Source organism: Candidatus Uhrbacteria bacterium CG10_big_fil_rev_8_21_14_0_10_50_16 (assembly GCA_002774875.1).
GTDB lineage: Bacteria > Patescibacteriota > Patescibacteriia > UBA9934 > UBA11717 > UBA11717.
This window is the reverse complement of the sequence record PCYM01000001.1, coordinates 76,137-132,985: the sequence shown is the minus strand read 5'-3', so window position 1 is coordinate 132,985 and position 56,849 is coordinate 76,137. Positions and strand designations below refer to the sequence as shown.

At 47.7% G+C, this 56,849-nt stretch carries 63 protein-coding genes and 1 tRNA gene (1 of these 64 only partly in view); 22 read left to right on the top strand and 42 right to left on the bottom strand.

What is annotated here, in order from left to right:
- The 5 genes from COV06_00715 to COV06_00695 all read right to left on the bottom strand — a co-directional run.
- Nucleotides 1-325: the 5' portion of a hypothetical protein gene (locus COV06_00715; protein PIR47909.1), read on the bottom strand. 533 nt of this gene lie to the left of the window's left edge; only the first 325 of its 858 coding nucleotides appear in the window; the start codon lies at nt 323-325; its stop codon lies beyond the left edge, outside the window.
- Nucleotides 326-493: 168 nt separating this feature from the next.
- Nucleotides 494-1,018 (bottom strand): hypothetical protein, encoded by a 525-nt coding sequence (locus COV06_00710; protein ID PIR47908.1) that lies wholly within the window; start codon nt 1,016-1,018, stop codon nt 494-496.
- A 2-nt stretch (nt 1,019-1,020) separates the two neighbouring features.
- Nucleotides 1,021-2,544 (bottom strand): methionine--tRNA ligase, encoded by a 1,524-nt coding sequence (locus COV06_00705; protein PIR47907.1) that lies wholly within the window; start codon nt 2,542-2,544, stop codon nt 1,021-1,023.
- A gap of 7 nt (nt 2,545-2,551) precedes the next feature.
- Nucleotides 2,552-3,220: a 16S rRNA (cytidine(1402)-2'-O)-methyltransferase gene (rsmI, locus tag COV06_00700; GenBank protein ID PIR47906.1), complete on the bottom strand. Its 669-nt coding sequence runs from the start codon at nt 3,218-3,220 to the stop codon at nt 2,552-2,554.
- A complete protein-coding gene (locus tag COV06_00695; GenBank protein ID PIR47905.1) occupies nt 3,220-4,464 on the bottom strand; it encodes a hypothetical protein in 1,245 nt (414 codons plus the stop codon). Before COV06_00695 ends, rsmI begins: the two co-directional genes overlap by 1 nt.
- 65 nt (nt 4,465-4,529) lie before the next feature.
- Between COV06_00695 and COV06_00690 the strand changes: the two genes are divergently transcribed.
- Nucleotides 4,530-5,090: a thioredoxin peroxidase gene (locus COV06_00690; protein ID PIR47904.1), complete on the top strand. Its 561-nt coding sequence runs from the start codon at nt 4,530-4,532 to the stop codon at nt 5,088-5,090.
- Nucleotides 5,091-5,188: 98 nt separating this feature from the next.
- Complete coding sequence (locus COV06_00685) at nt 5,189-5,833, top strand: hypothetical protein (protein ID PIR47903.1); 645 nt, start codon at nt 5,189-5,191, stop codon at nt 5,831-5,833.
- A 27-nt stretch (nt 5,834-5,860) separates the two neighbouring features.
- Here the strand turns inward: COV06_00685 and COV06_00680 are convergent, their stop codons facing one another.
- Nucleotides 5,861-7,375 (bottom strand): leucyl aminopeptidase, encoded by a 1,515-nt coding sequence (locus tag COV06_00680; GenBank protein ID PIR47902.1) that lies wholly within the window; start codon nt 7,373-7,375, stop codon nt 5,861-5,863.
- A gap of 74 nt (nt 7,376-7,449) precedes the next feature.
- Nucleotides 7,450-8,418: a hypothetical protein gene (locus COV06_00675; protein PIR47901.1), complete on the bottom strand. Its 969-nt coding sequence runs from the start codon at nt 8,416-8,418 to the stop codon at nt 7,450-7,452.
- A gap of 36 nt (nt 8,419-8,454) precedes the next feature.
- Between COV06_00675 and COV06_00670 the strand changes: the two genes are divergently transcribed.
- Nucleotides 8,455-9,165, top strand: coding sequence for a 23S rRNA pseudouridine synthase F (locus COV06_00670; GenBank protein PIR47900.1), 711 nt, complete (start codon nt 8,455-8,457; stop codon nt 9,163-9,165).
- Between the two features lie 34 nt (nt 9,166-9,199).
- On the opposite strand, the gene COV06_00665 is transcribed toward COV06_00670, so the two are convergent.
- From COV06_00665 to COV06_00635, 7 genes are all read right to left on the bottom strand, one after another.
- Nucleotides 9,200-10,258 (bottom strand): hypothetical protein, encoded by a 1,059-nt coding sequence (locus COV06_00665; protein ID PIR47899.1) that lies wholly within the window; start codon nt 10,256-10,258, stop codon nt 9,200-9,202.
- A gap of 244 nt (nt 10,259-10,502) precedes the next feature.
- Nucleotides 10,503-10,940, bottom strand: coding sequence for a hypothetical protein (locus COV06_00660; protein ID PIR47898.1), 438 nt, complete (start codon nt 10,938-10,940; stop codon nt 10,503-10,505).
- A gap of 1 nt (nt 10,941) precedes the next feature.
- Nucleotides 10,942-11,688 (bottom strand): hypothetical protein, encoded by a 747-nt coding sequence (locus tag COV06_00655; protein ID PIR47897.1) that lies wholly within the window; start codon nt 11,686-11,688, stop codon nt 10,942-10,944.
- 32 nt (nt 11,689-11,720) lie between these two features.
- Nucleotides 11,721-13,001: a 23S rRNA (uracil(1939)-C(5))-methyltransferase RlmD gene (locus COV06_00650; protein ID PIR47896.1), complete on the bottom strand. Its 1,281-nt coding sequence runs from the start codon at nt 12,999-13,001 to the stop codon at nt 11,721-11,723.
- A gap of 563 nt (nt 13,002-13,564) precedes the next feature.
- Nucleotides 13,565-14,677 (bottom strand): cyclopropane-fatty-acyl-phospholipid synthase, encoded by a 1,113-nt coding sequence (locus tag COV06_00645; protein PIR47895.1) that lies wholly within the window; start codon nt 14,675-14,677, stop codon nt 13,565-13,567.
- A gap of 4 nt (nt 14,678-14,681) precedes the next feature.
- Complete coding sequence (locus COV06_00640; protein ID PIR47894.1) at nt 14,682-15,272, bottom strand: hypothetical protein; 591 nt, start codon at nt 15,270-15,272, stop codon at nt 14,682-14,684.
- Nucleotides 15,269-15,634 (bottom strand): hypothetical protein, encoded by a 366-nt coding sequence (locus COV06_00635; GenBank protein PIR47893.1) that lies wholly within the window; start codon nt 15,632-15,634, stop codon nt 15,269-15,271. The genes COV06_00640 and COV06_00635 overlap by 4 nt, the downstream gene beginning before the upstream one ends.
- Before the next feature lie 185 nt (nt 15,635-15,819).
- Here COV06_00635 and COV06_00630 point away from each other — a divergent pair, with 185 nt between their 5' ends.
- A complete protein-coding gene (locus COV06_00630) occupies nt 15,820-16,479 on the top strand; it encodes a hypothetical protein (GenBank protein PIR47892.1) in 660 nt (219 codons plus the stop codon).
- A gap of 225 nt (nt 16,480-16,704) precedes the next feature.
- Complete coding sequence (locus tag COV06_00625; protein PIR47891.1) at nt 16,705-17,682, top strand: hypothetical protein; 978 nt, start codon at nt 16,705-16,707, stop codon at nt 17,680-17,682.
- Between the two features lie 43 nt (nt 17,683-17,725).
- Here the strand turns inward: COV06_00625 and COV06_00620 are convergent, their stop codons facing one another.
- Nucleotides 17,726-17,935, bottom strand: coding sequence for a hypothetical protein (locus COV06_00620; GenBank protein ID PIR47890.1), 210 nt, complete (start codon nt 17,933-17,935; stop codon nt 17,726-17,728).
- Between the two features lie 53 nt (nt 17,936-17,988).
- Here COV06_00620 and COV06_00615 point away from each other — a divergent pair, with 53 nt between their 5' ends.
- The gene (locus COV06_00615; GenBank protein PIR47889.1) at nt 17,989-18,636 is read left to right on the top strand and encodes a hypothetical protein; all 648 of its coding nucleotides are present in this window, start codon (nt 17,989-17,991) and stop codon (nt 18,634-18,636) included.
- Here the strand turns inward: COV06_00615 and COV06_00610 are convergent.
- On the bottom strand, nt 18,620-19,000 hold the full coding sequence (locus tag COV06_00610; protein PIR47888.1) for a hypothetical protein: 381 nt from the start codon (nt 18,998-19,000) through the stop codon (nt 18,620-18,622). The two genes, COV06_00615 and COV06_00610, sit on opposite strands and share 17 nt — an antisense overlap.
- 160 nt (nt 19,001-19,160) lie before the next feature.
- On the opposite strand from COV06_00610, the gene COV06_00605 reads away from it, so the two are divergent.
- Nucleotides 19,161-19,592 (top strand): hypothetical protein, encoded by a 432-nt coding sequence (locus tag COV06_00605; GenBank protein ID PIR47887.1) that lies wholly within the window; start codon nt 19,161-19,163, stop codon nt 19,590-19,592.
- Between the two features lie 72 nt (nt 19,593-19,664).
- Here the strand turns inward: COV06_00605 and COV06_00600 are convergent, their stop codons facing one another.
- On the bottom strand, nt 19,665-20,612 hold the full coding sequence (locus tag COV06_00600; GenBank protein ID PIR47886.1) for a hypothetical protein: 948 nt from the start codon (nt 20,610-20,612) through the stop codon (nt 19,665-19,667).
- A 43-nt stretch (nt 20,613-20,655) separates the two neighbouring features.
- Entirely contained in the window at nt 20,656-21,762 is a 1,107-nt protein-coding gene (locus COV06_00595) for a hypothetical protein (protein ID PIR47885.1), read from the bottom strand.
- A gap of 165 nt (nt 21,763-21,927) precedes the next feature.
- Here COV06_00595 and COV06_00590 point away from each other — a divergent pair, with 165 nt between their 5' ends.
- Nucleotides 21,928-23,373, top strand: coding sequence for a DEAD/DEAH box helicase (locus tag COV06_00590; protein PIR47884.1), 1,446 nt, complete (start codon nt 21,928-21,930; stop codon nt 23,371-23,373).
- A gap of 651 nt (nt 23,374-24,024) precedes the next feature.
- Here the strand turns inward: COV06_00590 and COV06_00585 are convergent.
- From COV06_00585 to COV06_00555, 7 genes are all read right to left on the bottom strand, one after another.
- Nucleotides 24,025-25,407: a sodium:proton exchanger gene (locus COV06_00585; protein PIR48097.1), complete on the bottom strand. Its 1,383-nt coding sequence runs from the start codon at nt 25,405-25,407 to the stop codon at nt 24,025-24,027.
- Nucleotides 25,408-25,461: 54 nt separating this feature from the next.
- Nucleotides 25,462-26,229: a hypothetical protein gene (locus COV06_00580; GenBank protein PIR47883.1), complete on the bottom strand. Its 768-nt coding sequence runs from the start codon at nt 26,227-26,229 to the stop codon at nt 25,462-25,464.
- 3 nt (nt 26,230-26,232) lie between these two features.
- Complete coding sequence (locus tag COV06_00575; protein PIR47882.1) at nt 26,233-27,063, bottom strand: hypothetical protein; 831 nt, start codon at nt 27,061-27,063, stop codon at nt 26,233-26,235.
- A 109-nt stretch (nt 27,064-27,172) separates the two neighbouring features.
- A complete protein-coding gene (locus tag COV06_00570) occupies nt 27,173-27,559 on the bottom strand; it encodes a cupin (protein ID PIR47881.1) in 387 nt (128 codons plus the stop codon).
- Nucleotides 27,560-27,720: 161 nt separating this feature from the next.
- A complete protein-coding gene (locus COV06_00565) occupies nt 27,721-29,214 on the bottom strand; it encodes a hypothetical protein (GenBank protein ID PIR47880.1) in 1,494 nt (497 codons plus the stop codon).
- Nucleotides 29,215-29,303: 89 nt separating this feature from the next.
- Complete coding sequence (locus tag COV06_00560) at nt 29,304-29,726, bottom strand: hypothetical protein (GenBank protein ID PIR47879.1); 423 nt, start codon at nt 29,724-29,726, stop codon at nt 29,304-29,306.
- 138 nt (nt 29,727-29,864) lie between these two features.
- Nucleotides 29,865-30,080 (bottom strand): hypothetical protein, encoded by a 216-nt coding sequence (locus COV06_00555; GenBank protein PIR47878.1) that lies wholly within the window; start codon nt 30,078-30,080, stop codon nt 29,865-29,867.
- A 170-nt stretch (nt 30,081-30,250) separates the two neighbouring features.
- Here COV06_00555 and COV06_00550 point away from each other — a divergent pair, with 170 nt between their 5' ends.
- Together COV06_00550 and COV06_00545 are read left to right on the top strand one after the other, a co-directional pair.
- Nucleotides 30,251-31,714, top strand: a complete 1,464-nt coding sequence (locus COV06_00550) for a hypothetical protein (protein PIR47877.1) — start codon at nt 30,251-30,253, stop codon at nt 31,712-31,714.
- Between the two features lie 9 nt (nt 31,715-31,723).
- Complete coding sequence (locus tag COV06_00545) at nt 31,724-32,131, top strand: hypothetical protein (protein ID PIR47876.1); 408 nt, start codon at nt 31,724-31,726, stop codon at nt 32,129-32,131.
- Nucleotides 32,132-32,186: 55 nt separating this feature from the next.
- Here COV06_00545 and COV06_00540 read toward each other — a convergent pair whose 3' ends face one another.
- From COV06_00540 to COV06_00520, 5 genes are all read right to left on the bottom strand, one after another.
- A complete protein-coding gene (locus COV06_00540; protein ID PIR47875.1) occupies nt 32,187-32,786 on the bottom strand; it encodes a septum formation inhibitor Maf in 600 nt (199 codons plus the stop codon).
- A 1-nt stretch (nt 32,787) separates the two neighbouring features.
- Complete coding sequence (locus COV06_00535) at nt 32,788-34,581, bottom strand: hypothetical protein (protein PIR47874.1); 1,794 nt, start codon at nt 34,579-34,581, stop codon at nt 32,788-32,790.
- Nucleotides 34,582-34,689: 108 nt separating this feature from the next.
- Nucleotides 34,690-35,037 carry a sulfurtransferase gene (locus COV06_00530; protein PIR47873.1) on the bottom strand — a complete coding sequence of 116 codons (348 nt, stop codon included), beginning with the start codon at nt 35,035-35,037 and terminating at the stop codon, nt 34,690-34,692.
- 8 nt (nt 35,038-35,045) lie between these two features.
- Nucleotides 35,046-37,172, bottom strand: coding sequence for a hypothetical protein (locus COV06_00525; protein ID PIR47872.1), 2,127 nt, complete (start codon nt 37,170-37,172; stop codon nt 35,046-35,048).
- A gap of 5 nt (nt 37,173-37,177) precedes the next feature.
- Complete coding sequence (locus COV06_00520) at nt 37,178-38,317, bottom strand: hypothetical protein (protein PIR47871.1); 1,140 nt, start codon at nt 38,315-38,317, stop codon at nt 37,178-37,180.
- Nucleotides 38,318-38,400: 83 nt separating this feature from the next.
- Between COV06_00520 and COV06_00515 the strand changes: the two genes are divergently transcribed.
- On the top strand, nt 38,401-39,312 hold the full coding sequence (locus COV06_00515) for an Fmu (Sun) domain-containing protein (GenBank protein ID PIR47870.1): 912 nt from the start codon (nt 38,401-38,403) through the stop codon (nt 39,310-39,312).
- A gap of 177 nt (nt 39,313-39,489) precedes the next feature.
- Here the strand turns inward: COV06_00515 and COV06_00510 are convergent, their stop codons facing one another.
- The 8 genes from COV06_00510 to COV06_00475 all read right to left on the bottom strand — a co-directional run bounded on the left by COV06_00510 (nt 39,490) and on the right by COV06_00475 (nt 44,890).
- Nucleotides 39,490-39,816, bottom strand: a complete 327-nt coding sequence (locus COV06_00510; GenBank protein PIR47869.1) for a hypothetical protein — start codon at nt 39,814-39,816, stop codon at nt 39,490-39,492.
- 306 nt (nt 39,817-40,122) lie between these two features.
- Nucleotides 40,123-41,532, bottom strand: coding sequence for a peptidase M20 (locus COV06_00505; GenBank protein ID PIR47868.1), 1,410 nt, complete (start codon nt 41,530-41,532; stop codon nt 40,123-40,125).
- Between the two features lie 119 nt (nt 41,533-41,651).
- Nucleotides 41,652-42,002: a hypothetical protein gene (locus tag COV06_00500; protein PIR47867.1), complete on the bottom strand. Its 351-nt coding sequence runs from the start codon at nt 42,000-42,002 to the stop codon at nt 41,652-41,654.
- A 77-nt stretch (nt 42,003-42,079) separates the two neighbouring features.
- Entirely contained in the window at nt 42,080-42,295 is a 216-nt protein-coding gene (locus tag COV06_00495; protein PIR48096.1) for a hypothetical protein, read from the bottom strand.
- A gap of 483 nt (nt 42,296-42,778) precedes the next feature.
- Nucleotides 42,779-43,264, bottom strand: coding sequence for a hypothetical protein (locus COV06_00490; protein ID PIR47866.1), 486 nt, complete (start codon nt 43,262-43,264; stop codon nt 42,779-42,781).
- 35 nt (nt 43,265-43,299) lie between these two features.
- On the bottom strand, nt 43,300-43,845 hold the full coding sequence (locus tag COV06_00485) for a hypothetical protein (protein ID PIR47865.1): 546 nt from the start codon (nt 43,843-43,845) through the stop codon (nt 43,300-43,302).
- Nucleotides 43,846-44,121: 276 nt separating this feature from the next.
- Nucleotides 44,122-44,358, bottom strand: a complete 237-nt coding sequence (locus COV06_00480; protein PIR47864.1) for a hypothetical protein — start codon at nt 44,356-44,358, stop codon at nt 44,122-44,124.
- A gap of 151 nt (nt 44,359-44,509) precedes the next feature.
- Entirely contained in the window at nt 44,510-44,890 is a 381-nt protein-coding gene (locus COV06_00475; protein PIR47863.1) for a hypothetical protein, read from the bottom strand.
- 593 nt (nt 44,891-45,483) lie between these two features.
- Between COV06_00475 and COV06_00470 the strand changes: the two genes are divergently transcribed.
- Entirely contained in the window at nt 45,484-45,819 is a 336-nt protein-coding gene (locus COV06_00470; GenBank protein ID PIR47862.1) for a hypothetical protein, read from the top strand.
- A 172-nt stretch (nt 45,820-45,991) separates the two neighbouring features.
- Here COV06_00470 and COV06_00465 read toward each other — a convergent pair whose 3' ends face one another.
- Together COV06_00465 and COV06_00460 are read right to left on the bottom strand one after the other, a co-directional pair.
- Complete coding sequence (locus COV06_00465) at nt 45,992-46,252, bottom strand: hypothetical protein (protein PIR47861.1); 261 nt, start codon at nt 46,250-46,252, stop codon at nt 45,992-45,994.
- A gap of 133 nt (nt 46,253-46,385) precedes the next feature.
- Nucleotides 46,386-46,459: transfer RNA gene (locus COV06_00460), tRNA-Trp, on the bottom strand.
- A gap of 164 nt (nt 46,460-46,623) precedes the next feature.
- Here COV06_00460 and COV06_00455 point away from each other — a divergent pair.
- From COV06_00455 to COV06_00440, 4 genes are all read left to right on the top strand, one after another.
- The gene (locus COV06_00455) at nt 46,624-47,172 is read left to right on the top strand and encodes a hypothetical protein (GenBank protein PIR47860.1); all 549 of its coding nucleotides are present in this window, start codon (nt 46,624-46,626) and stop codon (nt 47,170-47,172) included.
- A gap of 120 nt (nt 47,173-47,292) precedes the next feature.
- Nucleotides 47,293-47,577, top strand: coding sequence for a hypothetical protein (locus COV06_00450; protein PIR47859.1), 285 nt, complete (start codon nt 47,293-47,295; stop codon nt 47,575-47,577).
- Nucleotides 47,578-47,585: 8 nt separating this feature from the next.
- A complete protein-coding gene (locus tag COV06_00445; GenBank protein ID PIR47858.1) occupies nt 47,586-48,584 on the top strand; it encodes a hypothetical protein in 999 nt (332 codons plus the stop codon).
- A gap of 175 nt (nt 48,585-48,759) precedes the next feature.
- Nucleotides 48,760-50,010: an aminoacetone oxidase family FAD-binding enzyme gene (locus tag COV06_00440; GenBank protein PIR47857.1), complete on the top strand. Its 1,251-nt coding sequence runs from the start codon at nt 48,760-48,762 to the stop codon at nt 50,008-50,010.
- On the opposite strand, the gene COV06_00435 is transcribed toward COV06_00440, so the two are convergent.
- A complete protein-coding gene (locus COV06_00435) occupies nt 50,007-51,368 on the bottom strand; it encodes a hypothetical protein (GenBank protein PIR47856.1) in 1,362 nt (453 codons plus the stop codon). The genes COV06_00440 and COV06_00435 overlap by 4 nt on opposite strands.
- A gap of 164 nt (nt 51,369-51,532) precedes the next feature.
- Here COV06_00435 and COV06_00430 point away from each other — a divergent pair, with 164 nt between their 5' ends.
- The 6 genes from COV06_00430 (at nt 51,533) to COV06_00405 (ending at nt 55,969) form a co-directional block, all read left to right on the top strand.
- Nucleotides 51,533-51,919, top strand: coding sequence for a hypothetical protein (locus COV06_00430; GenBank protein ID PIR47855.1), 387 nt, complete (start codon nt 51,533-51,535; stop codon nt 51,917-51,919).
- Nucleotides 51,903-52,583, top strand: a complete 681-nt coding sequence (locus COV06_00425; GenBank protein PIR47854.1) for a hypothetical protein — start codon at nt 51,903-51,905, stop codon at nt 52,581-52,583. The genes COV06_00430 and COV06_00425 overlap by 17 nt, the downstream gene beginning before the upstream one ends.
- Entirely contained in the window at nt 52,580-52,936 is a 357-nt protein-coding gene (locus tag COV06_00420; protein ID PIR47853.1) for a two-component system response regulator, read from the top strand. The genes COV06_00425 and COV06_00420 overlap by 4 nt, the downstream gene beginning before the upstream one ends.
- A gap of 7 nt (nt 52,937-52,943) precedes the next feature.
- Nucleotides 52,944-54,488, top strand: a complete 1,545-nt coding sequence (locus tag COV06_00415) for a hypothetical protein (GenBank protein ID PIR47852.1) — start codon at nt 52,944-52,946, stop codon at nt 54,486-54,488.
- Complete coding sequence (locus tag COV06_00410) at nt 54,457-54,660, top strand: hypothetical protein (GenBank protein ID PIR47851.1); 204 nt, start codon at nt 54,457-54,459, stop codon at nt 54,658-54,660. The genes COV06_00415 and COV06_00410 overlap by 32 nt, the downstream gene beginning before the upstream one ends.
- A gap of 169 nt (nt 54,661-54,829) precedes the next feature.
- Complete coding sequence (locus tag COV06_00405) at nt 54,830-55,969, top strand: hypothetical protein (protein ID PIR47850.1); 1,140 nt, start codon at nt 54,830-54,832, stop codon at nt 55,967-55,969.
- A gap of 5 nt (nt 55,970-55,974) precedes the next feature.
- On the opposite strand, the gene COV06_00400 is transcribed toward COV06_00405, so the two are convergent.
- Entirely contained in the window at nt 55,975-56,730 is a 756-nt protein-coding gene (locus tag COV06_00400; protein PIR47849.1) for a hypothetical protein, read from the bottom strand.
- Nucleotides 56,731-56,849 lie beyond the last annotated feature (119 nt).

The following is a 56,849-nucleotide window of genomic DNA, read 5'->3' as shown; positions in this document are numbered from 1 at the left end:
CTAGCCCAACCTCCCCAATCGCAACGACCTTGTTTGAGCGTTGAATCAGGTCGCGATAATATTCCTTGTTGAAATTTTCTACCTGTCCCTCAGTCGCCTCATTCTGATCGGTGTGAAGGGTGTGTTGGTGTGTGTGACTTGGATGTAACCCGACTGTGCACCAGATCCCCTCATGAGACTCTGCCGTTACGATCGCCTCTTTAGATGTTGTGGACTGTGTGCCAATGGTAATCATCTCAACTCCTTGTGCCTGAGAGCGTTTTATCACCTCGGCGCCATTCGTTTCGTACGCCTGAAAATGAACATGACAATGTGTATCAATCATAGGTAGCTTAGTATAACAAAAAAGAACGCCTGTGCGTTCTGGGCCCTGGTTAACTGCCAGGTGCTCTATAGCCGCCCTGTTGAACCCCGGTTAACTGCCGGGAGCTATAAGCTATTCAACAAATGAAGCTTACCACAACCTGACGGTAGGTCAACAAGTTATCCACACCTAAACTCCCACAGCCTCTCGTGCCTGATCGATCGCCTGAGGAAAAAACAGAACCAAGACCCCCGACAAGAGGAATGACCACCTCGCAATTATTGACGCATCTAATGCCTGTTGAAATGCTTCCGGTAATCCTGGTAACTGTGTTGCGGCAAACACGAGCGCAGTGACCGTCAAAATTCCAATTAACAAACCTAGAATCAGGCCCAACAATCGATTCAATGATTTTGTAAACGGAATAATAGCAACCACATGAAACACACGGTCCACCACGCGTACAAGCATATTTACGAGACTGGTAATAAAGATGAGGATAAGAAAAAACACAAATAGTTGCACACCAAACCGATCTGAGAGTGCCTCAGGCAAGATCCATGCTGTTATTCCCTGGTACGTTCGTGTGGCGACAAGAATAGAAAAACACATCCCCACAAGACTCGTCAACGCCTGTACAAAACCAACGGCGAATCCATAGAGAGCAAATCCTCCAATCGCGACCAAGACAACAATGTCAAAAAGATTTTCCACAACTAAGCGTTATTAACGACGACTTCTCGACGTGGAAACAATGGCTCACCCGGAACAACAGAAAGCCCCGGCTTGAGTCCTCCCCACTTTGCCGCCTCGGACATCGTAAACTGTGCCTGCTCCTCAAAGCTCGTCCCAACCGCCTCAAAGATCCGCATCGACGTCTCGGGCAAAATTGGCATCAGCATCCATCCCAGTTGTCGAAGTGACTCGAGCAATACATACAAAACCTCCGAAACGCTTGTTTTATCTTCCTGTTTACCAAGCTTCCACGGTTCCTTCGTATCAATATATTTATTCAGCTCTCGAACAAATTTCCATGCAGCCTCAAGCGCCTCATCAAATCGCAAATTCTCCATTCCCGATCGGTACGCCGTCCAATGAGACGCAACGTCATAATCTGCACGTGCCGGAACAACGCCCGCAAGGTAGCGATCCGTCATAGCAACTGCGCGATGCAACAGATTTCCAAGTTCGTTGGCGAGATCATTATTGTATCGATCTTCAAAACGTGCAAAGGAAAAATCGCCATCGCGATAAAATGGAATTTCACGCGTCATAAAATAACGAATCGCCTCCAACCCGCGCTCCTCTACGAGCATAAATGGGTCAAGAACGTTTCCAATAGTCTTACTCATCTTCTTTCCATCCACCGTAATCCATCCGTGTACGGCAATCTGTTTTGGTGGCTCCAAACCGGCAGCCAACAACATAGCAGGCCACAATAGAGAATGAAATCGATTAATCTCTTTACCGACAAAATGAATGTCGGCTGGCCATGCTTCCTTCATGCGATTTTCCTCACGTCCAAATCCAAGAGCAGAGATATAGTTTACTAACGCATCAAACCAAACATACAGCACCTGTGACTCGTCACCTGGAACCGGAATACCCCATTGTAATTTCTCTGTTGATCGAGAGATGGATATGTCTTCCAAACCAGAGGTAAGGATTTGACGCATCTCATTAAGTTTATCTACCGGCGTTACGAACGCATCACCTTCATCAAATAATTTCTCTAATGGTTTTTGGAATGCCGAAAGCTTAAAAAAGTAGTTCTCCTCCTCCAGTGGCTCCGGTATTGCATCGTGATCTGGGCATTTTCCCTCCACCAAATCTTTTTCCGTTTTAAACGCTTCGCACCCGACACAATAGAGACCACCGTAAGACTTTTTGTAGATATATCCGGCGTCCATAACGCGTTTCCAAAACACTGCAACCGTTTCTTTGTGACGATCCTCCGTGGTCCGTATAAAATCGTCATTCGTGATATTCCACACGTCAGTAAGCTCCCTAAATTTTGCCGCAATCTCGTCCACAAAAACCTTCGGTGACTTTCCTGCTTCCTGTGCCTTCTGCTGTACCTTCATTCCATGTTCATCGGTACCCGTCACAAATAAGACCGGATGACCTGCCATGCGATGATAGCGCGCGGTAATATCGGCCATAAGATTTGTATACGCATGCCCAATGTGTGGATCCCCTGATGCGTAATAGATCGGTGTTGTGATGTAAAACGTTTTCATAGCGTCTCTATGATACCACGACGATAAATTCTCCTTTTGTATTTTCTGAGGACAACCGTACAGCAAGTTCTTGCGCCGTGCCGCGTAAGAGCGTTTCAAACTTTTTTGTGAGCTCCCGTGCAATCAACATCGGTCGATCGGGCTGTCTTGTTGCGATTTCCTCGATCGTTTTTTGAATGCGATGTGTTGCCTCATACAAGACGACGGTCCCCTCTGTTTGGGCGAGCGTGTCAAAAAATGTTTGACGTCCTTTTTTCTTTGGAGCAAATCCCATGACCACAAATTTATCTGCAGGAAATCCGCTCACGGACAGCGCTGCCATGATCGCCGACGGGCCTGGAATCGGTGAGATAGCAACGTCTGGCAACGTACGCGTGACGGCCTCTACGAGTCGTCCGCCCGGGTCCTCCACTCCAGGTGTTCCTGCGTCGGACACGTAGGCAACATCTTTTCCACCTTGTAAATATGCGAGCACGGCAGGACTTTGACGATCGTGGCTGTGGTGATCGTACCGTTCAACCGGCGTGTTTATATCGAGTTTTTGCAACAACGACTGCGCCACACGCGTATCCTCCGCAAACACAACGTCGACGCTGGAGAGCGTCGACCGTGTACGATCAGAAATATCTTTCATGTTCCCGATCGGTGTTGCAACCATGTAAAGCGTTGCAGACATTAGTTAGAAACTCCCTCAATTACTGGAGCAAGTTTGGATGTGTCTCCCACCTCAATTTTTGTTGTCCCGTCATCCAAGTTAACCCCCTCTCCTTCGTGTAACTCATACGGCCCATTTACGAGCCCCTTGCCAATGACGTATGCGTATAAATCCGTGTCTGGATGTGTTGCACTCCAAGCAAACCAGAACGTACTGGTTGGTGCTAACGAGGCAAACGTTTGATCTCCGTTTACAAGGTCGCCGTTCTCGGTCAGTGACCATACACGGTCCTCTGAATCTACCAATTCCACTCCCTTAATCTTTACAAACACTGTCTCCTCTGTTCGCTCATGCACATGAATCACATTCTGTGCGTCGGCCCACGCAACAACTGCATGTTCTCCAATAAAGTCATTCAACACGCGATCGGCCGCCTGGACGATTGGCCCTTCCTGATACGCCTTAGAGAATCCATCTATCGTGACACCGTTTATCACCGCTTTTGGCTCAAGTGCTGGTTGGTAAGGGGAAGAAAGCGCAAAGTAAATTGATCGCGTTTGCAAATAGGATCCGTACGGACTCAAATTATAACGTCGCTCATACCCTGTGTTTGCGGACATCACCTTACCGTCTGGATGCGCCGTTTTCCACTGACTCCACGTCATCACCTCAAACGGAATACGGACAAGGGATTCCCCTGCACGTTTTCCGTAAATCGACTCACCCAACAATGCGCTCCAGAGGGATTTTGTTTCCGTATCCATAAACAACGCATCGTTATTCCAAACAAGACCACTGAACGCAAAATTTTCTCCCCCTGCTCGAGCAAAGACGCCACCCGTACCCGTCAACGGGCTAAACGTAATAAGAGCATCCTGGCCGTTAATCGTATCATGGACAATATTATGCCAAGCAAGTACCTGACTAGAATAGAATCGTGGCCCGTCGTTTGTCTCGACCGCGTACCCAAACAGCTCGTCAAAATAATCTGTCTCCGCCTCTGCTTCCTCCACGGTTACAAAGTCTGCGTGATCCAGAATAGGAAAGGTATCTGCCGTTTGTCCGCTCGTATGAATATCTGTCGGTCGCACCGTCGTGTGAACGCCTTTAACAGTCTGCACCTCCTCATAATACCCTCCCGCGGTGGTTGTGGCGTTTGGATCTTGATCAATAACGGATACAGCTCCCTTTGAAGACGTTCCGCAACCTGCCCCCAATAGTACGAGGCCAAGGATTCCTACCCCTAATAACTTGAAACGATTCATACAAATAGAGTAATATGATGTTGATAGTGCCTATGCTATCCTAAAAAACCCTAACAATGCAAGCTATGGAAGAAGAAACGAACGAGGACTTCTATTTCTACGAACCGGCCAAGGTTGGCGAGCCTGCTCCAGAATTCACTCTCAACGCTGTACTTGGCAATGGTGAGTTTACCAAAATCTCTCTTGGTGGAACGCGCGAAACATGGACTGTTCTGTTTTTCTATCCGCTCGACTTTACGTTTATCTGTCCTACGGAAATCACAGGATTTTCTAACCAGTGCGCGGAGTTCGAGGCGTTGAATACCAACGTTTACGGGTGTTCTACCGATTCGGTTCATTCGCACAAAGCGTGGCTCAAGGATCTTGGTGAACTTAAAACACCCCTGTTGAGCGACATGACGCATGAGCTCTCTGAGGCCTATGGTGTGCTGATCGAGGAAGAAGGAATTGCCCTTCGCGGAACCTTCATTATTGATCCAGAAGGCATCTTGCAATACGCGAATATTCACAGTAATAACGTGGGACGTAGTATCGACGAGACGCTCCGCGTACTCAAGGCGTTACAGACCGGTGAGCTCTGCCCCGTCAACTGGGAGCAAGGAAAAGAAACGCTCGGAAAGGCCTAAACACAGAAAAAGACGGATAACCGTCTTTTTTGTTTGTCGTATCATTGACAGGACGTTCAATTTGTACTTTAATTATGGCGTCATGTTTGGAGGAACCCATGAAAATTGCGACACCTGTCTGTTTGGATTGTCTGGGGACGCAGGAAGTACGCGAACGTGTCTTGAGCACGCGTGCCCTGTACGGCATGCTCGACGTATTACTGTCCGCGATCGGCGTCATGATCGTTCTGGGAATGCTATGGTGTTTTGACTGGATTAAGATCCAGCATCTCGCAGGAACATTCGTTATCTGTTCTCTCGTGTGTGTTGTTCTCGTTGTTCGACTCGTCGTGCACAGCCAGGCGCGACAGGAGCTCTTTGGACTTCTCGCCTATCGATTGCCAAGCAGCAATACACATGTTCACCAAGTCACAGAGCTTGTAGATGCGGAGTGGATGTTCAATTATCTGCGGCACAGTGCCATTCGCGCTCTCTGGGTTTGTGTCCATCTTCGTCACGACGATCGCGTCACGCAAGCGCCTATCTACCTGCTCTACGTAGGGGCGCACAGGCAGAAGCACTACCGACCGACGGGGTTCGTCTTGTTTCTAGAAGGCGGTCGTCCACGTCGAATTCTAAGGAACGAGGAAGCCTACGCGGTCGACACGTTTCAGGAGGCGTTTGATCTCGTCACCAACCACATGTGCACAGACCCCGGTTTACTGCAACTCGTTGGCGCGACTCCACCCTTCCGACTCAGCTAAAACCCGCGCAATTGCGCGGGTTAACCTTTACCACCGTTGTTTGAGCATCTGCAATACTGTTCGAACACCAGCACCCGTCCCTCCATAGGGAACATACGAGAGGTATTCACGCTCAGCAAATGCCGGACCGGCAATATCCAAGTGCATCCAAGGAATGGCAGGGTCCACAAATTTCTTGAGGAAGAGACCGGCCGTCAAAGCTCCACCCCATCGGTTTACCCCAATATTTTGAACATCGGCAACCTTACTTTCAATCAGTACTTCGTATCCTCGATACAGGGGAAGTTCCCAAAATTCCTCACCCGCTTGATACGAAGCTTCTAGCACTCGTTCTGCAAGCTTCTCATTGTCCGTCATGACGCCAACGATTTCCTCACCTAACGCCACCACACAGGCACCCGTGAGTGTTGCCAAATCAATGATCGCATTTGGGCGCAATTCCGTGGCATACGAGAGCGCATCGGCAAGGGTGACCCGTCCTTCTGCATCCGTATTTAAAACTTCAATCGTAGTCCCGTTCATGGCCGTCACGACATCTCCCGGGCGATACGCAGAGCCCGATGGCATATTTTCACACGCCGCAATCAACCCGTGAACCACCATCGTTGGCTGTAACTTTCCTAATGCGGAAAAAATTCCCAGTACGGTTGCCGCTCCCGCCATGTCACATTTCATGGTCATCATGCCATCGGCAGGCTTGAGAGACAAACCACCAGAATCAAACGTAATCCCCTTTCCGACAAGCGCGATAGATTTTTTGGTTGGTTTGTTTGGTGTATACGTGAGGTGCAAGAAATACGGTTCCGTCGTAGACCCTGCAGCCACGGCGAGGAAGGCATTCATGCCACGTTTCTTTGCTGCTGCGCGATCAAGTACCTTCAGGGACACCTCTGGACAGGATTTTGCGATCGCCTCCGCCGCTCGCTTAAGCTCCATTGGCACCATGTGTGAAGGCGCCTCGTTCACAAGGTCGCGCGCAACAATCGTCGCCTGTGCAAAAACCTCTCCGTCCGCGCATCCAAGCACTGCAAGCTTGCAATGAGCTGGCAGGATTTCAACGAGCGTCAAATTGGCAATGATCGTCTTTTTAGTGTCATCGTTCTTTTTCCACGTATCAAATTTGTAATTTGTCAGCAGTGCCGCCTCCGTAAGTGCCTGTGCGATTGCACGCGGCTCTTGCTCCCCCTTCCCTGCGCCCATCAACACAGCCGCCACAGAACTGACATTCAATTGCATGACCCTAGACCAAGCCGATCCCATGGCTTGGCGCACACGCTCCACAGTCAGTTCTTTTTTTGTTCCCAGTCCAACCACGATCACGTGCGACGGTTGAATCCGACCATGCGTGCGAACAAGCAAAATCTGTGCAAGTTTTCCGGTTATCTCCTTTGCCGTAATCGCTGCAGAAATTTCTCCGCCGAGCGCGGTGTCTATCGATTCCAATGCACCCCCCAATCGCTTTCCACCATCCTCCAAATGTCCCACGATCAACACATTTGCCTCGGACGTTGTAATATCTCCTTGTAAGACCGTAGTTTTCATACGCGTTTTCTGATGTTAGTAAGGTGACTTTATCCAATTTCTCTAATAAACGCAAAACCGAGACATCGCTCGGCTTAGAAATGGAGGAGTTGAAGCGCACCCGACACAGGGTCATCGAGCAAGGGAATCGGATTTGCCCATGATTCTTTTTTCATGGCGCGCAAAAACAGTCGCCGCAATTCTACGTTCTTATTAATACAACCACCAACCATCACAACATCAACTTTGTCTTCCCCAAAATGTAATTGCTTGTGAAGCGTTTTCGCCATCAGAGCCAACTCGTTTGCTGCTACATCTATTATCGCTTCTGCAACCTTATCTCCTTTCAACGACGCTTCCATTACGAGAATCGCGAGCTCGGCAACATGCTGCCGATCAAATGCTGATTGATGCATCAATGGAACGAGCTGAGCCGTAGATGACACCTGAAATTTTTTTAAAACCATTGCCTGCAGGTGCGTTGCAGGACCTCGCCCGTCTTCTGCTTTTCTGACCGCGCGCAAACAGGCAACCCCAATCTCGTACGCGCTTCCTTCATCGGCCATAAGTGGCCCACGGCCCGACACCCATGCTTCGTCTCCTCGCGGATCAATTCCATATCCATTGGACCCCGTTCCCGACACGATTGCGATCGCGGCAGCACGGTCTGTGCCCGCACGCAGGCCGATAATCACATCATTCACTAATAGACGTTTGTTTGGATCTACATCTTTCCACCAACGTTTCTGCATCAACGCACGAGATACGACTCGTGTCATCTCCGATGAATCAAGCCCCGCCAATCCAATCGCGACCCCCGTGGGCACTTCACGCGTTTTCAGTGTTCTCATGAGTCGTTTTACGCCCGCATCCATTTCCGCTACAAGTTTTTTTGATTCCAAGGATGTTAAAAGACCTTTTGCAGGGACGACCACATCAACCAAACGACCACGATCTGTTTGTGCCCGAAAATGGTATTTACTACCACCAATATCCATTCCAATTTGATACGACATAGCCTCAGTATAACACGCGCCCCGCATATAGGAGAACCATGCTATCATTGACAAATCATTCACGATCAGGTAGGGTCTTCCCTTATGCGAATCAATAAGTATTTAGCAAATCACGGCGTCTGTTCCAGGCGCGAGGCCGACCGACTCATAGAGGCTGGTTCTATTCGTATTAACGACCGCATCGCTGTTTTGGGGGATGACGTTGGAGAGGACGATATTGTCTTTGCGAATAACGCACCCGTCAACCCAGAAACAGATGAAATCTATCTCGCCTATCACAAACCACGTGGAGTAGAGGTTACACATTCTGATGATGTCGCACAGAATCTTCCTCGTGCACTTGGTCTTCATGAGCACGTGTTTGCCGTGGGACGACTTGATAAAGATTCATCCGGCCTGCTCCTCGTTACAAACGATGGGGATATTGTGAACAAGATTCTTAAACCAATCGGAGGTCACGAAAAAGAATATCTCGTTCACGTACGACGACCACTAACAAAAGATTTTCTTGAAAAGATTGCCGCAGGTGTACCTATCGATGGACGACCAACACGAGCAGCAACGGTAGAGCGACAGAATAAGAACGCGTTTAAAATCGTTATTACTGAGGGTCGTAATCGTCAAATTCGCAAAATGGTTGAGACACTCGGCAATGAGGTTACCTCTCTCAAACGCACGCGCGTCATGAACATCAAACTTGGTCACCTTAAACAAGGTCAAGCACGACCGCTTTCCAATAAAGAAAAGTCTACCTTGTTTAAACTCCTCGGCGACGATACACAGCTCTTTAAATAAAAAACAGCCCGAATGGGCTGTTTTTTATTGTTTCTTACTTCTTACGCTTTGAGAGCCACCATCCAAGAAGTCCCAGTAATACCACTACGATCAATCCCAGCCACCAAACCTGAATGATCGTCACAAAGAACCACACAATCGCCCACGTCACCACCGCAAGGATAAACGACAGGACACCGATCATTGCACGCGATCCTTGTGCAATCGCTCGTCCCACTGGTGCCAACCCTGGAATATGGAGCGCTATACGCGCCAATGACTGAATCGGCCCAAAAATCATACTATATCCAATAAAGATCATGGCAAACGTAACGAGCCACAAGATCATGCGACTTTCTTTATCAATATCTCGGAGTTTCTGCAGAGTTAATGGATGATCATATTGCGAGAACACATACGTCCGCTTCTCTGGCATGACAACGCGACCATCACTCGACTCACCCGCAACAAGAAGCATATCCGGCGTACGGAATGTGGTGTATACGCTTCGAGCTATCGCTTTGTCGTTAAGATCAAACTCTGTTTCATCGATCGTCTCTACGGTCTCCAAGTATTCTGCACGTTCGTTTGGCGTAATAGTAAAGGAACCAACCATTACATCGTTAGCAATCACATGCTCCGTCTTTACGACCCAACTATCACGTTCCACCTGGTAACACGGAACGGTCTCTCCGGTTTCGTCGTTATATTCCGATCCGTCCTGGTAGAGGATGCGTGTCATCTCATCTTGTTTAATGTCCTTGGAACACTCTAAACTCTGCTTCGTCTCGAGTCGTTCGACGCTTTCATGCTCATAGATACAGTCACTGTCAAAACAAGTTTTTGCTGTTTTCGTGACCAACTCCGGAGCACCACGGAACGTCACATAACCCGACGCGACCGTATCCAAATCAACCTGCTGTGCCACTTGAAAATCCTTGGCGCGATGTTGTGACCCCGCCATCCACATGGCAACAGGTGATCCCAACACGAGCAATACGCCAATAAATGCACCTGCAATCGCCTGCAAAATGTTTGGTTGTTTCTTTGTACGCATCGGTCCGCCACCGGAATTCATTTGCCCGATCGGCCCACTTGGAATGTTATAAGCCATAAAAAAAATACAAGATTTATGCATCTAGTATAGCGAATTCGACCATGTATCTGTAATCCCCCTGTGGACAGCTAGCGCAACAAGGCGCCAATCAAAAAATACACGCCCACAAACACAATGAGAGAAAAAACAGCCCACACTTCCCCAACCAAAACAGATTCCGTTTTTTTGGCCATCACTGCACCAACGGCAAGCATAAGGATAACGACCAGCAATGCGCCCAGGATCCAATACCACAACATAATTAAGAAGTTGATTTTTGTTTTAGAAGATACGTTATGCCAAGCAAGAACAATACGGACGACGAGATCGCCGATCCGATACAGTACTGGCACCACGCATGCAAAATAAAGGCCTGAACACCCACAAAATACAAGGATGCGACGAGTCCTGTAAACGTCAGCCAAGCGCCAATGCGCAGCAATACCTCGTTCTTTCGATCAAAATACGCAATCATCAATACAACGATTGTCAAGTAGTAGAGTGCGCCGAACAACGCCACTGGGATTCCATAAAACTGCGAATATACACTCGTTGTCACAATCTCACAGCCCTGCGTAATGGTGCAGCCAACCACCTCCCCCGCGTAATGCTTCAACGTGAGGTACGTGGCGTCCATGAACCCAAGAGCCCCCACCACAAGGAGGCCTCGGGAAATCCACGTTGTGAATTTTGATGACATGTTATTCCGCGGTCACTGGTTCCGTGCCTACGGTATCTGGATCTTCAGCGCTTGCACCCGCATCCACAGTCGCTGCAGCAACCTCCTCGAGCCGAGCGAGTTCCGCATTAATCGCTGCCACAAATCCTGAATAGCTCGAAGCCTTTAATTGAACACCGTTAATAAAGAACGTTGGGGTTCCCTGTACACCTGCATCGTTACCACTTGCGTAATCGTTTTGAATTTTCTCAGCCAACGCACGATCCTGCAGGTCTGTTTTAAAGAGATCTACGTCTAGCCCAAGCGCTTCTGCATACGACTCAAAAATCCCGCGGGCACCCAAGTTTCCAGACCACTGTTCTTGATTTGCAAAGAGGACATCATGCATCTCCCAAAATTTATCTTGTCGTCCCGCCGCTTCTGCCGACTCTGCTGCGAGTTGTGTTTGTTGATGCACCTGTCGCAATGGGTAATGACGATAGATAAGTCGAACCGAATCCGGATATTCTGCCAAAATTTGCTCCACCACTGGTACAGCTTGTTTACAATACGGACATTGGAAATCAGAATACTCCACGATTGTTATCGCCGCATCCTCAGGGCCTTTGGTGTGCTCAAATGCCGCGGCAGAAGACAAATCTAATGGAACGGCCGTAAACGTTCCGCTATTGTACCCTCCGCTCACGGTCACAAGTCCCCAAACTAGTAACGCCAACACAGCAAATGATCCTCCCCACAAATAGAAACTTTTTAACGTTGATTTTTTCATAGATTCGGTTACGTGCTGTTATTGTAGCATGGTTAGATCCGCTCTAAAAACATCAGTGACTCCACATGCGGTGTACGAGGGAAATAGTTATACAAAGATCCACTCACCACGCGATACGACCCCAAAAGGAGCTGAATGTCTCGCGCTTGCGTGGAGATATTACAAGACAAGTACACAATTTTAGGTGGAAGCACCTCCAACAGTCGATCAATCACGTCTCCGTGCACACCCGCGCGTGGCGGATCTAAAATAATCACACGGTCTCCCACGATCTCTTCCACCACATGCTCGGCGGCAGCTTCCACAACGGTTGCGTTCTTAATTTTATTTCGTGACACATTTTGCCGCGTATACTCACACGCCTCGGCATTATTCTCAACAAGCGTGACCGATTTTGCCGACGACGCAAGGCACAATCCAATCGATCCAACACCAGAATACACATCCACGATTTCTTGATTGGGTCCCAAATACTCTTGAATAGCTGTAAGTGTCTTAGCAAAAATCGGCTGATTCACCTGGAAGAAACTTAACAGTCCGCATTGCAATTGCACACCGTTCAAATCGACAACGAGCGAATCATCTCCACAAGAAAATAGCAAGTCCGTTGGTACCGATGCGGGACTCTTGGGATTAGAGAAGTAGATTTGAAATCCCTTAAAGGTATCACTGAGCTCAGGGTAGACATCTACATCTAACGCCTCTTTTACAAACAACGCCGCAATGGCCTGGCCTTGTCCGTCACTGCGCACAATAAGCGTTTTTAAATCGAGGCGATTAACCTCTTGTGCAATAAGCCAATCAAGAACCTTGTGTGCAACCTCGTTAATAATCGGCTCAGCAAGCGCGCTTCCCTCCACCGCCACTTTTTGATGAGATCCGCGTGCATAAAAACACAACTGCATGGGTGTGTCGCGTGTTTCGGTAAAGAACGAGAATTCCATTTTATTGCGATAGCCATACATTGCCTGCTCGTCTCCCACAATCGGCAATGTGGCCGTCTCAATATGACCCAGTTTTTGCAATGCCTCCTTTGCCATCTCTACTTTGTAACGCTGTTCTGCTTCAAACGTCATCATTTGCCACGGAGAGGTGGACAAATACGACCCCGGTTCTACTGGGTCTATACGATCAGGTGATGCGGTCAGGATGGATCGGGCGATTCCCTCTCTAAATCCACGTTTCTTTTTTAGCACTTCCATCTCCACCTCCTCGCCCGGCAAGGCGTTCCAAACAAAGGCAATGTGGCCGTCCTCCAAGCGTCCCATTCCCTGCCCGCCAAACACCATTTTATCTATTTTGATTGGTTCCATGCGCCGCACGATAGCAAAATCTTCCTCTAATAGCAATGATTGTGTAAAAAAATGAGCCACTTATTCATAGACAACAACAAAACGAAAACAAGGCCCAGCAGATGGATAAATCCATGGCCAGGCCCCATAAGACGTGCTTGCCTCGTGAGAGGAAAGAAGGGGGTGCGCCGGCGTGCCTCCGGCACACCCCCGTGTTGCGACCTCACCCAATCGGATGGGAGGGATTGGTCGCATATGAATCGCCCATACAGAGGAAAGGTACCCACGCGCCAATAGCACGGACGCGTTCCTTTCTTTCCTTTGTATCACTAGTAAATGGTTAGGATTGCTCCAATTTTTCCAAATACTAGCTGGGCTGTGCTGGCTTGCGCCAACACCCCGTGAGACGCCCCGCGAACGGGGTGCCTCTTCCATCGTCGATCGCGGGGAGCCAGAGCGGCTCACTCATTTGCGATGGACCCTTTATAACACAAAACGAGGAGTTTGTCAACCCCTCGCTCTGTCTATGCCAATTATTTCCCTATTTTTAGCCAAAATTCAAGCACCAGCCTTCCCCCATCCCCCTACCTCACCGCCTCATACACACCCTCCACTCCCCCTTTGCTCAACACCAACTGCCAAAGCTGATTATCGCGTGACCTAAACGACCCTGCGCAAGAGAGCAAATAGTACTTCCACATACGGTAAAAACGCTCGTCATATTGATCCTTTATGTGTGGCCAGGCCGCGTCGAAATTTTCAAACCACGCCATAAGCGTTTTGTCATAATCCGCTCCAAAGTTCTGCACGTCCTCCACCACAAATAATCCCTCCACCGCCTTTGCTAACTGTGCCAAACTTGGCAACATGGAGTTGGGAAAAATATATTTTTCGATCCACGGGTCGGTAGAGATGGCCGACTTGAGCGACCCGATGGTGTGCAGCAAAAACATTCCACCCTCCCTTAAATTCTTTGCCGCCACCTCCATGTAGGCTCGATAATTTTTGTATCCCACATGCTCAATCATGCCCAACGACACAATATGGTCAAACGGTTCATTGATCTCCCTGTAATCCTGTAAACGAATCTCCACCGGCAACCCTGCGCAGCGCTTGTCTGCCAACGCTTTCTGCTCTTTGGAAACCGTGACGCCCACCACATGTGCGCCATACGTTTCCGCGGCATACTTAGCAAAACTTCCCCATCCGCATCCAATATCCAGCACCTTGTCTCCTGCTTTGAGTCCAATCTTCTTACAAACCAAATCCAACTTCGCCTCCTGCGCCTCGTCTAGATTGTGAGCGTTCTTCCAATAGCCACAGGTGTACACCATACGCTTGTCCAACATGTCCTGATACAAATCATTTCCCGCGTCATAATGCACCTCTCCCACGGTAAACGCTCGTTTAGATGTTTGACGATTCATCAACACGGACGCCACGGCAATCGCCACCGTTGGCCAATCGCGTTTGAGCCGTGTCCTGATATCAATCCTCATCAACCGCGCAATAAATTCATCAATCTGCGCGCACTCCCACCAACCATCCATGTACGCCTCTCCAAGTCCCAGATTGGCTCTTGTGAGCACGCGCCTATAAAATCCCTCCTGTTTAATTTGCGGGTCCCAAAGATGCTCTCCGTTGAGCACAATATCTGTTCCCTCCAACAATGATTGAATACGTTCCTGTGTGGTCATACGATTATTCAGGTATCACGCCAGCCTCTTGCATCGCTTTAAATCGATCCGGATCTCGCTGCTGTAAATAGACAAGTAATTTACCAAGAACACGATTTTCTGCAAGACCGTGTCTCTTTGCAAAGTCTAATATCTGATCTGCAACCATGTTTAAATCTGTTCCTTCTTCCACAACCCGCTCGACTTCGCAGATCTGAAATTCAAAATCCATTTTATCAAAAACAATGGTAAATCCTTCTTTCTCGTAGCTCGTGCGAATTGTCTTGTATTCAGAAATCCTCTCAAATCCTGCCTTTATCAACTGTTCGTCTGTCAGCTCAAACAAATCTAACCCAAGCACTTCTAAAATCTCTGCGTCATTATCGATCTCCTGATATCTGTCCACACTCGGCTTTCCCTCGGAAATCGCGTGCATGGGGAGTTTGAGTTCAAATCTTCCATCACGTAAGCGTAGCCAGCGATCCGTAGTGCACAACTCAACACCGCGGTCGAAATACACATCGCATATTGTTTTTGTATACATGTGCACCGCTCCCTCAATCAAACGAGCCTCCTCCTCCGGAGTTAAATGAAATTTCTTTTCTACTTCCATCATATATTTTTGGGTTTGTCTTTTGTGGCGAGCAGGTAAACACCGAGTGGAACACAAATATACATGCCAAGGACTGCAATCACTCCAACAAATCCGAGAATCACGTTTATAAGGTTCCCTAAAGCCGCCTGTGTTGAATGCTCGCCAGACGAATCTGGTAAATCCGTCCCCGGTTCCTCTGCGACGAGATTAAACATTCCCGTTTCCTCATTCTTTACGAGCCGTGACTGCACAGGTTGAACCTCCGATTGTGTCGCCGGCGAATCTGCCGTGAGATCATTGTCTCCCACTAACTCGGCAATCATAAAGTTTGTAATTGCGTATCCTGTGAGTGTAAGAAATAGAAGAATAAACGGTGCCGCCATCACTATTCCACCTCGCGTTGTGCGTTTCATATTTTTATGGTTTTTATGAGAACGTGACTGGTTAATTGTTCTCTATCCTCTACCTAACAACCGACAATGTCAAAACCTGCCTCACAGAACAGAGTTAACTTCATTGTAACATGCACCCGTATCGGCTATACTCAATCTATTCTTTATCCTTATCTATGATATTCTCAAAAGCTTTTGGAGCCCTTGCGCTCTCCCTTGTGCTCGTCGGCGCCGGTTGTTGGACGGGCAATCCATTTGCACAGTGTTTTGCAACAACCCCCTGGAACAGTTGCGTAAACTTTGACGGTGTGGACCAAGCACTTATTGGAACATGGACCCTAGACTCCGTCCTTATTGCAGGACAAACGCATCCATTCAGTGGTCGAGAGACAACCTTTGCCATTAATTCGCTCGGTAATACAAGCTACGGTGCCTATAGTGAGGATTGGACAACCGAACTAAAAGAAAATAACGTCCCAGGATTTCCTAGCTCAAATACATGTGAAAGTATTGGATACGGTGGTGGAACGTTTAAATCAGAGGTTGATCTAGATCTTGCTACCTGGGATCCAAATAATCCGACACCTCCATCGAATGTCGCCACCCTCAAGGTCTATCCCGCAGGATCTGACACCACGTTGCGCTGCCAAGCAACAGGGATAGAGGTGGAATCAAGTGGCACCACACCTCCGCTTGGAACAGGTCCGGTGAGCTCTGATTCAAATGGATTACACATGGCCTATACCTACACCGTGAATGAGGATTGGACGGTGCTTACCCTGAGTTTTAATCCTTCCACCGTGGGCGTACCTATCTCCTATACGTTTGTAAAGTAGACCAAAAAAACCAGCATTTGCTGGTTTTTTTTGTTTTTTAGTGTCTATTGAAGCCGTATTTGATTGGTTTTATTCTTGACAGCTGATGCAGTGCGTCGACGACCTCCTGGAGGCCGACGCGATGGGCCAGATCACCATCCCAAAAACGAACGAGCCCCTGCACCGACCTGGTGCAGGGGCTTATCGTTTACCATGTTATACTAGGACTATTCTTCAACCAATCGTATGGGAATTTATCTAACAATCCTTCTCCTTGCCGCATGCGGATTTAGCATCTCGTTTTACATTCGTTACACAAAAACAAAGGCACGCCCCCTCGTTTGCCCACTCAAAGGTAACTGTCATGCCGTCACTGGAAGTTCATTTTCCAAATTTCTCGGCATCCCCGTTGAATTTCTTGGAATGCTCTACTACGGCATTCTCGTGGCAGGTTACGGTGTCGCTCTCACAATTCCGCCGGGTGTAAACCGTGTTACGTCCACACTTCTCATTCTTACAACGATCGGATTCCTTTTTTCGCTCTATCTTACGTTCATCCAAGTGATTACGCTTCGTAAATTCTGCACCTGGTGTCTTATCTCAGCAGCCATTACAACAACATCATTTTTTCTCGCACTTTTCACCGGCACCAGCGTTGCCATCCCGTATCTCCAACTACTCTTTCCGATTTTTTCCATCCTCAGCTACGTGAGCCTCGGTGTCTGTATTGGCGGTGCCACAATTTCCTTTGCATTATTTTTCCAGTTTCTACGTGACTTCCGTATATCAAACGACGAGGCAGAATCATTAAAGAATATTTTTGAACTTATTTGGATGGGATTTGTTATTCTTCTTGTAAGTAACGCTGCCATATTTTTGGCGTTCACCTCTACCTACAATCAGGATCCCATCTTTATTACAAAAGGTGCTACCTTCATCGTATTACTCATTAGCGGATGGTTCTTAAATTTTCATATTGCTCCAAGACTTTTTGACATATCATTCCGTAATAATCAAAAGCAAAAGTTAAGCACGTTTCGCTCCCTGCGTCGCTGGGCGTTTACAGTCGGTTCTGCATGGATCGTGTCCTGGTACGCCGTGCTCTTACTAACCATCGCCCCCGCTGTTATCGTGGATCTCTGGGAGCTGCTCACGTATTATCTTGCTCTCCTACTCGTAGGCGGAATTGTAAGCCAATTTATAGAACAACACTACGCAAAATAAGCGTCCCTCTAACCAAAAAAAACCGCGTCATGCGGTTTTATTTTTATCGAGATCCAAGTAGTTGCAACAGATACCCCACAATAAAGAAGATAATGCCCGTAACACCCAGCGTCATCTCTCGACGCAGATCACGTTTGGTACGCTTGCCGATTTTCCCTTCGGCGAGCACATCACGATGCACCTTAAGAACGATTAACGCAATGAGTAAATCTCCAATCATCGAGAGAGTAAGGCCAGCAATATAGGGAGTCATACAGTATGGTTGTGTGTTAAAATTCTATCAGACATTCCTATAAACATATCCACATGGCAGAATCATTTGAAATTCACTTGTCACGGCGTGCTGCAAGTTTCTTTTTATTGAGCGCGGCAATTCTACTGTGGTTCGGCACAGAGATCCTTTTTCTTCATCGTATTTTTTCTCCCGAGGATCTTACGGATCATCCGTCTTTGCTTTCTGTTGTCGTTATTCTATTCTTTGGAGTAATTCCGCTTCTCGTCATCGCACGTCAAATCCCCTATCTCCTCCACCCACCTCTTATGCTACGTGTTGATGCAGAGACGGTGACGTTTGGAACTGGCTGGGGGTACACACCGACACACATGCCGACCAATGCATTGCAAGACGTACATGCAAGTATCGCAACGCCAAGCATGTCCTCATTTCGACCAGAACAATTACTAAGTCTTGGAGGAGTCGTTCTTGAGTTTGATACAACTAAAGACCTACCAACCGGGCTCGCCACGTCTGCAGGCATTCAATTTGCATTTGGTCGGCTCGTTATTAGTCGACTCTATGGCAACAAGTCGGTCAAAAAAAGCGTCGCCGCTATTCGGCCGTTTTGTCACAAACCCAATGAATCTACCAACAAAAACGCGGACCAACTTGCGCCAACACAGAGCGCAACCCAGTCCGCGAAAAACTCGGTAAGCAAACCTACAGAAGAAAACTAAACACGCCGAAGATCGCTCCTAGAACAAAAATCACAACGCCACTGCCAAAAAGCATCATCCTGCTTTTCCACAGACGCACCACACGAATTGCTGCATGAGGAAGTAAAATAATAAAGACACCCTTTACCACGGCCATCCAACCAAAAAGCGTAATAAGCACTGCCCATCCTTCCCAGCCGTTATGGGAATACAAAATCGCAAGGCCAATTAGGAGAGAAAGCAACCCGGAAATATACATCACCATATGGCTCTGCCTTATTTCCTTAATAAACGACTCAACATAACCTGCATTGAACATTATTCCGAGACCCGCAATCAAACAATAGATTGCAATGATTTGACCCAACCAAATTGACGTAGACATACTTCTCGCATTAGATGAATGAACGTAGAGAAAGTATACGCCCATTGCACAATGGCGTCTCAAAGGTTTGCGATTCTATCCACATGCCATGCCCATACATAGTGGGTTGTGTTTGTTGGTCAATGTCGTATGATCTAGGTATTAGAATAATTTTTTCTTTATGACAAAACGGTTTTTCTCTCTCCTCTTTGCATTCGCGCTTTTGGGAGCTGGGTGTACAAGCGGGTCAACTCCCACCAATACGGTTAACTACAGTGTTGCAGAGCTCAACGCCACGCTTGGTATGGAACTCCCTGTGGACAGCAACATAACAAACGTCACAGATGTTGCGGGTCATTACACGGTGATTGGCTACACAGATCAAACCTGGCAGGAGGTACGCGATTCGTTTCATACGCAACTTATGGCACAAGGATTTCAGGACACCGTGAGTGCCAAAAACTCCGTGATCGCCAATCCCGATAAAGACGTGATTATTGGCAGCTATATAAAAGCAAACCCGGGCGGCACGGGTCCTAACAGTATTGTTACGCGATCCATTACCATCGGCATTGAGGATGGAAAAACAAAGTTCAGCGTTCTGAAACAGTAAACGAAACACCCCCGCATGGGGGTGTTTCGTTTTGCTACATCTCTAAGATTGGGCGTAGAAAGAGAGCTGCCTTTACTCAAGGAAAATAGGCTCTCCTAAATTATCATTGATAGAGTTCACTGAACTGAGCATAATTGATCGATCAAATTGACTGGCAGAGGAGATCATATTCCAACTATCAATTGTATAATTGGTTGCAAAAACTTCCGATACGTCATCAATCTGTTGATTCCAATTGGTTCCATAGAGCTCCTCTGCGACCGACTCCGAACCGATCGGAAAGAGCGATCCATACCGCCCAACCGCATACACTGTTGACACGGACGGGAACTTAATCATCTTTACACCGGGACGATAGCGCACATTTGGCCCGAGCGGATACGATGCCATGACCGCGGTATTCACCAAATGCAACTGATCGTAATTGGTATACCACGTAAAGAACGCTTTCTCGTTGGTAAACGCATGACGTTTACCCGCATGATCCAAAAAGTACACAGTGCGGCAAGGGTGCGTAAAATCCTCATTCCCCGGGCAGACTGTTTTTATCAGTACGGGTGATTCTGCAATCACATCCGCCGCCGGCCATTCCGTAGCGTCAATCGTTATCGGATCGCCTCCCACAGGTGTTCCGTCACCTGGCGGTACAACAATGGGCGCGTCGGACACGGAAATAATTTTGCTTGGCCCATTGGTTGAGTTGCCGTACGTATCCACGCACACGGCACGAATACTGTTTGCCGATCGAAACGTTGTAAAGGTGTAGGTAACCGACCACATCCCCGTAACAGAATCATACGCCATAGGTGTCTCATAGGTACTTGAGACGAGGAGCGTACAGGATTCCACGCCGGCAGAATCGGCTGCAGAAACAGAATAGACTTGCGGAACCGTGTACTGTGCGGAAAGCGGCGATACTGCGCTAATCTCAGGGCCTGTAACGTCTGGCCCCGCCAAGGCAGGAGCAACGGCCGTCATCAAAAACACAAGGGCGGTGAATGATGTCAAAATTCGTCTCATACAATTTTAAATACTTATATCCGTTAGTAATGTATTCGTGCATCTATTTTATCACAGTCTGCAACGGCGGGAGGTCTTCTACCCACTCCACCATAAAGGTAATCCGTCCGAGCGTCTGCCCACGCGTAGTTTGCACATCCACTCTCCACTTACCCGCATCCATACGCGCCTTGTGAGAGAAGCCCCGGTACCCATTCTGCCTCCCGCCCGCAATGCCAAAAGAAAGCTTGTCACGCGACTCCCATTTGCCCGACTCCTCGTTGTAGCGTTGCCAGTTGTGCACGATCCGAGTATTGATTTTCCCGGGAGCAAAAATGGAGGAATACACAAACACCTGATCACCTTGTCGTATATGAATCACCTGTCCGGGTACAAAACGATCAACCCAAGACGTTGCTTCTTCTTGCATCAGATATCCGTCTGTCTGCGATTCGATGTAGTGGTATACGCCCGCCTCGGTAAGGGAAAGCGGGATCGGAGGAATAATGTTGAGGAAATAAAACCCATTCATGCACGCAAAAATAATCAGAATCGTCGTACGCATTTTTTTCTTTCGCACGCGAAACCGTTTGAGATGTCGATTCATACTATGCAAATAAAACGCCATTGCAATCAAACTTACACACCCGCTAAAGACAAACACCCACACAGAAATAGAGTTGAGCCAAAACGGCAGCACCAAAATACAGTAAGACAAGACAACAAAATAGTAGACACCCACCTGCACAACTGGCTCACGATAATAGTCCCGCAACGTCTCATTAGAGATCATTAAAAACACCACGAGGATCATGAGTGGCCAAGACGCAGACAACGATCCACTAAACCAATAAAAGATAAACGAAGCACTCAGCAACGCACCTAAACTAAACTGCATCCCCAGAGGAGCCAACAGCCGCAGATACCGTGTAAACCGGTTCTTTGGCACTTTTCCTACCCCATACACGTTGACATAGGCAATACTTGCCCCCGCCAAAATCGCATGTAAACCAAGCAGAAGAAAGGCCGTTCCGATTTGAATAGTACGAAACGTTACAAAGTCTACCGCGACTCCAACTAAAAGAGCCGCCGGTAAGAGCCAGCGTTCGTACTTCTCGTAAAACGATCGTAATTGATAGTAGCGCGTGAGGCGCTTAATGTGCTCTTTCATCCTCCGTTTTTCCTATAATACCAGATTCTGGCTATGATAACTGTACGATTTATCCCCGTTTTATTTCTCCATTTTGTCGCATTCCTTCAGTAAAAGCGATAGAATGAGGAAATGCTCGTATGATCGCTTGACAGATTCGTTAAAACAGACTATGCTTGCACCTTCATGCCAAGAGAAGAACTAGAACAACACGACTTTAATGGACTCGGGATTACACCCGGCCTTCTCAAGCGGCTGCAAGCGCTCAAATTTGAGCATCCAACTCCTATTCAATATAAAGCGATTCCTGTCGCCACAGCCGGTGAAGACGTTGTGGGTATTGCCCAGACTGGATCCGGTAAGACACTTGCTTTTTCTATCCCTGTATTGCAGCACGTCGCCGCGTCTAAAACGATGGGACTTATTTTGTTGCCAACGCGAGAACTCGCGATTCAGGTAGAAGAGACCATCCGTAAGCTTGCCGGCGCCTCTGGTCTTCGTACCGCCATTGTGATTGGTGGTGCTAACCCACGCCCTCAGATTCGTCAATTGCGTGCAAAACCACATGTAATCGTTGCAACACCGGGACGACTCATTGACCATATTGAGCAAGGTAACATCAATTTGCATAACATTGGTATTCTTGTTTTGGACGAGGCTGACCGTATGATGGATATGGGATTCGCCCCACAATTAGAGCTTATTCTCCAAGGTGTACCTGATCAGCGTCAGACGATGCTCTTTTCTGCAACCATGCCAAAAGCAATTGCAGACATGGCACAAAAGTACATGAAGTCTCCTTTGCGTATCGAGGTCACACGTCCCGGCACAACGGCAGAAAACATTGATCAAGAAGTCTTTATCGTCCATAAGGATGACAAAATGGCCCTCATGGAACGACTGCTTAAAGAGTACAAAGGAACCGTGCTTATCTTTAGCCGTACAAAACACGGGGCAAAAAAGATCGCTCGTGCAATTCGACTCCTCGGACATACAGCAGACGAGATCCACTCAAACCGAACACAGAGCCAGCGACAAAGTGCCCTACGAGGATTTACCAACGGAAAATATCGTATCCTCGTGGCAACCGACATTGCCTCGCGCGGAATCGATGTCAAAGATATCGAACTTGTCTTGAACTTTGATCTTCCAGATCAACTAGAGGATTACGTCCATCGTATTGGACGCACGGGTCGTGCTGGAAAATCAGGAAAAGCAATTACCTTTGCGTGTCCCGACCAAAAACGCGAAATTTACCAAATTCAGCAGTTAATTGACGTTACGTTACCAATCAAGTCCCCGTCGGGTGAGGCGATGGACCCTATTAAGCCTCTTGCAAGCGGGCAACGTTCCTCTAGCGGTGGATCTTACCGTCGTGGCCCACAGGGTCGTGGAGGATCAAGACCATCACAAGGACGCTCCGGTGGATACACAGGCAACTATCCAAAGCGAAGCCAGTCTGGATCCCAGGGTGGACGATCACAGGAACGTTCCGGTGGATCTGGAAGCTATGGAGCTTCACGGCCACAAGGTCGCTCCGGTGGATCTGGTTCCGGAAGCTATGGAGCTTCTCGATCCCAGGGACGCCCAGCACCTCGTAGCGCCGATCGTCGACCAAAGCAACGACCATAATCATGTATTAAAAAACCCCTACCGATTGGTGGGGGTTTTGTTTAACCTCCTACCCCTCTTATCTCCCATTGACAGTAGGGCTCTCATTGACCAATTTAACGTAAGAGAATCCCTCTTTTAAGGGCAGTAATGTCCTCACCTATTTTAGGGCAAATCATCGCCCTCTCGTAGGATTGTCGTGAGTTTCAGTATCGTAAATAACAACATGGTCGTCGGGTGCGAGTGTGCACAGATTCTTCATGAAGTATGCCAAATTAATGACCTAATCTGGATGTGAAGACCGCTATCTCCTTGCCCATTCATCCTGCGATTCCCGAGTAGGCTTTGGGAGAGATTAATCGTGCCCCTCAGGTGCTTTCCTGGAGATGAGTTGTTCCTATCAGATTTAGAACGCTGGTCTAGAAGACTCACGCAGACAAAAAGGGTATTCTTTGACGAGGTCAAGTCCCAGGGGTAGCATCCGGCCTCACATGTCTCAAACTCTATTGCTCGCCATCGAGCGCCGCAAAGGTCGCTCGTCTCCGGTGGGCGATTCATTATTTGTATTAAACGAAGAATTTGGGAACGGAAAAGGAGCAGCCTCTAGGCTACTCCTTTATAAGAATCAACGTATTCTCAGACCCAACCAAAAAGCCTGTATTAATCAACCCGTTACTTTTCTGCGCGTTTGAGCATAAAGGAAAGGATCGGCGGACTCACAAGTGTCGTCAGAATCACCATAATCACAATCACAGAGAAGACCTCATTGCTAATGACTCCTAAGCCTATACCGATACTCGCAAAGATCAATCCAACCTCGCCACGTGGAACCATTCCAAATCCCACAAGCGATCGATTAACTCCTTTCCCTGCTGCAAAACCCGCAACATACTTTCCTCCAATCGCCACCAACGTAATCGCAAGGGATACAAGGACGACACGAACATCGGAAAGCGTTGTGAGGTCTACCGTCATTCCCGTTACCACAAAGAAGATCGGCACCAAGAACAATCCAAGAGGTTCGACGATTTCTTCTATGTGTCGGTCTGCATGTTTATCCATCGCTTCCAAAACAGATGTACGCGTCGCGGCGTCTACCTTTGCATCCATAATCTTCTTCACATCCTTTACAATATGCGGATCTTTAAAGTAACGGAAATGAACCGGATCCAACACTAGACCTGCCGCAAACGCTCCAATAATAGGAGCAAGGCCAATCTCGGATGCGAGGAAGGCAAAGAAGAGGCCAAAGGAGATCGCCATTGTAAACTTCATGCCGATTCCTGTGTGAATCTTGGAGAAGAATTTGCCAAGCCACTTAGCCGCAAATTGACCAATCACGATTGCTCCCACAAGGAAGATGATGGCTTTTCCGGCAATAAGACTGATTACGCCAAAGCTCACCGCACCAACGGTAGCAATCGCAGAAACAATCGCCAAGATAATCAAACCAAGGACGTCGTCAAACACCGCTGCGCCTAAAACAATCTGTGCTTCTTTAATGTGCAATTTTCCGAGTTCCTGAAATACGCGTGCCGTAATACCCACGGAGGTTGCCGTAAGCGCTGCTCCCAAAAACAAGTACGCGTTAGAATCAAGCCCTGGCAAAAGCCAAGGCCCAACAACATAGGTTCCCAACACAAATGGAACGACCACACCAACAACGGCAACAAGGATCGCCTGTAGTCCAACTTTCTTCATTTGCGTGATATTGGATTCCAACCCAATCTGGAAAAGCAAAATCACCACTCCAAGCTCTGCAAGGAATTCAATGATGATGTCATGCTTCATCGGCTCAAACCAATCAAAACCAAGGAGCGCGAGGTTGCCAAGTACAACACCCAACACCAACTCACCTAACACGGAGGGCTGTCCGATTTTTTCTACCAAGCCAGAAATCCTTGCCAACATCAACAAAACAGCGATCCACAGAATAGTGACCGCAAACGTCGCATGCCCTGCCTCTGATTCAGATCCACTTGCAAACGCGACTTGTGCCAACAAACCTCCAAACAGTGCCAAAAAAAAGATTGCATGCCGTTTAACCGTTTGCATTCCCGTTTGTAAAGCCTCTCGTACGTAATTCATACCTAATGTACCAAACATGATTTATAATAATCGCCCCTGCTCTTGTTCCTCCTCGGATCGCAACACCCGCCTGTACAAGCAGTGATCGCAATTCGTTCCCTCACGAGGAAGACTCCCCTCCAAACAAACCTTAATCTCCTCCAACACACCGTCCACCCAATCGGCTTTACCCGTATGCGGAATCACATGGACATCAAACTCGAGCTTTCCATCAAACGCAGCCTCGTCTGGCTTCCCGGTGCAATACACAAAATATCCTGTATCGCTCACCGTAAGCCCATTGTGACGCAGCAGCCATTGGTAGACCTCCATCTGCCGCTTGTAGGAATCCTGCCATGGCTCGTTAAGCTCCGTTACCGGCTCCGATTTTGCCGTCGCCTTATAATCCACAACGTAGTACGTGCCTGCATCATCTACCCAGAGATCGTCGATCGCGCCGCAAACTGTAAGCCCTGTTGCTGTATGGACCGTGTCGACTCCTTCAAAGTTTTCTCTCCATTGCCGCATCTTGGTGTGTACAGCTGGCTTCATAGCTAGGCCGTACTTTTCTTGCAAGGGATGCTGTGTGCTCGCGGCACGATGGACATCAAATTCTGTTTTGAGCAATTGATCCACCGCCGAGTTGAGATTAAAGGGATACCCCGCCGGTCGCTTGAGTCCCTTTTTATTATCCAACCAGAAACAGCGCGGACACTCTTTATACAAATCTATTTTGCTTCTACTGAGTCGCCATTTTTGGCCTCCGTAGTTCCAATCCGCTCCGCGTGGGATTCGGTAATAATCGGACATAACCTACAGCGATGTAATAGAGATATTGGTAAAACTCACATCGGCATCCTCGGAATAGAATCCAACATATCCATTCGTATCGAGTCTATCGCGTGTATTTTGAGTATAGGTCAACACGTTTGATCCATTCACCAATACCGTGATCACAGACCCACGGATCTCTACCACAACATCATACGCCGTTTGAATCGGAAAATTCTGTGCACCAACGGCCGACGTCCACAAAAAGTTTTGTGCGTTGTTGCCAAGAGCTTCTCCAAGCTCAACACCATATCCGTTTGGTTTAAAAATCAGGTATTTAAATGTGCCATCCTCGTTGTAGCCAAATGGGAGCCAAGCAACCTCCCAAGGATTTGGTGCAGACCCCGTCCGCAACTGTGCACTTGTTTTGATCGTTGTTGCAATGCGATAATCTCCCGTCATCCACTCGCCTGTTCGTACGAGCCCCGCGTGCGTTTCTCCCGCCATCGTTGCCGCCATGGGTCGCAAATGGACGTTTTGTGCACTTGGGTTTACTTCAACCACTCCATACCCGTTAAACACCTCAAAAAAAGATGTCGCTACTTGCTGTGTCATGTCTGCAAGGTTGACCCCATCTAATACGAACGTTGGTGCGAGAGGAGCCGTAGCGGTCACTTTCTTACGTGTTTGCCGACGTGTTTGCCGAATAAGTTTCTTCTCTAACCGTGTTGAGAGGCGTTGTTGTATGTGCTTTTCCGACGCTCCTGCCGCGTCTGCCGTATGGACCAGCTCCGTTCTATTCAAAAGCGGCGACAGACCAACAACACCAATACCGAGAGCAAAAAGGCTCAAAACAATCTGTTTTCGATTCATAGTTAGAATAATGATTGGAGGTAGTATAGCACACCCTTAAAACGATTAAAGCCCAGCGATTGTGGCCCTTATAGCAAGCTCCGCGCCATCTCTGGTGCGGGGTTGTCTGTTATTCTGTGGTTTTTCCGTCAAAATGTTCTTCTATTTCTTCGGCCTTTGTATGCTCCACCATGGCATCCTTATGCTCAGGCGGTGCGTACACCGTGTAGAGTTTTAATGCACCATCACCCGTATTGATAATATTGTGTTTAGTACCGGCTGGGACAACAACAGCAAAGTCTGCCGCAAGTGTGTGTTCTACCCCGTCTAATAGAGCCTTAGCTGACCCTTGTTCGATGCGAATAAATTGATCAAGAGTATGTACCTCCATTCCGATCTCATCACCCGGCTGCAAACACATCAACACAAGTTGACTGTGCTCTGCAGTATACAAAACGCGGCGATAGTCGGTATTCGTAAGCGTTGCGACCTCAATGTTTGTGACAAATCCTTTCATACATAAAGGCTTAATTGATTGAGTTTCTCTGTATACTTTCATCATACGCCTCACGACAAGATATGAACACTCCAAATTAATTCATTCTTCATCCAGCCTGTCGTAACCCAAGAACACGTGTGTTTGAAGATGCATATCCTCGGCGGAGCAATAGCAAAGCTCTACCGTCCGATCACGCGCAGCAAAAATCGATAAATCTCCACCATCGCAAACGTATCGAGCTTGCAGTACTCCAATAAATCTCTCGCAATCGCCTCTTTCTCTTCCTGTGGCGTTGCCTTGTTAATCATCTTTTCCCATCGCTCCACGGCCTGATCCCCTTTTTGAATCCCCAACGCCTTGTACGTGAGCTCCGGCACTAACACCGGCAACACATGTTTAATACTCACGCTTCCTTTAAACTTGGCGTCCACGTAATAATTTTTGGAAAATATTTCCATAAGATCAAACATGCGATCGTTGAGCCCTTCCAAAAACGGTGCATGGTCCGGGTGCAACTCAGCGAGTTTATTGTTGCGTTGTGACTCATACGATTTATACCATGAGATAACCGATCCCTGCGTGTCAAAATCCTCGTGCATCCGCTCTACAAGCGCGCGTGTCAAATCGCCTTTGGGCTCGGTAATTAAAAATTCACGGTGCTCCAGCGAGCCGTCTTCCTGCATGATGTGCAGAGAATATTGAAACGGAACTTGTTCGTACGCGCCAAACCCGTCAAACCGCGGGATGGCACTCGAATAGCCTTCGTAATCAAAGAAATACAGTGGGAACACAAGCGCCCCCAACGCCTTTGAGATAGCCGTATGATTAATAAGTGGTCGTCCGGTGGTATAGGCATCGTATTGCGCCTTCTTGGCCCCTTTGAGCACCTGTGGGTTATTGATGTCGTCCAACGTGTAAATACCTCGATCAATCCAATCGTAAAAAATCTTTTTACTGCCGCCGATACGATTGATGTCATGAACGGAATACTCCGGTACCTGCGGGTTGGAATAGCGAAACGTGGTGCATTGCGCGTTGTGACCGCGGTACAAACATTCGCACCCCTTTTCTTCCTCCATCTGCAAGTAGGATTTAAGATCCATCATTTGTTCTTGCACCTCCAATTCTGCCGCAAGTACCTCGTCTGTCAGGTCGGCGATCACAAACAGCTGGTGATAGTTGACCTCGCCCTGCTGCCGGTATTCACTATTGAGGTGGATTACGCCTGCTTTAACGATTTTAAGGCCGCTGCGCTCAATCACGGTCTTCTGAAACGCCAAGTCGTTTACGTGGTGATGCGGTACTTCTCGTTTTACATCATTAGTCGCCTTGACCTCGTACAATTCCCAGCCGTCCAAAACTGCATTCCACACCAAAATATCCGCCTGCACAAAAAAATCGTCCCAGACAAAGGCTCCTTGGAACACTGTGGGCGGATGCGTGGACAAAAGTGCTTGCGTTGGCTTCACGGCGGATCGCCCTACGATTTCTATCAGCACGCCGTTGGGGAATAAGTTACGGGCGGCTTGGTCCGCCAGATTTCCCTCTTCAATAATCTTTTTTTCAAATTCGGACAATTCCGCACCAACAAACAACTCCGGCTTGTGCTTTTTGAGCCAGAGGTTCTTTTTGCAAAAGGTGTATTCCAAGTAATCGGTTTTTGAGATGTTCATGGAAGCAGTATAGCAAATAAGATTCCCCCTAAATGAGAAGACCGCCCCGAAGCAGCGCCAGGAGGCGGTCTTCAGAGCGGTCACGTTGTTCAGGCCTGGGCGATCTCCATCGCGTCCTGGAACGCCTGAGCGTTCCGGACGGCCTCGGGGTCGGTCAGATCCCCGTCGTCGTCCGCCGTCGCCTCCTCCTCAGGCGGCGCCCACGGGACGACGTGAGCCGCGTAGGCCCACGCGCCGCCGATCTTCTCCTCCTGCAGGACATACGAGTAGTCCTCGTCGCCATCAACCGGCGAGCCGGTACGACGACGGCCCTCGGCCTCCTGGTTGTTGCTGGGAAGATCCAGCAGCAACTCGTAGAACCAGCGCCCGTCAGGGCTCGGTTCGGTCTCGTCGACCTCCCCGTCCCAGACCACTTTCGGCGGCAAGAGGACCTTTTTCAGGCCCTCCGTGTTCCTCCTCCACGGGGTTTCCTCATACTTGGTCGTACACTTCAGCAGACGCAACTGCCGCATTTTTCGCCTCCACACAGGTCGCTTTATGCTCCCTGGCCAACCAAATGACGCCTTCACATATATCAAAAAACCGCTCGTTTGTCAACCCCGTGCTGTCCACAAACAGGGTGAAAACGAGCGATTTATGAGCAAATGCGCCTATTCAAGGATTCTCACGTCAATCTTTCGAATCGCATTCCGCCCCACGTCGCTCTCCTGCAACGTCTCTATTTGGCGCGCCAGCTCCCCCATGGTCATATCCCGTTCCCCATGGCCTGGGATAGAAACATGAATTTTTGTGTCAGCTGGGTAGTGATCAATCAATCCCAACACACCTTCTTTTTGATAGGCAAACTCTGGATTTTGTTCTGACATAAGCGGATTAAATGAATACCCTCATTTTACCAGACAAATCACTTATCAACACAAAATCCGCTATGGATCCTGTATTATGCGGCAACAGATGGGCAGAACGAGAGGAACGAACTCCATCCACCCCCAAAGACTAGCCAAAATAATAGATTCATGGTATACACAGCTTCACTATGGCACAAGGAAACGTAGTTGTTCGATTCGAGGAAGTCACCTTTGGCTACCGCTCAGAAAACCTCATCTTAGACGAGGCGAGTTTTTCTGTCCGAGAAGACGCCAAATTAACCCTCATGGGTCAAAACGGAGCTGGCAAAAGCACCCTGTTTAAACTCATTACCGGTGAGCTGGCGCCCGACCGTGGTCAAATTCACTTAGCCTCTGGTGCCACAATCGCCACTGCCAAGCAGGTCATGGCGCGAGATCTCCTCACCGACACGGTGCGTGAATACTTTGCGCGCGCCTTTGAGGAGGTTCCCTATAACTTGGATAAGCGTATTGCCGATGTCCTGAGCACCGTCAACCTCTCGGCGCCGCTCGATCAAGCCATTGGCACGTTCTCAGGTGGTCAACAGGCGCGTTTACTTCTTGCCTACGCATTGATTCAGGAGCCGGACATTTTGCTCCTAGACGAGCCGACCAACAACCTGGATCAAGACGGAATCAATTACCTCACGGCGTTTTTGATCATGTACCCAAAGACGGTTCTCGTAATCTCCCATGACGCCGACTTTTTAAACAGTTTTACAGAAGGTGTGCTGCACTTGGACGTGTACACCGGCAAGGTAGAAAAGTACGATGGAAACTACACGGACGTGGTAGAAGAGATTGCCGCGCGCGTGGAGCGAGACCGTGCCAAGAATGCCCAGTTACTCAAGACAATTCAGGATCGCAAGGACAAAGTCAACTTCTTTGCCAACAAGGGAGGAAAAATGCGAAAGCTTGCGAGTAAATTACGAGACGAGGTCGCCGACGCGGAAGACAACATGGTGGACGTCAAACGCGACGATCGCACCATCCCACCGTTTACTATTCCTGCACAGCATACGTCCGAGGTCGTGGTACGCATCACGGGCGTTAAAGTGATTCGCGATCATGAGGCTAAGCACGCCAAGGTTAACCTCTCACTGCGTCGCAAGAATCATTTGCTCATTACCGGACCCAATGGGATCGGCAAAAGCACACTGTTACGCAGCTTGGCAGAGGGTACCAACCCAGACGCCATCATCACCGAAGGCGTCAAAGTCGGCTATTACCGGCAAGATTTCTCCGGGCTCAACATGGAAGAGACGGCCTATGCGTCCCTTGCCAGTATGATGGATGAGCAAGACAATGAAGAAATACGTCGCACAGGAGCACGCTTTTTGCTCGACGGCGAAACATTGGCAACACCTGTAGCCGCGTTGTCAGAAGGTCAAAAAGGCTTACTCTGTTTTGCACGGTTTGTGCTGCAGCAACCGGGACTCCTTATTTTTGATGAGCCTACCAACCACATCAACTTCCGTCATTTGCCCATTATCGCCAAGGCGTTAAACGACTATGAAGGATGTTTGATCATGGTCAGTCACGCAGACGACTTTGTGAAACAGGTGCAAATTACCGATACCCTAGATTTAGCAACACTTACCCCAGATTCCTAATTACAGACTATGTTTAATAATACGCGAAAAAGCAGTGGCGGTGGATACAAAGGACGCGGCGGCAACGGCGGAGGCGATTGGAAGCGTGATGGACAATCCGGTGGAGGACGACCAGACATGCACCGGGCAACCTGTGTCGAATGTCGCGCCAACTGTGAGGTTCCATTTAAACCAAACGGTAAGAAGCCTGTATTGTGCAGCGATTGTTTCCGCAAGGACGACGGTGGACGACCAAATTTTGAGAAGTCCGATCGTTATGATCGACCTGAGCGTTCTGACCGATCAGACCGCTACGAGAAGCCGAGCTTCCGCAGCGCAGCCCCATCCAACGACAACGGAGAGGTGGTAAAGCAACTCAAGGCGCTGAACGACAAGATGGATCAGCTCTTGGGGGCGATTGCCAACATGGAGCAATAAAGATTCACAAAAAAACCAGGCGATAAACGTCTGGTTTTTGGTTTGCGATCTCGTTTTAATTTACTGCGATCCCCTCCCAAACATCCACATCGAATTCTTTGAGCACACGTGCCAGATCCACAACCGAGAGTCCGAGCACACCAAAATAATCGCCTCGCATCTCCTCTAAAAACAGTGAGGCATACCCCTGTATTGCATATGCTCCGGCACGATCTAGCGGCTCTCCGGTTGCAACATAATCATCAATTTCTTTATCGGTATAGGCAGTAAACGTCACGTCTGTAATTGAGACCGCTTGCCGTGTCTCATTCGTGACTGCATCAATCACGGCCAGCCCCGTCATGACTTGGTGTGTTTTACCACGCAACAATCGCAACATTTCTCGTGCGCGTTCTGGCGTATGAGGTTTCCCCATCACCATCGATTCGAGAACAATGATTGTATCTCCTCCAATCACGAGACCCTCTCCCACCGTGTCCACAACTGCCCGTGCTTTCCCGAGCGCGAGGTGCTGCACCAGAGCCTCCGGTGCCATGTCTAATGCCATGTCTTCTTCGTAGTCACTCGCAACCACCTCAAACGGGAGTCGCAGCAGCTCCATCAATTCACGCCGACGTGCAGATGTGGAGGCTAAAATTATCTGTTGTTTTTTCATATTACTGTCGTACGGATTCTAATTGTATTTGGTAACGCATCCATGATTTTTCCATGCGTTCCAATTCTGATTTTATCTCCTCAAGTCGTTGCGATTTAGCTGGTGCGTAGTCTGTAGGATTGTTAAAAAAGAACTTAAGGATAGCACTTTTCTCGGATTCTAAAACGGCCATCTGGCCCTCGAGTCGCTTAATGGAGCGCTGCAATTCCCGCGCGCGCTCGTACTGTTGGCGTCTCGTAACACGGTCTTGCTCAACAAGTGGGTCCTCCAATGTCGCCTCGGATTCCAACTGAGACTCTGCCTCCATAAGCTCTGCCACATCCTGCACGTATTCCTCGTACGGCCCAATATACTCGCGAACCGACCCGTGGCGCACCTCCAAAATCCTGTCCGCCAGCGCGCTTACAAACGTTCGTGCATGTGACACGAATAAGACGGTTCCCTTATAGGCCTTAAGCGCAAGCGCCAACCCCTCTTCCGTTTCCACGTCCAAGTGGTTTGTAGGTTCATCCAAAACAAGCACCGTGTGCTCTTGCAACAACACACCTGCCAATGCCAATCGCGCACGCTCACCTCCAGACAACACCTGCACACGCTTATCTAATGCGTCGCCTTGAAATAAAAAGTTTCCCGCCATCATTAAAATCTGCTCACTCGACGTATTTCCCGGCGCGCAGCCCATAAGATGCGACAACACCGTGTCCTTATCCGACAGCGACGCACTCGTGAGCTGATCGTAATACCCAATATTGGCATGCTTCCACCATTTATACTCTCCGCTCATGGCCTCCAGATTTCCGACGAGCGTTTTTAGGAGCGTTGATTTTCCGCGACCATTCTCACCCGTAATCACCACTTTCTCACCGCGCAGAATATCAAATCCAATGCCTGCGGCCACCGAATGACCCGGATACCCAATCTCCAAATCACGGACGCGTAACGCCAACCCTGGATGCACGAGAGGCGACGCGATTTTAATACGTGTCGTTGCCAGGTCTGCATCGATTTTTTGAATCTGTGAGCGCAATTTTTGGATATGCTTCATCTTATTTTGTGCGCGTGTTGCCAAACTCGCCTTGGCGCCAAACCGATCCACAAACGTTTGATGATGCACGATCTCACGCGACAACTTCTTGTTTGTGCGTTTTATAAATTCTAATTGCTCCGCTTTCCACGCAAGGTAGGACTGTACGTCTCCGTTATACGTGGTGAGGTTTCCGCGTTCAATCTCATACACCGCGTCACAGGTGTTTTGCAAAAACGTGCGATCGTGGGCAATCAGCAAAAAACTGCCCCTGTAATCAGCCAACACGTTTTCCAACAACAACAGCGTTTGCAAATCCAAATAGTTGACTGGCTCATCCAAAAACAACAACGTTGGCTCCTGCAAAAACATTGCTACTAATTTAACGCGCATCTGATACCCGCCCGACAACGCCGCAGGCGACTTGCTTAACTGCGCCTCGTGCAATCCAAATCGACTTCCTCGTTTTTTGACCTCCCACGAAGGTTTCCCACTCACGGTTTCCAAGTATCCCTGCGTCGAAACATGATCTGGCAACACCTCTTGCTGATGCACCACACCCACATGTGTGCGATCAAACATCGTTACACTCCCGGCATCTGGTTCAATGTCGCCCGTGAGAATTTTAACAAGTGTTGATTTTCCTGCGCCGTTCCTGCCAATCAATGCAATCTTCTGACCTTCTGACAACAAAAAAGACACGTCGTTTAAAACGGTTTGTTTGCCATAGGCTTTACGAATCCCTTGCACTTCCAACAGCGGCTTTCCCATAGTGGCCAGAATCTACCACAAAAAACACAAATTTGGGAGAGAAACAGCCTTCACACTGTAAACAACCACTGTAAGTTAGGTTATTTCTCCCGAGCCCCATACAAAACATCACGACTGACAATAGCCCATGTATCCGCCATCTAAATATTGAACATGCGTATATCCAAGTTCCAGCAACGTTTGACCCGCAAGAGCTGCGCGGCCGCCACGTGCACAGTAAACAATAATGCGTGTCCCCTTGTCTGGAACCGCTTCTTCGACCTTAAACTCCAAAAACCCACGAGGAATATGCATAGCATTCTCAATATGACCAGCATTCCATTCATCCTCCTCCCGAACGTCCAGTAAGACGTGCTCAGTATCATCTGCAAGTAACGTTTTGTATTCATCACAAGAAATACTTGGCGTTTCCTGCAAAGCCTCCTCAGCGATTGTTTTTCCTGTTTGTCCAGTCATACATTTTATTAAGAAATCAAGATAACTGTTTCCGGCTTCTTTGTTCCCTTGTGCGGCGCCATGCCCGAGAGAGGAAATTCCACCGTAAACGTGGATCCCTTACCTTCTGCCGAAACAAACGTCAGCGTTCCTCCCGCCTGCTCCACCATTGTTTTTGTAACATACAGCCCAAGACCCGTTCCCTCGGCTGGCGACAAGATTGCATTATCTGCACGGAAAAACTTTTGAAAGAGTTGAGACTGTTGACGCACGGGGATCCCAATACCGGTATCCGTAACAGAAAGTGCAATCCTTTGATCATGCGACGACAAGGAAAGTGTAATCTCTCCTCCAGTATTTGAATATTTCATGGCGTTAGAAACAAGGTTCTGAACAATGATACCAAAGATATCCTTATCAATCCCCGTAACTATAGGCTCCGTTGGGACTCGTGTCTCAAAATAAACACCTTCTTTTTCCGCAACAAGACTCACATCCTTCCCAAGCGATCTCACCAACTCACCAAGATCCACAGATACTGGTTGGATGCTAATTGTACCCGATTCCAATCGATTCACATTTAGAAGACCTTTAACAAGATCCACCATGTGCTCCTCACTCGAATGGATACGGTCAAGATACTCCTGTTGTTTATCCGACAACGAAGCGCGGTCCTTTAGTAGAAGTTCTGTAGCCCACTTAATTCCCGTAAGAGGAGTACGCAATTGGTGTGAGGCAATTGAGATAAAATCTGTTTTCATATTATCGATCTCCCGCTCTTTTGTAACATCCTCAAACATCACTACAACACCTAAAATACTTCCCTCATGATTCACGAGGGGAGCCACGTTTTCCTCGATGGGGATCTTTACACCATCATTGCGCAACAAAAGCGTATGATTTGCGCGTGTTCGCACGGCTCCCGCCTTAAGCGCTTCCGTAATAAAGACATCTTTTTCCTCTCCAGTTTCTTCTGAAATAAAGCGCATGACTTGTTTGTAATGTTTCCCAAGCGCATCTTTTTCCGATATACCAGTCATCTCAACCGCCACACGATTGAATTGCTGAATAATCAAATTTGGATCCACCACAAACACAGCATCCCCAATTCCCTGCAAAATTGCCTCGCTTTTTTTGCCTATCTCCTCCCGTGAACGGACGAGTTTATCTACATACGTTGCCATTATCCACACACAAAACAAAATAATACCCGACAAAATAGAAACGATTGCAATAATCCACCTACCAAGAGCTTGTGCAGGAACAAGCACTTCCGCTTGATCGATTTTTGTCACAAGGCCCCAATTAAGGCTTGGAATATAGCGCCAGACAGCCAGCACGTCCCTGCCTCGATAATCGACGACAAATCCTTGATCATTGTCTCCCAAAACAGCACGCTGCGCAGGGTTATTGAGAACCTCTCCCGAAAATGGCAGCGATACAGTAAACGCCGCATCTGAATTAAAGCGCAATGGATTTAAAAAGAGCACAGAATTCCCAACAAGTTGAGCAACCTCAGTCTCTCCGGTCGTCCCGAGTCCCGTTGTATCCTGGATAATGGCGTACAGTTTGTATGCATTCACCTCAAAAATCACAATCCCAACAAATTCTTCACCAACGTCATAAATAGGTGCAGCAACAAAAAATTTTGGTTCATTATCCTTTCCAATAAAAAGACTGCTGATAAAGACTCCATTTTTTGCATTCTGCATAACCGTGTTTGTGGGATCGTACAGGGTTTTACGAACGCCGTTTGTAATACGATGATCGTCTGCAAACACAACCGTCCCATCCGGAGACACGAGCAGAACGTCCATGACCTCCTCGACAGTGTTCCTCCATGCACGCAATTGCTGATCAAGGTTGTGTTTGGCTGACTGAAACTCTTGATCATTCGTTGTGTTCTCCAGCCTAACGAGAACTGGCAAGTTTGTTTTGATCTGATTGTCATCCTGAATGATTGTAATCAACCGCTCCCACGAATACATATATTCCTTAATGGCAGAGGTCCTTGCTTCTACGATCGCAGTCAAATTAGAAAACTCCTGCTCTACGTAAGCGGTTTCCGTTGATCGGTAGTTCACCCACACAATGCCAAAAAGAGGAAGCAACGCAACGACCGCGTAGACACTAATTAAGAGGTTTCGTATCTTCATAGTATCTATTCACGATGTTTGAGCTCCTGTCGCAAAAAAGACGGATCAATCAAAAGGTCCGTATTTACAAATGTGGCGTACTTTAATGATCGTAAGAGATAATTACGAATGTCAAACAGATGGAGATAAATAGAATCCGGGACAAAACCTGAACGCAAAAGACGAATATTCTCTTGAAGATCGTACATGGAAACACTTGCTAATTGAGTTGATGCTTCACTTGGATCAACCTGTAACTCTCGCGAAAGTATGCGTTCCGCCTCAACGGGATGTTCTTGAAGAAAGGCATATCCATCAAAGTATGCGCTTATAATCGCCTGAACCGTCTTTGGATATTGCTCGATAAACTCTTTGCGGAATGCCAAAACGTCAATAATCGTATAGGGATGTTCAGCCGACGATACCAGAACAGATCCGAACCTGTTTTCTACAATCGTAGAAAGCCCCGGCTCATAGACAATTGCTGCGTCTATTTCCCGGTTCTTAAGAAGTTCCGATGACTGTTCTGGTGAAACAGAAGGCACTATTGAGACGTCTGACGGCGAAAGAAATGTATCTCTTAGCAAGTGGTGCAAAAAGTACATCTGAAATGAATCAACGTCTAAGGCAATCCGTTTATCCTTAAGTTCCTTTGGTGACTGAATATCCTCAGACGCCACGAGTGCATCCGCCCCTGCTGATTGATCAATGATCAATACAATCGTTTGATAGATCCCTTCATGGTTCTCCTTAACGACGTCGTACGTTAAATTAACTCTCCCTTCTAGATCCTTGTTTTTTGCAAAAGCTTCTGTTATCTCCGCGGGGTTATCAAAGCGTTCCAAGGAAACGTCTACACCATGTTTCTCAAACAAGTCCTGACTTTCCGCAACGTACAAAGCAACATAACCCGGAAAAGGATTCACGCCAATATGTACTGTGCCGGGATAATAACCCTCGTCCTGTTGCCTTGGCTGAAAAAAAAGCCAGATTCCAAACACGAGTACCCCTATCGCGCCAACAACGCAAAAGAAGCAGATAGCATTCTTAAAATAACATTTATCGCGCCATGAGTTCATAACAGAAAATGTTGTTACAAAAAGCACCGCGTTGCTCGTACAGTCAGTATAACAAATAAACACGTTTGGTGTGCGGTCTATCCACATGTTGTACTATATCCGATTGCACGACCAATCTATTTCTTCTCGTCTCGTTTCCTGATAAGATACAGGCATTCCTGACCCCTTCTATGACCTCCAATCCTCTCCCAAAACCGTTTCTCGATCGACTCACCAACCAGTTTGGCGCACGCAACGTCGAGACAATCCTCGAGGGATTTCGCACAAAGCGACTCACTACGTTTAGAACCAATATTAGCAAGGCGACAGATGCAGAGATAGAGACATTTTTAACGGAGCATCAGATTTCATTCACACGAGTTGAATCAATCCCACATGCATTTTGCGTGGAAGGGATAGGCGACAAAGGTGTTTTGAGCCTTCCCATCTGCCAAGACGGTCGTATTTATGTGCAAGGATTGTCTTCCATGGTGCCGCCACTGATTCTCAACACGCAGCCCGGCGAATCTGTACTTGATCTTTGCGCCGCACCTGGCAGCAAAACGAGTCAAATCGCTGCAGACATGCAGCAGCAAGGTCAGCTTATTGCCATGGAACAAAATACCGTCCGATTTGATAAATTGCTTTTTACCCTCGCCAAGCAAGGCCTTCCGTTTGTCGATGCACGCAAAGGCAATGCTATTCAACTTTGTCGTTCCCTTCATAACACGTTTGATGCCATCTTGGCAGATGTCCCCTGCACCGCCGAGGGTCGCATGAATTTATCCCTCGAACGCAGCTACGCCTACTGGTCCGAGCGCAATATTGAGAAGCACGTCGCGATGCAAAAGGACTTGCTCCGCGCAGCTGTCCCCTGCCTCAAACCGGGTGGTCGGCTCGTCTATTCCACATGTACGCTTGCACCACAGGAGAATGAAGGAATTATTCGCTGGCTCCTCAAAACATTTCCACACCTATCTCTCGTGCCGATTCAATCCCCCCTTCCAAGCCACCCTGTTAGCGAGGGATTCTATCTCCTACCGTCTGTAGAACACGAGGGACTCTTTGTTGCTTGTGTGAATTCTGAATCTGTTTTCGGGTAACCATTTATTGAGCGCTTACAATCTCTATAAAAACAGACCAGCCTGCGCTGGTCTGTTTTTAACCGTTATTTCTTTTTGTCCTTTTTGGGTTTTTTGATGTTCTTGCGAGAGTTGAGACCTTTAGCCATAGAAGTAAAATTAATTGTGCCTCAATAATAGCACGCCCTCAATAAATGCCTAGTGTCTCTCCGTTGTTTTTGTGGCATCTGATTCTCTTGTCGACAGTCCCCATTGCCACCGAAGTCGCTCGCCCGTTTTAAAACAAATCACAAGAAGCACGATCACAATCCCAGTGGTCTGCAGAACAAATTGAATTGCCTGTTTTAGCGTTGGTTCGCCGAGTCCGTTCAGCCACAGACCATTAATGAGCAATGCGATCATCATCAAACCAACCACCATCCACCCTTCGCGTTTAACCGGCACCCAGCCCCATCCAAACGGGCGTGCTTTAAACCAGTATCCGTGGGGGTTGTCTGTTGCGTATTCTTTGTAGGTTTGTTGCATAGATCTTTGCTTATACATTAATCATAGCAAGATCTCGTGATCCCTGCACACAAAAACTGATAGTCGGGCCGTCCAGAAGGACGACCCGAAGTACGCGAAACACGTCGTATTACGTCGTTTGTGGGTCCTTGAGTGCCGGCGTTGCGGCTAGCTGCGCCAGGTATCCCGGTGCATGCTCTGCCAAATGCCACCGTTCCTGATCCGCGAGCTGATCCGCCATCGACAGCGGCCTTGTGACCTCACGCAGGTCAGGTGCCAATTCCCTGAGCCAAGATTCAACAGACAAATGAGGAGTATTCGTCACGATCACCCTTTCTTCGCCGTCTCGGCGACAATCCGCGCGATACACGCGGTAACACGTTTAAAGGTTGGGATGTGCAAAAATTCATTCGGTCCATGCGCGTTTGATTCCGGTCCCAACACACCCGTAATCACAAACTGCACCTCTGGGTAACGTGCGCCCAGCATCGCCATAAATGGGATCGATCCCCCTTCCCCCATAGAACACAGATCTGTACCAAAGGATTCCTCACACGCAAGCTCAAGCGCCGTTTGCAGCCAAGAGGCAACGGGCGGCGCAGCCCAACCATCCATCGGTTCTTCCATATCAAACTGCACATGTGCTCCGTAGGGCGAATCTGCCTCAAGTGTTTCCTTAAGCAACTGTCCTGCCATTATTGCATCGATCTTCGGCGGCAAACGAACTGACAGCTTAAGTGCGGTGTAGGGACGAAGCACGTTTCCTGCATCTTGCAACGCCGGAAGTCCCTCGGCACCCGTAACCGATAACGTCGGTTTTAGTGTTCTATTACCTATACAGACACGCGGATCATCCGACATACATCGGGCACCATCGACAAATGCAAAGTCTGCTCCAATTGCTTCCCCCAAGAGTGTTGCCGTTTGCGCAAGAGATCGTTCTTCATCATCGGTCAGTATTTGAAACAACGCTGGCAATGTCACCTCCCCCGTTACCTCGTTCTCAATACGCGACAATAGTGACCGCGCAATACGGAAGCTTGACGGCACTACGCCGCTGGCAGACCCCGAGTGTGCGCCCTCAGTTAGAATATCTACACGCAGTGTCCCCATAATGCATCCCCGCAAAGACGTTGTCAGCCATAGCTGATCGTACGTGCCACAGCCCGAGTCGAGACACACAACCAAATCTGGTGTTTTGATCCGGTCGGTGAGTTCTTGGATATAGGTAGAGAGATCAATACTTCCGCTTTCTTCCGATCCTTCGATAAGCAACAGACAGCGTGGGTGAGCGACTCCTTGCGCCTGAAGAGCCTTTATGGCGCCCACTGCGGCAAACACCGCATACCCATCATCGGCTGCACCTCGCCCGTAGAGTCGATCACCCTCAATCACGGGATTAAACGCCGACAACCCCTCTCTCCATCCAGAAAGCGGCGGTTGCTTGTCCATGTGCCCGTAGAGCAAAATGTTTCCAGGTGCACTTCCTTGAATATCTACGATTAGAAGCGGTGTTCGCCCCTTTGGCGTAAGCAACTCAATCGACGTATTTTGTAGCGACTGATCTTGTACCCATATTTTGATCAACCGAGCCGCACGCAACATGTGTCCGTCCTGTTCCCAATCGGGTGCGTATGCCGGCGAGACATTGGGAATGCGGATGTAGTCCTTGAGCGTTTGTTCTACGCGCTCATCCCAAAATTGTTCAATGAACGCGTGAGTTTCTTTGACATTCATACTTGCAAAATACGTGAATAAATGGTGATATGAATGTGATGCCACCCAATGCAGGGAGTCCACCCAGTCGCATCGGGTGGCATCACAGAGCGCGCCTTGGCGCTTTTTATGTTCCCAGGCTAGAGGAAGAAACCGCTTCCTCCCCCTCCCACGTCCCAGCTCGGCCAGGAGTGCCCGCCTTCGTTGCCACGGCTGAATCCATCTGGATTGTTGCCGTAGCGCTCGCCATCGGGACCGCTCCAGGTCTCATCACTGCGCGTGGGGTTGTTGCCAGGGGCCGGGATCTGTCCTTGATCCGGCATCTTGTTCTGACCGTTCTCGGTGGTCATAGCCGATCCTTTCTGTTGCATTGCGCAACAAACGAGACCACTGGTCATCAGTGGTCTCGTAAAAAAACACGTAAATGTTCTTGTAGGAGCTACCGATGCCAAAATACCAAAACCGACCACGTAAAGTGGTGTCGGAGGCATGTCGGCATGTACGAGCTCGTATTCATAATAGTTCTAGTCTACACAGGTTCTATTTTATCTGTCAAATTCACTGTCATTTACTTCTTCATTGAATACTTTTTGCGAACAACAAAGAAGTAGATAAATGCCCCAATCCAGTTGGTAAACACGATCAATACTACCCAAAGTGTTTTGTCTGGAATATCGCGCTTAAGAACATCCACCAACATCCAAATCCAGAACGCCATAAACAGCAAACCAACGGCGACTATGGCAAAAAAGACACCGACGACAGCTCCAGAAAAATCACCCATACTTAATCCGTCAAACACGTTCAACAGATTTGTATCTGCGATGTAAAGATATTCTGGAGTATCTTCGATAATCATGTACAGACTCAATCCACTTGTTGACCAAGTTCGCTCCCCACTATGCGCTTTGATTGAATAGCGCGTGTCAATTCGGTAGTGCATCGCGTCGATTTGAGAATATTCTGCATCGTAGATTTGAAATTCGAGTATTTCAATATCCTCCAATTGCTTTTGCAATTGCGTACCGATGTCATCTGCTAACGCAGGAGACATAATATCTACCAAGTATCCCGAATCTTGATCTAGAATAGCTTCCTCTACAATAATAGTAAACTCGTCTAAATACCCCTGATATTCTGCAGACACTCCTGACCGAGCATACGTCAACATTGGTAGAATCAACAAAAGACCTAAGCTCAGAATTCCTCCAAACGCCTTGCATATTTTTTTCATACAGAATTTATTCACCAAGTAATTAAGGACAGTCTACCAAAATCGTACCGGGATCTCGAGTGCATCATCATACTCCGGGATACCAGACGGATTGTCTTTTTTAAGAATCAACGCGCCACGATTATAAAGCGTTGGCATCTCAAATTCGAGAATCGCCGTAAATGGCACAAGCTCTTCCGTCATCCAATCAGATTGTGCTGTTGCGACCCCTTCGGCGATAATCAATCCATCCCAATTCACAAGCACCACCGGAAAACTCGCTTCAAAATACCAGGTTCCGCTCACCTCACCCGTCACTTTCACAGGATTTTCAATGACCTGTTCTGGCTCTAAATCGGTTAAATATAGAGTCTCCTGTTTGTTCGATGAAAACGCATATGTTTGATCCGTGGTGGGCGTTTGCGGGTTATGCTCTGGAAAGGATTGATAATAAAACCCTAATCCAACACCACCTGCAATCACCAACACCCAAAACACCGCAATCCCTATGAGCCAGTTATGTGGGGCAATTTTTTTCATACAATTTTACTTTATACGTCGTTGATCGACACATGTTACTCCACTGTCGCGAGAAAGGTCTGAATTACCTCAACAAGTGACTCTGGTGACCCAGACCAGTTACGTGGCTCATGCTGCATTGACGTCACGATTTCTTCTATGGTCATCCATTTGACCTCCTGCACCTCCCTATCTGTAAATGATAGGCCATCAATGCTTTTTGAACCTCGAAAAAAGTAGGTGTGAGTAAATTCTCTATTTGGATATTTGTCGCGTTTTCGAATTGGTCCTGCTAAAAGCTCAGAAGCAGCAACAGATAATCCAATCTCTTCGGCAAGTTCATCCACCACAGTTTGCTCCACCGACTCCCCAGCTTTAATATGACCACCAAAACGCGTGTCCCAGCAGCTTGGATACAAGTCTTTTGATGCGGATCTTAAGTGCACAAGTACCGAACAGACGTTTTCCTTATAATTGAGGTAATAGACGTGGACGGTTCGATGCCACAGGCCTAATGTATGTGCATCGACACGTGAACATACCTTGCCCGTCACCTTGTTTTGCTCATCAACAATGTCAAACTGTTCTTCCGTCATAGGCATTTATAAGACTATCATAACAGTCATCATTCAAAAAGACGAGGGACCAGCGCGTGTTTATAACCCAATAAACAATCGAATCAATACAGAGGCAATCCCAACCCCCAAGGAGCACAAGGACAAACGCAAGCGCATCCCCTTTATTCTTTTTAAACCAAGGTGTAAAGACCAAGATAAGTGTGAGGAGACAGGTTCAGCACAAAAAGCAACTGTGCAATCAACATAATCGTCGAAATAAATTGGCATTGGTTGCCAGCACGTTACTCTGACAACCAAATACTATTCATGTGCAACACCACGGAGATAGAGTTTTTCTACCTTCTCCCGAGCCCATGGGGTCCTTCGTAAAAACACTAAGCTTGAGTTAATACTCGGATTTTCCTTAAAACAGTTAATCCTTATCCTACTGGCAAGCTCTTCCCAACCGTATTGCTCGACCAACGTCTCAAGAATTGTTTTAAGTGGAGTGCCGTGCAAGGGGTTATTTTTCTGTGGGACTACCTCGTTGTTGATCATATTAATACCAGCTTACCAGACTTGGGTTCTAACGTCCCGTTTGGGTTAAAGAAAAACAACCGCCTCCGCGATTGTGTTTCTCTGGCTCCGATTGCTGAACGGGTTCAGAACCGTGAACTGGGACAACATTAAGCTTATAATAGATCGGTTTTTATACTGCCGCGTGCCAATCCAACGGCTCATCCCATGAACAATACGATTTAAAATCAGGAAGCAGTTGTTTCTGTAGACGATATGCCTCTTTCTCCCATGGAGATTCAATATCGTGACCCTTGCTTATAATATTCCCCTTCATGTCTGGGTATTTATCAGCCATATCTTGCACCATATGAATTAATTCATGCAATACAAGCTCGTCAGGATCAATACCTAGTGATCGCATATCATCATAACCCGTGTTGAACTCCACCGAATCTGAATCTATAAAATACTTTCCGATAACATACTGATCGATATCCTTCTCTGTGGCCGTACCGGTGCGCAGAAGCCGTTCACGTGTTTTTGTAAATGATACAGCATCCGATTTGAACACAACTTTTAAAACATCAACTGAGCCGATGTTCCTAGCCCCAACACGCTGAGACAACAAAGACCAAAACTTATTTCCGATTTCCAGCCATCGTCGCTCTTCGGAGTTCGTCTCTTTGATCTCTTGCTTAACATCTTCATCGGGCTGCTAGATATATACTCAGGACCACCTTCTTTGTTTCTATGCATACTCTTAAGTTTAGTCGAAATTATGAATGACTAGTTCTTCATTTTTCACAGTGTTCGCATTATACCAGTTCGAATCCCGTTTTGGGTAGGTTTAAAACAAACAAAAAACACTTGCTTGCACGAGTGCTTTTGGAATGTCCGCCGTCGCCACATTCGTCCTGTGGACTGTAAGGCTATGGCGGACCAGCCTTCGCCGATGTTCCGCTAGCTGCCCTCCGTCGCTCTACGTGCTTTTGGGGCACCGCCAGCCGAAGCCCTGCGATTCCTTGAATTTCTATCATACAGACAGTGTACGTGCGTAAAGTGATCCTTGCAAATAAAAATCATTATTTTCTTAGGGCAAGTATTAACAAATGGCCAAATTGGCAGTAGGGTTGCTCCGCAGATCACTGCAGGAATGGAGGCCACGTGGCTATTGTCGGAGAACAGGAGTTGAAGCGGATCTTTGCGGCGGCAGGACAGCAGGTAGATGCTGCCGGTGCATGTAGCCGGTGTTACCAACATGAGAATGAGTGGTGGAGCATAGACTGGAATTACTACTCTTCCAACACAGCGGAATGCAAGAGGTTCTGGGCGTACGTCAACAACCATGCCACACGATTTCGCAACATGGCCGTGGAGATTGGCGGATTCCCCGTAACGGTTCGCGACGGAAGACGTGAATGGCAAGGCGCCTTCCGCTACCACTCGATCGCCAATCCCGAGGACACCCTGCCGGAAGGAGACTACTGGAGCATGGGCTAGCCCCCTTCCACAGACAATGTAAGCCTCTCTCCTAGCCGCCCAATCGAGAAACCGCCCAGCTTGGCTGGAGGTTCACTTGATGGGCGGTTTCGATTTGGTAAAAACAAAAATCTTCGAGACAACGCCCGGAGACATTTGGCACGTCGCTCACGAGCGACGTGCCATGGCACCTTTAGTTTCTGAGGCCTTCATTTATCCGTTTTGAGAGCGGGACCGAAACCGAACCACTCCTCTTCACAGAAGACTCTCTAAGCCTTGCAGCCTTTTCAGAAACGAAAGCCTCGTAATATACGAGATTCCAGGTTCGTCTTAGTTTTGTAGATTTGACCTCTCCGCCATTGTGAAGCTTTAGTCTATTCTTTAGGTCACCAGTCGATCCTTTATAGAAATAGTCTGGCTCTTTCTGAGATTGTAGAATATAGAAATGCCACATATTGATACATGGTAACAGAAAAGACGTCCTGAGACGTCTTTTCTACTGTCACATTGTTGCGAACGAATGCCCACTTAAGCCTGGCATCAACTTGAATACCTAGCGTGGCAGGCCACGTCGTTCGCGAACGACGTGGCAGGGGTAGGAGGAATTGAACCTCCGATTAGGGTTTTGGAGACCCGCGTGATACCTCTTCACCATACCCCTCTCTTCAAAGCCGGCTAAAATGTAACATAAACGAGCAATCCAATCAAGCATAACGCTCCCCTTCTTGGCCAATCACTCCCAAACATTCCCCCACTCCAAGAATTGTCCACATTGTCAAGACACAGACGGCATATTAAGATAGGGACAAATCATAAACAACCCCTATGAAAATAACACAGAGACTCTCCCTATTCTTGCTCCCGCTCTTGCTCCTGGGCGCTGGTTGCAACCTGACACCCAATGCAGATCAGGATGATTTACGTGGAGACAGCCAGTTTGAGGATCAAGAATCCGTAGAAGCCTCAGACGAAGCAGAGGAGTCAGAATCCGTCGATGAATCTGAGAATGATACGGAAGATACCGACGTACTCAAAATAGAAGACCGTGACGACTCACGAGAACCAGAGGAAGATACGGATGACAATGCTCAGGCGCCAGAAGCTATTTCCTTCAATGTTGACGGTTTTCTGTTCGGCTACTCCGAAAAGGAGCTCCGCGTCAAAAAAGGCCAGGCTGTTACAATCAACTTTACCTCGTCTAACGGTTTACACGACATCGTCATTGACCAACTTCACGTCGCCTCAGACCGCATTAACACGGGCGAGAAAACGAGCGTAACATTTCTTGCGGATCAAGTAGGATCATTTGAATATTACTGCACCGTTGGAAGCCACCGTGCAAACGGTATGGTTGGAACGTTGATTGTAGAATAAGCGTTTCCACAAAACCACCCAGCATTCGTTGGGTGGTTTTTGTTACAAGAATTTATTTCTGTATTTTTTATCAAGTTGACCCTCAATTACGTCTATATACTATGATAGAATATATAAGATATGTCTGCGACAAAACAAACAGCCTCAAATACTGCTGCGCGACTTGTAAAGGAAGTTGGCCGCGTCGCCTCTGCACTCGAAAAACAAAATAGCGTCAAGAAACGTCTTCTTTTAGGTGTTGTCTTTGGTGTCGGAACAGCAATTGGCGCTTCTATTATCGCCTCTCTTATTATCCTCATTTTGTCCCAAACACTCCGCGTCTTTGGTGTTGATACAAGTGCCTTTAATCAGGATGCCGCGAATACTATCGAACAGCAGACAGAGATACAAACGCCTCAAGATTAAGAGACACTATGGAGGATCATCTTCAAAAAAATATTGACGCCATTGTGCATACCGCCATCCAACATCCGCCCGCCGCGGATGTACTTATTGTGTTTGACACAGATTCGGGCCTCGCGCATTTGCTCACTCATGCCTACAAAACCGTTTTGCCTAACGCGCAGATGGTCGAATTTAACCAAACGGCTCCCGAGGCAATCATTGATCAAATCAACATCCTCACGCCGGGCAGCCTCGTTGTCCTCATTCAATCGGCGAGTTTTAGGCTTAATAAATTTCGATTTCGATTAGAGCTGTTTAACCGTGGTCTGGCGGTGATTGAACATCCACATCTCAATCGCATGCCCGAAGAAGAGTGGGATACGTATATTGATGCACTCGCCTACGATGTTGATTACTATCGCACCGTCGGGCCAAAACTTAAATTGCTTATCGATAATGCTAAACAAATTATTGTCCGTGGTCCCGACGCCGAGCTTGTCTATAACACACCATTTGAGGAAGCCAAGCTCAACATTGGCGACTATTCAAACATGAATAACATTGGCGGGCAGTTCCCTATTGGCGAGGTCTTTACCGAGGCTGTCGATTTTTCTGGCGTCAACGGAACGGTACAACTTTACGCGTATGGGAATGAGCAAAGCCGAGTCGTGGTTCCAGAGGAACCCGTCCTTGTGGTGATCAAAAAGGGATTGATCACAAACACACCCAACGCCCCGACGTCCTTTACGGCGATTCTCGATATTATTCGTACCGACGAGCCTCTCTGGGTACGCGAGCTAGGATTTGGCCTCAATCGTGCCCTTACACGGAATCGTCGCCTACTGGACGTTGGAAGCTACGAACGTATGTGCGGCGTACACCTCTCCCTTGGACAAAAGCATACAATCTATGGTAAACCCGGGTTTCCCAAGCGCAATAGCAAGTATCACGTAGATGTGTTTGTGGATGTAACCACGGTAGAGATTGACGGCGTAATTGTCTATCAAGACGGCACGTACCAGGTTTAAGTCATTGGGTGGGATCACAGGTTATCTAAAAATGGGCTCAGTTTATAAAATAGCTTGGCCCCGAGTTAGACGAGGGTATTTTATGAACTGCGTCAATGAGACGTTCGCAGGAAACGTCGAATGTCATTTTTAGACAATCTGTGAGCCCGCGACGCATTCACATAATCCTACTAAGATGGAACCTCAATTCGACATCCTTGTTATCGGCGGAGGACCCGCTGGAATGATGGCCGCAGGTCGCGCAGGCGAACTTGGAGCCAAGGTTTTGTTGATCGAAAAAAATAATCGTCTTGGCAAAAAATTAAGTATCACGGGCGGCAGACGTTGCAACATCACCAATGCCGAATACGACAATCGCCTATTTTTAGAAAACTTTCCAGAATCCAAGCAGTTTCTTTTTTCCCCTTTTTCACAGTTTAATGTGGAAGACACGTTTACGTTTTTTGAAAGTCGCGGTCTCCCACTTGTCGTCGAGGATCAAAAACGCGCGTTTCCAAAATCACAAAAGGCCGAGGATGTCTGCAAGGTTTTGTCGACCTATGTACATGCGAGCAACAACGTTACCGTGCAGCTTAACGCCGCCGTAGAGTCCTTGATTGTCTCGGAAGGTATTCTTACAGGCGTTCATACAAGCAAGGGCGCGTTTTATGGCAGACGGGTTATTCTCGCCACGGGAGGGCTTGCCGCACCCGAGACCGGCTCCACAGGCGAAGGCCTTTCTATGCTGGCCTCCATTGGCCACTCGGTCAAAGAACCCGACCCAAACCTCGCACCGCTGCGTACAACCGCCGAATGGGTGCATCACCTGTCTGGCTTGAGTGTGGACGACATGGATCTTCGCTTCATTCAAAACGGTAAAACACAGCATAAAGTGCATGGGCGTCTTTTGTTTACGCATTTTGGTATCTCGGGCCCTGTGGTGATCAACGCCGCACACACCGTTAAAAAACTACTCAAACAAGGTGCACTTACGGCATCCATCGACCTTTTCCCGGATCTCAACCTTGGTCAACTCGACAAGCATCTGCAAGACGTCTTTGCGTCCCACAAAAACAAACAATTAAAATCCGTGTTCAAGGAGCTGGTGCAAAAAAAATTGAGTGATTGCATCTTGGACGGCATTCAGCCCTACATCGGCGGCATCCCTGTTCATTCCATCACCAAGGAAGATCGCAAAACACTCGCCCACATCTTAAAGGATCTCAATTTTCCTATTAATGGCACCATGGGATTTGCCTGGTCGATTGTGGCCGACGGAGGCGTGTCCCCAAAAGAAGTTGATTTTAAAACCATGGCGTCCAAGATCCACCCAAATCTCTACCTCGTGGGAGATACCATTGACATCAATCGACCCTCCGGCGGGTTTTCCTTACAACTTTGTTGGACCACTGGCTTTATTGCCGGGTCTCACGCTGCAGGTGCCTAAACAATCAATGGGAGTGTGTGGATTGGCATATCCTCACCAAAAACGATCGCCTCGATCCTATAGGTTCCATGTGTCGGGGCACTAATGTACCCATTCCACGCCATACGCGCAAAGGCTCCAGAGGCAATCCAATCCATGAGCCATTCTCCTGCGTATCGTGGATCTTCCATAAAAACGCCACCACCCACTTGCTCGATCCATTTTCTATTAAAATTTTCCTGTGATCCAACAGGCGGTGCAATGAGAATCGGAATACCTAGCCCCGCGTAAAAAGATAGCTCGGACGGTTTGGTCCACAAAATATCCACGGAATGAAGGAGTTCATGAAACGCGGAGAAATACGTCGCACGTCGTTTGTACGATTTGATCACGAGTGTTTTATTAAGAAGTGAACCGAGGTGCAGTCGTTGCGCCTCTTTTTTTAATCGTTCTCCTAGACCCGGCCTCGCGCCCGCCATAAGAATAAGCTTTATCTCCCCTCGTGCAAGGACATGTGCGAGGCTCTTGAGAATCGTCTTCGCTAATTTCTCCTGCGCTCCCGCTCCACCAATGGCAAACATCACTGTTGGCACATGGCCGTTTTGCGTCATTGGGCAAACACCCTTTCCTAGATGCGAATCAAGCACCTGTGCATGGAAGCTCCTAAAGATACCTTTTGGATCCAAGGCACACATGCGTCGAATAATGTCTGTCTTCAATACAGGTGCGTCTATTCCTCCAATCAAATCAGGCGGCAACGGAAATCCCGTAAGATGAATGAACTCGTCACGAACACCATAGAGCTTGAGTCGCTCCGCACACCGGCCGTTCCCAACGATGTAATGAATCCGACTCTTTTTTGGATCCCAAGGTGCCCACGCACGCGAGATGTCGGCATCGGTCGTCACACACCAAATGTCACCCGGATAATCAAACTCCTCCGCCATAAACGCCACATAGAAAAATGTGGTAATGATAGGAACGGGATTTTTTGCGAGCTTTTCTATCAAGTGACGACCCAAGCCTGCTCGAATTCCTGTATACATCTGCCTCAGTTGTATCGTTGGGTGCGACAAGTCGCGGCGAGGATAAAATAGCGCGACTTCCTGGCCTTTATCGACCAGTGTTTCGAATAACACATCGCCAATCAATGGAATCGACTTTAATCGCGACATGGTTTCATAAAACTGTCGAGATTTTTGCCACACGGCTCGATCCTTCTTTGGAATCCCCGGATAATTATTGGCAACAACAACACCTTCGCCTTTTACTGCGAGGTATTCCAATGATCGTGCAGGTCGCTCATGCCCATAGCCCATATCCGCTGCAACGATATGCGCATAATGCACATGTCCTCCTTTTCGCGAACCGTTCCTCATAGAAGTAAATTATAGCAAAGACAGAGGGAGCGATTGGGGATAGCTGCAATACTTGAGCTGTGCAAATCTTTTCAGCAAAAGAAAGCTTTATTTGTTATACTAATTTTATACATGTGGTTTTTTCTTTATTCTTTTCTTCTATAACTCACCACAAACAAGAATGTATGCCCCCTCCAATTAAGCGTATTCTCCTCGCAGAAGACGACACCATGCTCGCAGGTCTTTTAATTGATCGATTTAACATGGAGGGCTGGGACGTAACACACGTTGAGGACGGTCAAGCCGCCTGCGATATTATGGAGCAAGATTTTGATGTCATGATCCTGGATCTCCTCATGCCTGTCAAAGATGGGTTTGAAGTACTCAAGGAAGCAAAGAAAAAACATCTCTCTTATCCAATCATCGTTGCATCCAACCTGAGTCAGCCAGAGGAACTCGAGCGCACAACAGAACTCGGAGCAGCTGCAGCAATTCTCAAATCCAATATCGACCTCGACGGATTTGTAAAAGCGGTACGAGAAGTACACAACACCTATGTCCCAAACATCTAAAACACATTTGTTGCAAGACCCAACACACTCTCGCTTTGCTTGGCATGATTTAAAAAAGAACGCCACTCTTAGTAAATTTCTCCTCGATAATTTTCAAAATGAGTCTCACGGATCGCTATCCACCGTTGGGAAGAAAATCCTTAAACAGTTACGTACGGTCAACGAAGATCAGAATTTACTTCTCAATTCACTCTCTCTATTATCTCGTACGAGCCTCGGTTCCTTCCAGCCAAAATCCGTCCCCTGTCATGTTAAGGAACTTCTTCGCACGGCACAATTGGCAGATAGGTACACACTTGGAAAACGGCGTATTACCCTTACAGGAGAGTCGCAATTTTCTCTCGATCAAACAGTTGCCCAGGTACTTTTCTTGTTAGGTATAGGTATCCTCGCACGAGCCTGCCCAAACGCACGGTTAGCCTGCGAGCTTACTAAGACAACAAAAACACAAACACTTGGGTTCGCGGCGCATGGAAGTGCATTGCCAACCGTTCCGAAAACACTTTTTACGAATGCAGAGAAATTCACTTTAAAGCATCAACCTTGGTTTGGGCTGGCTGTCTACCTTGCTTCGCTTCCAACAATCGTTCAATCACTTTCCGGAACCGTTCGTTGCAAAGGCTCAGAGGAGCAAATAACACTCTCTTTTACCTTTCCCCTATGAGCACAAACATCCTTTTTGTCGACGACGAGCTCATCTACCGCGAGCAATACGGAGCAGCCCTTGCCAAAGCTGGGTTTACCGTTGTATTTGCAAAAGATGGAGAGGAAGCAATTGCAAAAATCCAGGAGCAACGGCCAGACCTCATTGTTGTAGACTTTGTTATGCCTATTATTAGTGGATTATCCTTACTTAAGAAAATCCAGCGAAAGCGTATTCCAACGATCGTACTTACGAACCTAGATGGTCAGACGGACCGAGAAGATGCGCTTGCCCTTGGCGTCAAGGAAGTCTGCACAAAATCGGAAGTAAACCCCACATTACTCGCTGAAAAAATTCAACGACTCTTTTCCTAACACGCATATGCATTTAGGGAAAAAATCACTTCTTGTCACGAGCACGCTGACGCTCATGACTGTTTTTGTCTATTTTGTGTTCCGTATTTTTGTATTGAGAGACACGCTTGCAATTTCTATCAACGCAATTGATACAGTCCTCATTGTCGCCTTTTACGTTGGAGAAATGTTTATTCTCTTGCATGCTGGCGGCTATTTTTACAGTATCATGCGCGCTCTTATGCGATATACACGTCCCGACCTCTATTACGCGGGTGAGTCGACGCCAAAGGTAACCGTTTGCATCCCAGCGCGCGACGAACCTCTCGGAATCGTTAAACGCACACTTATTGCCTGCTCCTTTTTAGATTATCCCAATTTTGAGATTATTCTTCTCGATGGATCCGACAAACAAGTCAATCGAGATGCGTACAAGCAGCTTTGTGAGGACTATCAGTTTACCTATTACGCGGTTCCAGAACCAAAGCATGGAGCAAAAGCAGGCGCTATTAACGATTGCTTGCGCGATGTGATTCGTAGCCATTTTATTGCCGTCTTTGATGCAGACTTCAGACCCAGTCGAGATTTTCTCAAAACCCTCGTCGCACAGATCACCGAGACTCCACATGTAGCGTTTATTCAAACGCCTCAATTTTACGGCAATATTGATACCTCCGTCGTGAGCCGCGCAGCCGAGCTACAACAATCCATCTTCTACGAATACCTTTGCGAGGCAAAAAGTGCTCATGACGGACTCTTTATGTGTGGAACGAACTTGCTTATTCGCACATCCGCCCTGCGAGAAGTGGGTGGATTTGACGAAACATCTATCACGGAGGACTTTGCCACATCTCTGCTATTGATGCGTGCCGGATGGGTGGGAAGATATTACAACTATACCGCCGCATTTGGAGACGGCCCGGTTAACCTTCGAGAATACTTTAGACAACAGTATCGTTGGGCACGAGGAACGCTTGATCTGTTCTTTAAAAACCTTCCGTATATCCTGTGGAGGCGAGGTCTTACAGTCGGACAGCGCTGGGAGTTTCTCCTTTCTGGCAGCTACTACCTGGTTGGTCTTTGCTGGTTTGTACTCGTGATGTTGCCGCCGCTGTACGTTTTTTTCCGCATTCCTCTCTATGCGGCAAATCCGTATGCTTATCTTCTCGCCTATGTGCCCTACTTCGCCATGACGGGATTCCTCTTTTTCCAGACATTGATGAGCAGACAGTACCGTGCCATCGATTGGCTGCGAGCCGAGTCTTTGACACTCCTCGCCGTTCCCATTTATGCCAAGGCGGCAATCGACACACTCCTCAGAAATAGGACGTCGTTTCAAACAACACGTAAAAACGCTTCTCGATTTGAAATTCCTTGGGACATGTTTGGTGCGCAGGTGTTCCTTATCGTGATCAACCTAGCCGCATTCCTGTTGGGCGTCTGGTATCTCTCTCAAGGGAGTCTGGACCTACCTCTCGCAATCAATACGTTCTGGTCCGCCTTTCATGGTTTCTTTCTCGCCTTTATTCCTCTAGAAGTCTATGCAAACGCCCGCAGATCACGCACCCGATAAGCTCCTCGTCATGGAAGAACACTTTCTGGATATTGTACGGTTTAAAATTAACTCACTCTTTAATTTTCTGAATGTCTCTACCTCTGCAGAGCGTGAAATTAAGAGTTTTTTAGAAGAACTCCAGACACTGACAAAAAAGAATATTCAACTTCTCAAAAAGTATGATGACTAACAGCGATTTAAAAAACTTTTTGCGTGATCTCCTCTATTTAGAAGAGGAGGCCTACACACTCGCCACAGCTCTAGATCCAGCTAGTCCCCATAAACAGCGCATCATCGATACTATTCACAAAAAGCAGATGATCGTTGCTCACATCGTTACTCTCATTAGCTAACAGCTCATGCATCCATCACGGAAAAAGGTCTCAAAAACGCAAGTCCACTGGGGCGTTTGGATACTTCTTCTTGTTTGTTTTCTTGGGTTTGCGCTTTTCCGAATGATCACCATCGCGCCCTACATACACGACAATCCCTACACGTCCAAACAGGCCGATGTTCTTGCATTTTTTTCTTACAACGAGAGTGTCCATTCGGATCCAATACAGGGCTGTTGGTACGACAGCGGGGATTACATTATCTTTGCCCCACGAGACGCTCTTGCCGCCTGGTATCTCTCCCTCGCCTATGCAGAATCAACAGACACGCATACGCGACAAGATCTTCTCGATGTGCTGCAATCCCCTCTCGCATGTCTCGATCAAATGATGCAATCAGGATACAAGCAATTCAGAGACCAACAAAGCCACGGAATTCAATTAAGCCCCGTCTTGCATGAACAAGAGTTTCCTCAAACAGCGTATCAACTTGGCGCACAAGAAGGACGGGACACGGCGCTCTTGCTCGCCCTCACGTATGAGAATCTTGGAGAGAGGGATAAAGCGAGTATCTACAGACAATTTGCACAGGAGCATGCAACGCAAACCTATTCAGAGCGCTGCTGCGAAGAAGGAAACCTCGCGTTTTCTGACAATCGACTCTACGCGCTCGAAAGACTCAACGGAGTCAATGAGCATGAATATGAGGGTCTCTGGGGTGCGCAGCCAATCGCCATAGCCGCCCTTGTCGAACAAGAGTTTGCAAAAATTGCAGGGGTTCTCACCTACGTGCAAGAAAATTTTACATCAAGCGGCCAACCGTTTGATTATGTGGGAGGCAATTATGATATTGCGGGAACCATTGTCTTGGAGCGTCTTTATGCAAAGAAAACTGGCGACCAACAATTTGCACCGCTTTCTAAGCATCTTTATGCGTACCTTCTCGGATACAACGACTATGGCACAGACTTTACTAATATAAAACCACATCATGCATGCACATTTTTCCGTGCTTGTGATTTAGAGACGGCCCTTGTAAACGGCGTTGACGACAGAAAAGTGGTGAGCCCCATGGACAAACCTTGGCAGGTAACCGAGGTGCAGACCTATGGACAGGCGATTTTTGTTCTGACACGTGTACTTCTTTCCGAGTATCCAATTGATTAGACTCTCTACTGCGTAATCGATTGAATGAGCAGATAGCCAATAGAAAATAATGTTGCGTCGACTATAGCGTGACTCACCCACGCAGAGAGAATGGATCCTGTTTTTTTGTACATCCAAGACCAAATCAATCCACCCACACCCACGAGCGTTCCAAACAAAAGCGTAAGTTCCCATGAGACAAACTGTGATAAAAGAACATAGTGATGAAGGGCAAAAAGGCCCGCTCCAATGAGCATCGCACTTAATGGTGATAGGAAGTTCTGTAGGCCATGCACCGCGTACCATCGCCAAAAGAGTTCTTCGAATAACGAATGAAAAACACTAATGCCGATCGCCACCCAGAAGTAGTACGGCAAAATTCCCACCTCTATAACTTTTGCCAGGATATTGCTCGAATACGTGAAAAACGTGTCGTAGAACGTAAAGAACGCACCAAGGATAAACCCACTCATCAGAACGCCTGAGACGACTCCATAGACTAGCGACATCAAAGCATTCTCTTTGAATAAGAGTCTTGGAAGTTTAAATTTCGAAACAATAAGCGCAACAGGAACGACAATCATAAGAACCTTGGTTGCAGAGTAGAACAGTTGTACGAAACCCGTGTCCGTAAATAAAACAAAGTAGAACAATGCTCCAAAAAACTGCAGGAACAGTGAGGTCACAAAAATTCCGATCCGTGTATCACGAGGGATGTTCATAGGTACAAAGTGTAGCACGGTTTCATAAAGCTTTACGGACAATGGATCCCCCGTCGTCATTGCGAGAAGTTTGATTTGATTTAATCTAGCCTGTCGCCCCCCCTTTTTTTTAGAACACGAATGTTCTGAAAGATAGAGCCACTGCACTGGTCCTCTTAAAACGCATGTGTTTGAAGATA

Bases quoted from the DNA above. Each gene is read 5' to 3' on its own strand.
- COV06_00620 (PIR47890.1), bottom strand. From the start codon at position 17,935: ATGACTCCCTATATTGCTGGCCTTACTCTCTCGATGATTGGAGATTTA.
- COV06_00640 (PIR47894.1), bottom strand. From the start codon at position 15,272: ATGATGGAAGTAGAAAAGAAATTTCATTTAACTCCGGAGGAGGAGGCT.
- COV06_00595 (PIR47885.1), bottom strand. From the start codon at position 21,762: ATGAAAGAGCACATTAAGCGCCTCACGCGCTACTATCAATTACGATCG.
- COV06_00515 (PIR47870.1), top strand. From the start codon at position 38,401: ATGACCTCCAATCCTCTCCCAAAACCGTTTCTCGATCGACTCACCAAC.
- COV06_00685 (PIR47903.1), top strand. From the start codon at position 5,189: ATGAAAATTGCGACACCTGTCTGTTTGGATTGTCTGGGGACGCAGGAA.
- COV06_00580 (PIR47883.1), bottom strand. From the start codon at position 26,229: ATGTCCGATTATTACCGAATCCCACGCGGAGCGGATTGGAACTACGGA.
- COV06_00575 (PIR47882.1), bottom strand. From the start codon at position 27,063: ATGAATCGAAAACAGATTGTTTTGAGCCTTTTTGCTCTCGGTATTGGT.
- COV06_00565 (PIR47880.1), bottom strand. From the start codon at position 29,214: ATGAACATCTCAAAAACCGATTACTTGGAATACACCTTTTGCAAAAAG.
- COV06_00405 (PIR47850.1), top strand. From the start codon at position 54,830: ATGCATCCATCACGGAAAAAGGTCTCAAAAACGCAAGTCCACTGGGGC.
- rsmI (PIR47906.1), bottom strand. From the start codon at position 3,220: ATGTCTGCAACGCTTTACATGGTTGCAACACCGATCGGGAACATGAAA.
- COV06_00635 (PIR47893.1), bottom strand. From the start codon at position 15,634: ATGGCGGCACCGTTTATTCTTCTATTTCTTACACTCACAGGATACGCA.
- COV06_00540 (PIR47875.1), bottom strand. From the start codon at position 32,786: ATGAAAAAACAACAGATAATTTTAGCCTCCACATCTGCACGTCGGCGT.
- COV06_00490 (PIR47866.1), bottom strand. From the start codon at position 43,264: ATGAAAAAAATTGCCCCACATAACTGGCTCATAGGGATTGCGGTGTTT.
- COV06_00560 (PIR47879.1), bottom strand. From the start codon at position 29,726: ATGCGGCAGTTGCGTCTGCTGAAGTGTACGACCAAGTATGAGGAAACC.
- COV06_00410 (PIR47851.1), top strand. From the start codon at position 54,457: ATGCAAACGCCCGCAGATCACGCACCCGATAAGCTCCTCGTCATGGAA.
- COV06_00695 (PIR47905.1), bottom strand. From the start codon at position 4,464: ATGAATCGTTTCAAGTTATTAGGGGTAGGAATCCTTGGCCTCGTACTA.
- COV06_00605 (PIR47887.1), top strand. From the start codon at position 19,161: ATGACAAAACGGTTTTTCTCTCTCCTCTTTGCATTCGCGCTTTTGGGA.
- COV06_00450 (PIR47859.1), top strand. From the start codon at position 47,293: ATGTCTGCGACAAAACAAACAGCCTCAAATACTGCTGCGCGACTTGTA.
- COV06_00680 (PIR47902.1), bottom strand. From the start codon at position 7,375: ATGAAAACTACGGTCTTACAAGGAGATATTACAACGTCCGAGGCAAAT.
- COV06_00555 (PIR47878.1), bottom strand. From the start codon at position 30,080: ATGTCAGAACAAAATCCAGAGTTTGCCTATCAAAAAGAAGGTGTGTTG.
- COV06_00480 (PIR47864.1), bottom strand. From the start codon at position 44,358: ATGATCAACAACGAGGTAGTCCCACAGAAAAATAACCCCTTGCACGGC.
- COV06_00495 (PIR48096.1), bottom strand. From the start codon at position 42,295: ATGGGTGATTTTTCTGGAGCTGTCGTCGGTGTCTTTTTTGCCATAGTC.
- COV06_00545 (PIR47876.1), top strand. From the start codon at position 31,724: ATGTTTAATAATACGCGAAAAAGCAGTGGCGGTGGATACAAAGGACGC.
- COV06_00500 (PIR47867.1), bottom strand. From the start codon at position 42,002: ATGCCTCCGACACCACTTTACGTGGTCGGTTTTGGTATTTTGGCATCG.
- COV06_00485 (PIR47865.1), bottom strand. From the start codon at position 43,845: ATGCCTATGACGGAAGAACAGTTTGACATTGTTGATGAGCAAAACAAG.
- COV06_00655 (PIR47897.1), bottom strand. From the start codon at position 11,688: ATGAAAAAATCAACGTTAAAAAGTTTCTATTTGTGGGGAGGATCATTT.
- COV06_00650 (PIR47896.1), bottom strand. From the start codon at position 13,001: ATGGAACCAATCAAAATAGATAAAATGGTGTTTGGCGGGCAGGGAATG.
- COV06_00690 (PIR47904.1), top strand. From the start codon at position 4,530: ATGGAAGAAGAAACGAACGAGGACTTCTATTTCTACGAACCGGCCAAG.
- COV06_00625 (PIR47891.1), top strand. From the start codon at position 16,705: ATGGGAATTTATCTAACAATCCTTCTCCTTGCCGCATGCGGATTTAGC.
- COV06_00645 (PIR47895.1), bottom strand. From the start codon at position 14,677: ATGACCACACAGGAACGTATTCAATCATTGTTGGAGGGAACAGATATT.
- COV06_00430 (PIR47855.1), top strand. From the start codon at position 51,533: ATGCCCCCTCCAATTAAGCGTATTCTCCTCGCAGAAGACGACACCATG.
- COV06_00705 (PIR47907.1), bottom strand. From the start codon at position 2,544: ATGAAAACGTTTTACATCACAACACCGATCTATTACGCATCAGGGGAT.
- COV06_00675 (PIR47901.1), bottom strand. From the start codon at position 8,418: ATGATAGCATGGTTCTCCTATATGCGGGGCGCGTGTTATACTGAGGCT.
- COV06_00440 (PIR47857.1), top strand. From the start codon at position 48,760: ATGGAACCTCAATTCGACATCCTTGTTATCGGCGGAGGACCCGCTGGA.
- COV06_00505 (PIR47868.1), bottom strand. From the start codon at position 41,532: ATGAATGTCAAAGAAACTCACGCGTTCATTGAACAATTTTGGGATGAG.
- COV06_00520 (PIR47871.1), bottom strand. From the start codon at position 38,317: ATGTGGATAGACCGCACACCAAACGTGTTTATTTGTTATACTGACTGT.
- COV06_00610 (PIR47888.1), bottom strand. From the start codon at position 19,000: ATGTCTACGTCAATTTGGTTGGGTCAAATCATTGCAATCTATTGTTTG.
- COV06_00445 (PIR47858.1), top strand. From the start codon at position 47,586: ATGGAGGATCATCTTCAAAAAAATATTGACGCCATTGTGCATACCGCC.
- COV06_00670 (PIR47900.1), top strand. From the start codon at position 8,455: ATGCGAATCAATAAGTATTTAGCAAATCACGGCGTCTGTTCCAGGCGC.
- COV06_00585 (PIR48097.1), bottom strand. From the start codon at position 25,407: ATGCAAACGGTTAAACGGCATGCAATCTTTTTTTTGGCACTGTTTGGA.
- COV06_00415 (PIR47852.1), top strand. From the start codon at position 52,944: ATGCATTTAGGGAAAAAATCACTTCTTGTCACGAGCACGCTGACGCTC.
- COV06_00615 (PIR47889.1), top strand. From the start codon at position 17,989: ATGGCAGAATCATTTGAAATTCACTTGTCACGGCGTGCTGCAAGTTTC.
- COV06_00535 (PIR47874.1), bottom strand. From the start codon at position 34,581: ATGGGAAAGCCGCTGTTGGAAGTGCAAGGGATTCGTAAAGCCTATGGC.
- COV06_00660 (PIR47898.1), bottom strand. From the start codon at position 10,940: ATGTCATCAAAATTCACAACGTGGATTTCCCGAGGCCTCCTTGTGGTG.
- COV06_00455 (PIR47860.1), top strand. From the start codon at position 46,624: ATGAAAATAACACAGAGACTCTCCCTATTCTTGCTCCCGCTCTTGCTC.
- COV06_00665 (PIR47899.1), bottom strand. From the start codon at position 10,258: ATGGCTTATAACATTCCAAGTGGGCCGATCGGGCAAATGAATTCCGGT.
- COV06_00550 (PIR47877.1), top strand. From the start codon at position 30,251: ATGGCACAAGGAAACGTAGTTGTTCGATTCGAGGAAGTCACCTTTGGC.
- COV06_00630 (PIR47892.1), top strand. From the start codon at position 15,820: ATGATATTCTCAAAAGCTTTTGGAGCCCTTGCGCTCTCCCTTGTGCTC.
- COV06_00525 (PIR47872.1), bottom strand. From the start codon at position 37,172: ATGAAGATACGAAACCTCTTAATTAGTGTCTACGCGGTCGTTGCGTTG.
- COV06_00510 (PIR47869.1), bottom strand. From the start codon at position 39,816: ATGCAACAAACCTACAAAGAATACGCAACAGACAACCCCCACGGATAC.
- COV06_00435 (PIR47856.1), bottom strand. From the start codon at position 51,368: ATGAGGAACGGTTCGCGAAAAGGAGGACATGTGCATTATGCGCATATC.
- COV06_00590 (PIR47884.1), top strand. From the start codon at position 21,928: ATGCCAAGAGAAGAACTAGAACAACACGACTTTAATGGACTCGGGATT.
- COV06_00420 (PIR47853.1), top strand. From the start codon at position 52,580: ATGAGCACAAACATCCTTTTTGTCGACGACGAGCTCATCTACCGCGAG.
- COV06_00400 (PIR47849.1), bottom strand. From the start codon at position 56,730: ATGACGACGGGGGATCCATTGTCCGTAAAGCTTTATGAAACCGTGCTA.
- COV06_00425 (PIR47854.1), top strand. From the start codon at position 51,903: ATGTCCCAAACATCTAAAACACATTTGTTGCAAGACCCAACACACTCT.
- COV06_00465 (PIR47861.1), bottom strand. From the start codon at position 46,252: ATGTGGCATTTCTATATTCTACAATCTCAGAAAGAGCCAGACTATTTC.
- COV06_00570 (PIR47881.1), bottom strand. From the start codon at position 27,559: ATGAAAGGATTTGTCACAAACATTGAGGTCGCAACGCTTACGAATACC.
- COV06_00600 (PIR47886.1), bottom strand. From the start codon at position 20,612: ATGAGACGAATTTTGACATCATTCACCGCCCTTGTGTTTTTGATGACG.
- COV06_00530 (PIR47873.1), bottom strand. From the start codon at position 35,037: ATGACTGGACAAACAGGAAAAACAATCGCTGAGGAGGCTTTGCAGGAA.